This is a genomic window from Methanosarcina mazei S-6 (assembly GCF_000970205.1).
Taxonomy (GTDB): domain Archaea; phylum Halobacteriota; class Methanosarcinia; order Methanosarcinales; family Methanosarcinaceae; genus Methanosarcina; species Methanosarcina mazei.
The window spans coordinates 402,643-460,313 of record NZ_CP009512.1 but is presented as its reverse complement, the minus strand read 5'-3'; the positions used below and the strand labels follow the sequence as shown (position 1 = coordinate 460,313).

The window sequence follows — 57,671 nt, the reverse complement described above, 5'->3', positions numbered from 1 at the left end:
AAGTTCGTGGAAGATTATGTAAGGAATGAAAAGAATAAGAAGAGTTGCATAGAGATAGTCGTCAAGAGTGGATGCTGTCTCGACAAAACCTCCATAGTAAGGCCCGTGTTCCATGTAAGCAGAAACAAAATATCCCAGGGCGACCGGAGCGCTCACCACGAAAGCATATACAGGTCTGTCAATCATAGCCCTTATGGGATGCAGGAGAATTCTTTTGACTCTGGAGACCTTTTCAAAGAACTCCATTTTCTGAAGTAGCTCTTCATCAACTTCGGTTAACGGTTTTACCCTGACGTCGCTGAAAGAATCCGGCCTGATTGCAGAGATTTGCTCTTCAGGCATCTTTTCCGCATCTCCTGTAAGCATATCCAGAAAGACAAGGAAAATCATAGTCCCGAAAGGAATTGCACCGTATACAAGGATATAGAGCTGGGTTGGGCCCCCGTTATCGATCATATTCATAACAACGAGGATAACCATAAGGAAAAGGGGACCTACAACGAACACCGTAATATAAACCTCTGCCAGGAGACCGAGGGTTTCAAGGAAACGTTTGTGTTCCTTATTTGCATTCGATTTATAAAGGTCAGTCTTGTTTTTCAGGTAAAGAGTAATGTCTCCTCCGCTTGAAACTATAGAAATCAGACCGTCTACAAGGTCTTTGAACTGCTCAGAAGGCGTCCTGTCAGCAGAGTCCCAGAGAGAATCCTGAAGGTCTTTTCCAAAGTACTCTATATCCCTGACAATATTCCCGAATTCACGGGCGGTGGTCCCGTAAAGATGGGAATGCTTCGAAAGCGACTTCATGATATCATAGATGGTCATGCCTCCGCCTCTCTGCAGGACATAGAGAAAAGCTGTTGCATGAGGCATTGATGCGTTGATAGCGCGCTTCCTGCTGTCAGCCTTCATGGGCGGGTATGCCATGATAAGCCCGTAAGTAAGGGCAGAAATCATAGAAAAGAGAATGATTCCCCCTATAACCGTAAGGATAAAAGGGAGATGAGATTCGATAAATGCAGGAGTCTCAACCGCCCGGGTTACCCTGTTCGAGATGCCGAACATTGAAACAATGCTTTCCGGAGTAATTCCCCGGAAAAGTTGACTCCCGAGAAGCAAGCCTGCAAGCCCTCCAAAAATTCCCGCAAGCAGGGAAAATAAAATTGCGGTTGAAACATACTGCTCCACAGGCAAGGGAATTTGGGCCTGACGAAGCTTTATCCTGAGAAGGGCAAACTTATCTTCTTTTTCAAGAATTTTTTCTCCGAAAATCCTGAATGCCAGGGTATTTATAGCGTTCATGGATACCCCCGATTAACTGTGATGTGCTACCATATCCCGCAGGGTATCGTTTCCAACCGCTTCCATTACAAGCTGCGGATTTGTAGCATACATATGTACTATAAGGGAAACGCTCACGTAATCACGGATCTGTTTTGCTGCCATATAGGCAAGGATTTGCTCCCGGTTTTTAAATTCAATAAAGAGTTTATCAGGGCTCCATCCTCTTGCTCTCATAATCTCATTAAGCACATAGGAATCGCCTGCCCGCTTGAAGTTATCGTGCACCGGCTCCCAGCGGTAGAGTTCATTGATCCTCAGACTTCCTGACCTTGCGTCAAGTCCTGTGATCTCCACTATTGTTTTGGTTCTCCTAACTCTGGTCTCATTGACATAGGTCTGCATCTGAATGCAGATGATACCAAGGGCCTGCATCATTACATGAGGTACGTTGATAGGCTCGTTCTCAAGCCTGTTAACTACAGTCTGCACATCGCTTGCATGCATTGTTGAATAGGTGGTGTGGCCTGTCGACATTGCCTGGAAAAGGGTAAGAGCCTCTTTACCACGTACTTCGCCCACCAGGATATACTCAGGACGCTGCCTGAGAGCAGCTTTCAGGAGCTCATACATTGAAACTTCGCCAGTACCTCCAACTGTGAACGATTTCCTGGTTGCTCCTGCAATCCAGTTTTCATGGTAGAGCATTATTTCCCTTGTGTCTTCAATGGACACCACTTTTGACAGCCTTGGAATAAAAAGAGAAATAGCATTCATAAGAGAAGTTTTACCTGAGGCCGTGCCCCCAGCAAAAAGCACACTGATGTTGTTTTCAATTGCAATCCAGTAGTAAGCCATCATTTCGACACTGCATGTGCCGTACCGCATCAGGTCAACAGGAGTTATCGGATCTCCTTTAAACTTACGGATTGTGTAAGAACTTCCCCTTGTAGTAACTTCTTTTCCGAGGGTTGCCTGAATTCTTGACCCGTCAGGAAGAGTCGCATCTACGATTGGTTCTCCTATGGAGATGTGCTTGCCGCTCCTCTGGCAGAGCTTGACAACAAGGGAATCCAGTTCTTTCTCCCCAAAATGGATATTGGTCACGATGTTGTTGTGCTTTCTATGGTAAAGATAAATAGGGATTTCGATACCGGAACAGGAAATATCTTCTATGTTCGGGTCATGAATCAGCGGGTTTATCCTTTCATATCCAATGAAATTTCTTCTCAGGAAATACATTATTTTATGAATGGAGGAAACTTCAAGGGTACTGTAATATTGATCAAAAAGCCGCATAGACCTGTTAATGAGGACGACGTCTTTTTCTTTTCCGGTTATCATGTCCTCCTGAGTAAGAACGTCTTCAAGATTATTTCTGACCCTTTCAAGAACAGTTTTTTCATAGACGGTTAGAGTAGGCTCAATAACATAATAGTATTTCATTTCCCTGTTTTCTATTATGCTGACAAAAGCGTAAGGCTCTTCTACCCAGTAGCGTTCGATTTCAGTAAATCCCGCAGGAATTTCATATTCAAGAAGAGGGCCGCAGGTTTCCGGATCATAAGGCGGAAGAACCCTTATTTCCTCGTCCTTCAAATTCCGGATTATTTCTTCAAATTTCTTTTTTGCCCCCTCAGGGGTTTTTACTTCCTCAAAGAACTCTTTGAGCTTATCACTTAATTTTTCGCCTTCTTTAATCCCCATTATGTCCCGGGTAAGACCTTTCATATTTTCGGCGAATCCGGGTTTTTTCTTGATTTTTGCCTTCCGGACAGCTTTTTTGGATTTACCTGAAGTTCGGACTTTTTTCTCTATTTTTGTTTCATGAGAACTCTTTAATTCCTTAACTCCATCTTTATCGCCTGCAGTCCCTTCAAGATGAGGCCCTCTCGGAGGGGGAAAAATGCCTTTATTTTCAGTTTCCTGAATTAGTTCAACTTTCTTTTCAGAAGTCGCCTCTTTAGAAACAGCAGGTTTTTGTTCAGAAGCCGCATTTCCATCAGAAAAGGTCGTTTTATCGCTGTCGGGCTCGTCTGCAATTAAAGATGGGCCATGTAAAACTTCAGATTTCAAACCCCCTTCAGCCCCTGTTTCCGGGGAAAAACTCTCAAATTGTACAGATTCCAGTACAGGTTTGGTTTTACGGCTTTCTACCTTGATTTTCATATCAGGGAGATGAGTATTTTCATTTTGAGCATCCCCATCTTCTTCATTCTCATTTTTTGCAATTTTATTGAAATCATTTTCATTTCCCGCAGTTTCGTCTTTTAAAGCTTCCTGCAGGATATTATCCGTATCTGCACCTGTATCCTTTCCAGCCTGAGGGCTGCTACCGGGCGTATTAGCACCGGTTTCATAAGGAATTTTCTTGACAGGCACCTGTAAAAGATAGGATTTGCCTGCCTGAACATCTTTTTCCTCGCCTGTACACATGTTCTTTTCTGATCTTTCTGAGTCATCCGGAGATTTCTCGTTTTTAGAAACCATAGAAGCTCACCCCACCGGAGATTAGTCCCCTCGTAAATTCGGCTATCAGTATAAAATAATAATATAAGTTCTGTTTAAATTTATCCTAATTGTTAAAGGTCTCCAATAGTATTCATCGTGTTACTAAACAATGATATTTCATTCGAAATTTAATTTACTCTTCAATGAATATAGAGAAAAACTACTGAAAATTTTGAAATTAATTAAATAAGAAATAGCGTTTAAGAGTATAAATCTTTTCATGAAGATAAATCATAAAAAATATATTATATTTAATTTGTATTGAAAATTGAATTCAAATTTAAAAGCTAATATCCATACAGGAAAATATAAAAAGGATTTTTAAGAAAAATTATTTGAAAAGAAAAATTATTTGAAAAAGAGAATAGAATTATAATTAATCAGAGGCTCAAAGGAGTTTAATCCCGGATGAGGTAATTTCAAATCTAATAGGGTTTAAACTGAGGCATGTCCGTCTCATTTTAGGAATTCTTATGTAGCGTTCAATGTTTCCCGTATATGGGTTTTCGTCTACCATAAGCCGGAGAGAACCGCTTACAGAATATTCGGCAAGGTTGTGAGTCATCTTGCAAGCCGTGTCGTCCATGACAAACATTGCCGTGCAGTCACCTCTGGTGCTCAGGATAAAATTCAATGCGTCAAACTGGTCCCTGAAATCCTGTATAGAGAGCCTTAGTGTGAAAACCCCTATATTGTCAATAACCACGACATCTGTTCCTTCAGGTACATAATCAGAAAGGGTGGGCAGTTCAATTTCAAGGCCTTCGGGAGTGAAACCGAATTTGGAAGTCTGAACTTTTTCCGAGCGGTTCTGAAAGGACCTCTCAATAGCAAGCTGACCATTTTCATAATATTTAGTAAGCCCGAGACCCAGCATTTCGGATAGGTCAAGAATATCCTCAGGAAGTTCTTCCGTTGCAACCAGAACACACTTTTTACCATCAAGGCATGCCCTGTGCAGAAAATGAATGGTAAAAGTTGTTTTACCGGTTCCTGTATCCCCTGTGATAAGGAGAACCCTGCCCGCCAGGTATCCACCGCCGATTCTTGTGTCAAGCTCAGGTATTCCTGATGATATCCGTTTCATTGTTTTAACTCGGTCCATTTTATCATAATCTTTAACCCGCTGAGTTGCAGTACAGAGAAGAGGGCTAGAATTGAATTTTATTTATAGAGTATAAGGAGAGCTCTTATATAAAATGTACATACAGAAAAGAGAAGAAAATAGATAAAGAAGAAATAAAAATTAAAAAGATATTAAAAAAGAAACGACGAGAGGGGGACTCGAACCCCCGGGATGCGGAGCATCACGGGATTAGCAATCCCGCGCCATACCGGGCTTGGCTATCTCGTCACATTGAACTTTAGAAACGCGTCCCCTAAAACGCATTTCATATATTTAACCTTTTCCGGAGAGAGAAACATATTTAAGGGATTGATTAAGTGAAAAATCACAGTTATATTATAAAACCAAACTTTTCAAATGGATTCAATAATGGATCAAGTGATGAGCACGCCTCAGGTCGCTGCGCCTCGGAAGCTCCAGTAGGCTGAGATCTCTTCTCCACCCCGCGACCCCGCAAGCGACGGTTGCCCACAGTGAGTCTGCTCCCTTCCGGGCCTCGACCGGTTTCCACGGTTAGGGTATGAGAACCTGTTTTCCAGCAGGCCCGCATACCTGCACCATCCAAGCAGGACGGGGCTTCTCAGTTGAGACTTCAGGCTGGAATCTCTCTGGCACATCTTCCTTTGGCTTCGTCCCCCGCGTATCGGCGATTTCGGGTTACAGGTAACGCCGGGCTACCCGGACTAGCTCATCAGCTATACAAAGACATATGTAGTATATAAAAATATCCTACCCGTATCTCTCCCGATATCTATTTTTTAGTAAAATAGTCCGGATATTTAATCCGCCTGAAAAGAAAAAGCAAAGACGGAAAAGGTATTTTTTACACATAGAACAGGAAAATTAAAAAATTTGCCAGGTATTAAAATATTTGATAAAGAATAAATCCCCGCATTTATTTATACGTCATTTTTCAAAGTAATATTACACAAAATCTCAAACGGCTTAAGTGATATGTCAAAAACCCGGAAAAATAAAAAGATGAGGGGATCTATATGAGATATGGAGTTGCAGTTGACCTGGGAACAAGTGGGTATCGAGCTCAGAAGATTGACATGGATACCAGAGAAATCAAAAGGACAGTAATAACACTGAGAAATCCTCTTCCCGGAGCGAATGTGATGGATCACATGGACTTCGCAATTCGCTACGGGCAGGATCTTGCACATGGGCTATCGGTAAATGCGGTAAAAACCCTGCTCCAGACGCTTGATGTGCCTAGCGAGGAACTGGACAGAATTTCAATCTGCGGAAACCCGATTCAGTTGTCTATTTTCCAGGGAATCACTATCGAAGACCTGGCTTACGCAGGGGAACGGAAGAAAAAGAAGTACAACATACAGGAACAGACCAGAAACGCGAGGATAATACCCAGCAGCGAAATTTCAGGGCTTGAAGAGTTCAACTGCGAAGTTGTAGTCCCTCCTGCCATAAAACACGAGGTAGGAGCGGATGCCCTTGCTCTCATAACCAAATCGGGAATGCTTGAAAGTGACGAAATATCAATTGCAACGGATTATGGGACAAATGCCGAGATGGCACTCAAAGTAAAGGATATCATTTATACAGGCTCGGCAGCAGCAGGTCCTGCGCTTGAAGGGCAGCAGATAAAGCACGGAACCCTTGCTTCTCCCTTTGCAATTTCGGACTTTGAATTCGAAAACGGGGCATTGAGGAACTATGTATTGAACGAAGAGATGAAGCCCGACCCTGGGGATCTTGTTGACCCTAAAACCGGGGAAATCCTTGAAGAAGGTAAGATTAAAGCAAAAGGGATCACAGGTACTGGAGTTATTGCCCTTATTGAAAAAGCCATAGGGTATGGCCTGGTTGAACTTCCGAAAGTCAAGACCCCGGACGGATTTATTCACCTGCAGAACAATATTTCTTTCTCGGAAAGAGACCTGAAAGAAGCCGGAAAAGCTATTGGCGCTATCAGAGCAGGGCATATAACTCTCTGTGCGGCTGCAGGCATCGAAATGACAGATATAGATGTTGCCTATATGGCAGGGGCTGCCGGAACTTACATGGACGCTGAAAAAGCCCAGAAAATTGGATTAATCCCTTACTCGACAGGAAAAATTGCTCAGCTCGGAAATACTTCACTTGCAGTTGCAAGGGAGACCCTGCTTTCAGAGGAGAGGCTCTGGGAGCTTCAGGACATTGCAAGCCAGATAATAGGCACTCATATAATGTTTGCGACTGTTCCGGAATTCAGGGATGCATATGTCCTTGAACTTGCGTACTGGGAAGAGGGGATGCCCTTCAAGATGTTTAAGAAATACCTTAAAAAGAAGGGGCTTCCGTCACTCGATGACCCTATAAGCAACCCTGTGGTCGATAAGCGCGTGGAAAGAGATATCCCTGTGCTTGGAGAGGAGGGCCTGTACGTACTGGAAAGGGTAGGGACCTATATGACCATGGTAGTCTCTGACTGCCCCGAGTGCAGGAAGTGCATAAAGGTCTGCCCCAACGATGCCATTTCAATTGACGAAGAAAACAGGGTTATGATAAGCACTGACCTCTGTGAAGGTGCACACTGTCAGAAATGCATTAGAGCCTGCCCTCCGGACAAATTCGACTGGAAGAACCTGGAAGTTTTCAAACCCCCACAGCAGGAGTAAGCCAAATCTGGTTACTACTGAACCGGCACTTTAATACTGATCGTGCAGGAAGACATAAGTTTAAAATAAATATTTAATGAGAGTTGAAGCTGAGAGACGCCCACGCACGACAGTATTTAATGTGTCATCTTAAAGTGTCATCTGGTACTGCCCCTGCAAGGAAGTACTGTATAATAGAATCGTCTCTTATTGAGGAATTGAGAATTTTTGTTTTATTGAGGAACTATACTCTTATTGAGATTTCTGCTTAATTTGGGAATTATACTCTTACTGAGAACTTCTGCTTAATTGAGAGAAATAATGAAAATGCAGGGAATAATGAAAAAACTCGGATAGAAAGAGAGTATGCTGGTCCGGAAAAGGGAAAACAGAATTAAGCAGATAGTTTTGGGCGGTTGTGTGCAGAATAAACACAAATTATATAAACAACCTCATCATTAGAAATTATTGAGGCATCTAATCCACTTTCACACCAAAAAGAATCTACCATCTAGCCCATAATAGATTTCTGATTAAATAAAGTCTGTTTTGTTAGATGCCTCAATCACCCATGTGGATGAATTCTGGTTAAAGCACGCTAAGTGGGATAGAGAATCATCATATATAAACTTTTATTTTATAATCATAAAATAAAAAAATGAGATCATCTATTTCTTTCGACAAATAAAGTAATTTCATATAGATCCAGGCATGAATGCCTGCAAAACTCAAAAGATTAAATACCCTTATGATGTATTGTCTTCCTTTTCTCAGAAAACTTCCGGGTCAGGGCATGGAGAGCTCATAGAAGTATTATTTCTCGGAGATGTAGATAACAGTCTGGTCCAGACATTGCATGGGAAAAATAGAAGTCCTAAAATGGGAAGCCAGATAAGAAAGTATCCGTTCATCCGGAATACTCCATTCATCTTTTCCGTAAAAAGCTTAATATGATCTTCATTTTCGACTGGTCTGTAGATGATTAGTGTTAAATAAACAAAAACTCAATAAAAAAGAATAGAAAGATAAGAAAAAGAGATAGTGGGAGAAAGAATTATTCTGGGAAAACAGGGAATAAAATTAGCATAAATTTTATAAATAACCTGTACATAGGAGTTAATGAGGCATCTTATCCACTTTCACACCACAAATTATCTACAACATCTAGCCCTGTAGAATTTAGTTACGCATCACCCGTTAATTAGATGCCTCATCACCCAATTGAATTATATTCAGGTTAAAGCTTTCATATACAGAAGGGATTCATTAGATATAAATATTTATATTTAAGCCTGTCGATAAAAACAGAACGATCGATAATATTTTAGGATCACGAAAGAAATTACTTTTTTTGTATTTATGAAATTTAATAAAAAAGGAAAAGAGTTTCAGAGTGAATAGGCTTCTCGAAGCTTTATAACGAGCCCTTCTACCTGTTCCACTGCTGTCCCTATATATTTGTCAGGGTTTACAAGGTTCTCAATATCTCCTGCACTCAGATATTTTGAAACGGAAGGAGTATCCAGAAGAACCTGTTTGAAATGCTGCCCTGTATCATGAGCTCTCATAGCTGCAGTCCGGACAAGTTCGTGGGCTTCCTGCCTGCCGACACCTCTTTTTGCAAGTTCTATCATAACAGCCTCGCCCATATTCAGACCATTTAAGGAATCAAGGTTCCTGCGGATATTTTCAGGATAGAACCTGAGGTTTTCAAGAACGCTGATCCCGAGTTTAATGATATGATCGGTAAGTATACAGGCTTCAGGGAAGACAATCCGTTCACTTGAAGAATTCGTGAGGTCCCTCTCGTCCCATAGTGTGTTGTTAAGGAGTTCAGGCTCAACCATTGCCCTTACTATTCGGGCGAGCCCGCAGATCTGTTCGGACTTGATAGGATTACGCTTGTGAGGCATGGTGGATGAACCTACCTGCTTTTTCCCGAAACTTTCCTCTATCTCGGCGATCTCACTGCGTTGAAGAGTCCTGATTTCGATCCCGATCTTGTCCAGTGTTGTAACTACATTTGCCATCCACATAACAAACTCGGCATGTCTGTCCCTCTGGATAATCTGGTTTGAGACATCAACAGCCCCGATTCCGAGGTGTTGCATTGTAAGTTTCTGAATAAGGATTCCCGATTTTCCAAAAGCTGCCTGAGTGCCTACAGCGCCGGTCATCTGCCCCACAGTAGCTCTTGGAGTCAGTTCGTACAGGCGGTCAAGATGCCTTGAGATTTCAGAAGCCCAGATTGCAAAACGAAGACCGTAAGTGGTTGGAACACCTATCTGCCCGTGAGTCCTTCCGCAGCAGACAGTATTTTTGTGGGCTTCAGCCTGGTTTACCAGAACTTTTAGAAGGGTTTTGAGTTTGTCTTCCAGAATATCAATTGCGTCTTTAATCTGGAGAGCTGTTGCGGTATCAAGAATATCGTTTGAAGTGGCTCCGAAGTGAACCCATTTTCCTGCGTCATCCCTGCACATCTCTGAAATTGCAACAACGACAGCCATCATGTCATGGTGGATCTCGGATTCTATTTCATCGACTCTCTCGGCTTTTACAGAGGCAATGCTTTCGAATATAATTTCAGCCGCTTCTGCGGGAATAAGCCCCATATCCGCTTCTGCCCGGGCAAGAGCTGCCTCGGTCTGCAAGATCTTAGCAAGTCTGTTTTCCTGACTCCACACATATTTCATTTCTGCTGTACCGTACCGGTATTCTATAGGATGAATAGCCATATCAATCACCACACTGGAATCGAGAATTAAGTTATCCCGGGTCTACATTAAATTTTAAATTAATCCTGGTTTTTGAATAGTCTGAGTTCGATATTTTCTGCCTGATTGTTTTTGAGTCAAAATTGTCTTTCAGACTAGATTACCTTTGGCCTGACAATCCTGGAATTACATAAATTCAGTCATAAACTTCACAGGCTATCAATATCAGCCTGTTAATGGCAGTGTAAAAATACATTTACCGCCAGAAATGCCAGCATTGATATTATTACTATTAAACAGATGTCATTAATATTCTGCAATATTCTGCAGTCTCTAACTCCAGCCTGCAGGATACGGGATAAACAGCATAACCAATAAATAACCTTTGAGTATGAAGAAAAGGGCAGGGTATGTGATAGAAGAGAAAAAGAGTTCAAACCCAGTAAGCCGCGGAAATTTTTGATGAAAAACATTATATGTCTTAACATCCATTAAGCGGGCTATATACCGTATTGATAATAAAAAATAATAGCAGGTGACAAAAATGGGTCGTTTTCCAGAAGCAGAAGAAAGATTGTTAAACAAGAAAATCTGCATGAAGTGTAATGCCAGAAACGCTACAAGGGCAACCCGCTGCAGAAAGTGCGGTTCCAGCGCTCTTCGCGTAAAATCCAAGGAATCCAAGGGAGCATGATCTTTTTTGCAGGTGGAAGCACACCTCCAGAAGATTATTGAAAAGGACGGAAAAGTTCATCTTACCCTTATCGATCCGGCGTCCCAGACGCCTGATAGAGCCGCCGAAATTGCTCTTGCAGCAGTTGAAGGGGGCACTGATGCCATCATGATAGGGGGCTCAACCGGAGCGTCGGGAACCCTGTTAGATGAGACTGTAATAAAAATCAAAGAGAATATACACGTCCCCACAATCCTTTTCCCGGGAAGCTCAGCCGGGCTCAGTAAGTACGCAGATGCGGTGTTTTTTATGAGCCTTTTGAACTCAAGGGATCTGGGATATGTAATTACAAACCAGGTTCTTGGAGCTCCGCTTGTATACAGAAGCCAGATCGAGCCAATCTCCATGGCATACCTTATAGTTGAACCAGGAGGCACTGTTGGCTGGGTGGGGGACGCCAAACTGATTCCAAGAAAGAAGCCTGAAATTGCCGCAGTCTATGCTCTTGCAGGCAAATATCTTGGCATGCATTATACCTATCTGGAAGCAGGATCCGGGGCTGATTCTCCAGTCAACCCTGAAATGATAGGGGCTGTCAAGCAGGTACTTGGAGAAAACAAACTTATTGTTGGCGGCGGGATAAGAAACGCGGAAACAGCAAAGATCTGTACCTCTGCAGGTGCGGATATGATCGTCACCGGCACAGTTGTTGAAGAAGTAAAAGACGTTACTGCAAAGGTGGCTGAGATTGTATCAGCCATAAAAAGATAAGTGCCTGTTAAGGGCTCAAGGTGTGCTACCTGCTTATTGCATCAAAAAGATTTGTTGCGCTTGACCGATTTTAAACATTAATATTTTTGTGGTTCTGAAAGTTTCGGAACTTACTTATTTCTTTTCAGAGATTTGCTGTTTGACTTCAAATTTTAGACTTATGGTTCCTTTTCAGATTTTTGCTTTGAGTTTCCTGTAAGACTTTTACCTAAACTTTTTATTTCTGAAACCTTTTATACTTAGAAATATTCTTGAATACTTAACTTCTCAGAGCATATAATATTAATAGTTCACAGGTAGACCATCAGTAACCTGTTGTAATACACACATTCAGAAATATCACTTAAATTTAATCTAGTAACATATTAAACAATAAAAGATATTAATTAGTGTTACATGGCCCAGGATTCAGGCAAGAACGAGTAACTTCTTGTAATAGACCTGAAAATCTCAGTATCGGGCCCAAAAATGCAGTCAGCACTAAGAGGTATGATTATGATCAGGATTTCCAATCTGGTAAAAGATTATGAGGTACGTTCCGAAAAAATAAGAGTATTAGACCATATCGACCTCACGGTGGAGGACGGAGAAATCCTCGGAATTACAGGTCGAAGCGGAAGTGGAAAATCTACTCTGTTACGGATTATCCGTGGAGTCGAGCCCTTTAACGAAGGGACTATAGAAGTTGATGGAAAAGTTGTAACTCCGGATTCAGGGATTGAGGGCGAACACTTTCTGAAAAGTGTCACGGCAATACACCTCCAGCGGAATTTCGGTCTCTGGAACGGTCCTGCAATAGAAAACATCATAAGGAAATTGAATTACCTTAGAGTAGGGCATGAAGCTCTTCCGCACAATGAGACAGATGATTATAAAGATCTCTTTGACGAAGCTATGGAGTACATAAAACTGGTGGGCCTGGAACACAAAGCCCTTCATTCCACAAATCTTCTGAGCGGGGGAGAAAAACAAAGGGTTGTAATGGCAAGGCAGCTTGCAGCAAAACCAAAAGTCCTTCTCCTTGATGAGCCCGTAACGATGACAGGCCCGGATACAAAGCAGGAAATCCTTGACGTTATAAAGAGTCTGAAAGAAAAACTGAATATCCCTATTATAGTTGTATCCCACCTTCCTGAAATCCATGCTTATCTTGCAGACAGACTTATCTTCCTTGAGAAAGGGAAAATCGCAGCAGATGGTGAACCCGCCTGGGTCCTTAAAAACTTCCTGAAAGATATGAAACCAAGGGAAGAACTTTCAGAATCCGGGAACAAAGAAGTCTGCATTAAAGTAAGAGAGATATCAAAACGTTATTCTCTTATCCGGATGGGAGAAGTTCTCAACATCAAAGATTTCTCTCTGGATGTTTATAAAGGAGAAATTCTGGCGTTTATAGGGCCTTCAGGAGCCGGAAAAACAACAATAATGAAACTGATGGAAGGTCTGGTAAAACCGAAAAGTGGGACTGTCGAGTACCTCTGCAAAGGTGAGTGGGTGGATGTCACCGGATATAGCAGGAAGCGTATGGAACTCAGGCGCATTATGAGCATTATGAACCAGGAATTCTCAATGTCCGTAAACTCAACTGTGAGAGACCAGATCCGCTTCAGGCTGAGCCTGAAAAAACAGGGTGCAATCGAATATGCAAGAAATAAAGCCAGCGAACTGGGACTCTCAGATGAAACCCTGGATACAATTTATCGCCTGCCAGATATGCCTGAAGAGGAAAAGACAGAAGCGCTTAGAGAACTCAACCTCAGCGACACGATTTATTACGAACTTTTCCCAACAGTTCCGGTTACTGATGTTGACATCTACTCAAAACCCGTTTTCGAAGCCCTTGACCTTCCACTTGAAATCCTTGACAAGACTCCTTACCAGATAAGCGGAGGAGAACACGTCAGAGCTTTTATTGCCCTGAGCCTTGCAACCTCTCCAGAATACCTTATGCTTGACGAGCCTTTCGGAGACCTTGACCCCGTAACCCTGAGGGATGTAACAAATTCATTAAAAAGGGTTAACGAGCGTTTTGGCACAACAATTGTACTCGTAAGCCACCATATGGACTTTGTTAGAGAAGTCGCTCATAGAGCTCTGTTGATAGAAAACGGAGCTCTTGTAATGGACGGAAAGCCTGTTGAAGTCTGCCAGGAGCTTATTAACAGGAGTAATGCACCTTACATGGAACACAGCCTGGATGACCTGGTTGAAGGAGACCTCCAGAGTCAATAACTGGTATTAAACCAGTGATTAAAGAGTCTGCTATAGACTCTTTCCTTCATTTTTTACCAGTATTGCTGGCCAAATAAGAGTTTTTACAGCTTATTTAAGCATTTACTCCTTATCTGAGCTCCAGAGAAAAAAATAAGTTACAGGACGTCATTTTTATTCGGTCTGGTTTTCTTTTATGAGCCTGTCCCACTCTTCGTTTCCGAATTTTATGTACAGGCTGGAAGGTACAATTGGCTTCCCAAGGTCTTCAATTATTTTTTCAGAAAGCATGTGGTTTTCAACGATTTCTTTACCGGCAGACCTGAGCAGTTTTTTGTATTTTCCTATGAGAGGTTTCAGCATGATATTTTTCTGGCCCCTGAAAATTTCCCCTTCTGCTCTATAGATTTCCGCGACAAGCTCAGTATGAAAAGTTCTTGCAAGCCTCCGAAAGAAAAGCCTCTCTACATCGAAATTTATCTGCCCGGGAAGCCCTGCATTCGAAATTACGGCAAATTTCGGATATTTTTCATAACGTTTAGCGTGTCTGTACTCTCCCTTCCCGTCTTCCTCGAATTGAGGCAAAAGTACAGGAGAAAGCCTCTCTACGAAGCTTTTCATTATAGAAGGGACATTATCAAAGTATACAGGGCATGCAAAGACCACAATATCCGAGCCCATGAACCTGGAGATCAGGTCTTCCATGTCATCGTGAATAGTACAGCTGCCCGGAGTCTTAAGCCAGCACTCAAATTTCCCCCTGCAGCGCCTGATATTTTTCTCTGCCAGAATAATATTTTCAGTCTCTGCCCCGGCTTCTTCTGCTCCTTTCAGGAACTCCTCAACCATAATAAGAGTATTTCCTTCCCTGCCCTTATGGCTCCCGCTGAATACTGTTATTTTTATAAGATAACCCCCTGCTGTCCCATAGAAATCGAAACTGGTAAAAGCTGATTATTCGGCCTGAAATTTTCAAAATTGCTATCAAAACCCTTTGTTTGCGCCTGCGAAAAAGCCCTCTTCAAAGAGCGCCTTTTTTCTACATGTTATTTTCACTTCTGTCCTCATTAATATTCTGACTGAATTTTTTTCCAGAATGCCATGCTTTGCCGAGGTGCTCGCCGATTCCCCAGTAATTGTTGTCATACATGGAAAAAACGATGGGTTCGATCTTTTCTACATCAGGAATCCCGTTGCAGAGATATTTCTCTTCTGCATAGCTTTCCATAATCTCACCGATAAAAACCTCACTGCCACCGCCAAAGTCCAGAGTATCGACCAGCCTGCACTCGAGATTGACAGGACATTCATGGATCATTGGAGCTTTCCCAAGTTTTCCGTAAAAACTCCGAAAAATGTCGGATTTATCGGCTTTTTTCCCGGATACTATGCCGCAGTAATCCGTGACTTCAAGCATATGTCTGGAAGGAATATTCACGCTGAAGCATTTATTTTCCCGGATACCCTCATTTGTATAATGCATTTTTCCGAGAGTTACCGCAATCATAGGGGGACCTGCCTGAACAATTCCACAAAAAGCAACTGTCAGGTAATTTGGCTTTCCATTAACATCGGCACCTACAAGGACAGTGGGCATAGGATAAAGGAAATTCCTGGATCCAATAGTCTTCTTCTCTCCGAGTTCCACCCTTAAATCCTCCACAAAATTATATAAGCAAAAATCCAGGTTCTTGGTTGCCCTTTTCATGAACCTGTGGAAGAAAACACAAAAAATGTATTTTTGAATAAGTATCCTCCTGCATATGTAATTAGTATTCCGGTTTCTGTTTAAGGATAAATTAAAATTCGTAAGAACTGGTGTTTAAGACCGTTGTTTTTACTCATGCCTCAGCGCATCCACAGGAGTGAGTTTTGCTGCTTTGTTTGCAGGGTAAACTCCGGCAGAAACGCCGACAATTATTGCAACTAGAATTCCTGCCTCGAAAATATAATGTGGATAAAGGAAAGGCAGGTTAAGGGCGGTTGTGACTGCATAAGCTCCCCCAATTCCTACAATCAGTCCCAGAAGCCCTCCAAACAGACTGAGAATAATAGACTCGACAATAAAAAGGACAAGAATGTCAGTGCTTGAAAATCCCAGAGCTTTCATGATCCCTATTTCCCTGGTCCTTTCTGTAACTGTAACAAGCATTATGTTCATGATTCCTATCGAACCCACAAGTAGAGAGATGAGAGCTACTGCAACGAGGAAATTTCTCAGGGTGTCAGAAAGCTGGTTTATTTGCTCAAGGACATCCGCCTGATTAAAAATACTGTAGGGTTTTGCGTCTTCATCATCAAGGTCCCTTGATGAGACCCCAAAGTTTCGGGCAAGTCGCTCATCCACCTCATCCGAGACTTCCTCCACATCCTCGAGACTGTCAGACATCGCAAAAAAGGCTGAAAAATCATCTTCTTCGAGCATCTGGTTGATGGTTGAAACAGGTACAAAAATGGTTACATCCCTATCTATTCCGCCTCCGGTAAACGAAGCGTTCAGGCTTTCAACAACGCCTTTCACCTTGAACGTTCTGGTCACAGTCCGCCCACCCTCCAGACGCAGGGTAACATCTATTGAACTGCGGGCAGAAATACTCCTGTCAAATTTTTCATTTGCGATTTCAGACCCGATAGCTGCAGAAAAAGTGTCCTGGTCGCTTATGAAACTTCCACTTTCCATAACGATGTTAGCAGTATCCTCATAGTCTCCGGTCACCCCTGCGATGTCGATATTTTTATTCTGGGAGAAATAGGTCACTTCCCCAAGCTGCTGTTTTATTGGAGAGACCCCGCTGATTCCAGGAGTTTTTTCGATTATTTGAAGCTCGTTGCTGTAAAAAAGGTTAGGCTCCTGGCTGTAAATGATAATAAAATTGGAGCCCTGGGCACTTATTTCCTCTTCAAAAAACACATTAAAACTTTCCCCAAGAGAGATATTTGCAACTACTGCGGCAATACCTATGACAATACCAAGGGTTGTCAGGCCTGAACGGAGCTTTGAGCTCTTTATACTCCCAAGAGAAATCCCAATAGCTTGCCTCAACTTCAGCATACAATCTCCACGTCAAATGAAGCTTCACGCAATCATAAAGGATGTAAGAAATCCGTACCTTCAGTTAACCTGGTGCTGATTAATTATCCAGAAAACCTTAGTAGATATTAATTCACAAATATATAAGAGCATTATAAGAAAAAAATAAAAAGGTCACTCAGATATTTTGCGAAGAGACAGACAATAAAAAAGGAGAATAATTTGCAACATTGGAAATTAGCACATTTCTTATATATGCTGATGTAATATGATAGAAAATAAAAGCATATGTATTAAATATTGGAAGTTAGGAAAAAATAAATGTTTGAAAATTAATATTGTCCTGTAATTTTCAGGGAGATTCCCTAAAACTTTAACCCTATTTGGAGCGCGGAAAATTATCATACATCTCCGCAGCCTCTGTCTCATGCCCCACTCAAACCCGGATGTGCGCTGAAGATGCGCTTACTGTAAACATATGGAGGGGGAAAGATTCTGACAAAAAAGACTGACAAATACCCCGAACTTTTTTCAAGCATTCCACAGAGCTCTCAGCTCTCTGCCGTATATAGTGATATCGAAGAACTGACAGAACTACTTGTTTCCTATTTTAAACAGGGAATTGAGAGGGGAGAGTACTGCCTCTGGACTGTTACGGACGCACTTGAAGAAGAAAGAGTAAAAAAAGAACTTGAGAAAGCAGATGTGAGTGTCGAGAAATATCTGACTTCATTTCAATTAGAGATTATTAACACCGGCACGCTTTCGAAAGGTTCCCCGCTTCCTGAATCAGCAGTAAAAGAACTCATGAAAGAAAAGAGTGAAAAAGCCTTTTCTGAAGGATTCCCCGGCTTTAGAATGAATGTTAGTATTACCAGGAAGGGAGGTTCCCTGAATCCCGACCCTGAAAAGCTGGAAGAAAACCTTAAAGAGATTAACCGGGATAACGAAAGAAAGCTTACATATCTATGTACTTTTCCTCTTGAAGAATTATCGGGCAGCGAACTTCTCAGGCTTGTGGAGGAAAAGGGCGTTCTCGTTAAAAGAAAAGGTGGCTGGGAATGCCTGATGCATACATGCAACATAAACGGGCAAAAAGAGCTTGAAACGACCCTCCTTAGAGCAAAAAAAGATGCTGAAGCTACAAACCGGGCAAAGAACAGTTTCATAATGAATATGAGCCATGAGCTCAGGACCCCTCTCAATTCGGTTATAGGTTTTTCTGACCTGCTGCTGGAAGGAGCATTCGGGCCCATGAATACAAAGCAGTCAAAATATGTCAATAATATCCTTATAAGCGGAAAAAATCTGCTTGAGATCATTAATAACCTGCTTGATATCTCGAGGCTTGAAGCTGGAGAAAAGACTCTCAAATATGAGGACGTGGATGTTGCAAGCCTCATAGGAGAGGTTAGAATGAACCTCCTTTCACCTGCTTCGGTAAAGAAGATCAATGTCGAACTGAAGATAGACCCCTCTGTAGGAAATGTTGAAGCTGATATTTCAAAACTCAGACAGATCCTGTATAACCTGGTAAGTAACGCCATAAAGTTCACTCCAGCGAGAGGAAAGGTTGTAATCAGCGCCTGCAAAAAAGAAGGAGTTCTCGAAGTAAAAGTCTCGGATAACGGGATAGGGATTTCTGAAGATAGCTACGAGAAAATATTCATGCCTTTCACACAGGCAGATTCTTCCGCAGCACGAGGATATGGGGGAGCAGGACTTGGGTTATTTATTGTCAGAAACTTTGTAGACCTGCATGGAGGGGATATAAGTGTGAACTCCGAAGTAGGGAAAGGAAGTACATTTACTTTCACCATTCCGGCAAAACCAGAGAACACTTCCCTTCAGGAGAACGAAACAAAAAAGTGGAATCATCTACAAAAGGAAAAAAATTGAAAAAAACAGAACTATTAAGTGAAGATGAAAATTGAAAATATATAACTTTCATTAAATACGGGCCTGGATTAAAACCTCTATTTTAAGGATGGAGATCCAGAGGAAGATGCCTGATTAAAAAGTGACAATTTAACTGCAGGCATCAGCAGCTAGTTACCGGAATGCTTCCGGATTACTTATTTATTTTTACTCTGTTTTTTTCGATATAAGAACACACCTGCAGTGGCAAGGGCGACAAGCACGAGGGCAAGTAGAATCATACCGGAGTTACTTCCCTGGTTTTCCCTAGTCTGCTGAATATAAAGATTACTTACCAGATTTTCATGCTTGTTAATGCCATTGCTATAACTTGCGGAGAGACTGAGGTTTATAGGTTCAGAAGTTTCCCATCTGTTATCCAGAGATGAGTCTGCCACAGCATCAAACTTTATTGTGAAAAGCTCGTCAGGGTCCATTGGTCCGATAAAATATTCGACAGGGTAAAACTTTACACCTTCAGCTTCAGGCCTTATGCTAACAGAGTTAAAACTGTTTGGGTGAGTATTTGCCACATCAAATTCTACAGTAGCTTCGCCATTTACCAGCGTGAGGGGCTTTGAAGGAATGACCTTTACATTTGAGGGGTCAACCTCAAGGGGAATGTTCTTCCGGCTATTGTAATCAAAAGAGTTGCCTTCGATTGCAAGCTCGAGGTTGTGCGTTCCCTCATTAGCGTCCTCAGAGACCATAACGTTAAATGTCAGTTTGATACTGTCACCCGGACCAAGAAGGCCCATTTCTCCGTAAGGAGCATCAAGGACGATTACCTCGTCAGAAAGTGGTCTTAAAACTGCAGACTGGATCCTCGCATTGGTATCGTAATCTTTTCCACTGATAGTAACAATCGGGGTTGTTGCAGTATTTTTAAGAGTTGCTGTAATAGTGCCCCGGTCCCCGGGCATAAAGACTTCAGGGGATGAGACAATCTCTGCAAGCTCGACAGTGCCTTTACTGTCGAATGTTTCGGTACCTATTCTTATATCAAATGATTTCTCACTCCATGGGCTGTTATTATTAATTCGGGCACGAACATCAATTGACCTGACCCCTTTCTGAGCGTTCTTGTCCACGAAAAGATGAAACTCTCTGGATGCAAATTTACCAGGAGCAAGAGACCCTATATTCTGCACGGCATTTTCCTGGGAATCAAGGGAAAAGGGATATTCAGGAACTATTTCGAGATCAACGTTTTCTGCCCTATCCCTGCCCACGTTTTCTACCTGAACTGTGAGGTCCAGATATTCTCCTATTTTTGCTGGATAAGGATTTGTTTCGACTATTGTAATCTTCAGATTAGCACCGGCAGTCGATGCAGATGCAGGTGTCGCAATAATGGATGAAACTAAAAGTAAAAATATAATAATGGAGGCAGTCGGCGTCTTTATTCGTTCCATTTTAACTCATCCTGATTAGCTTAATGCAGATAAAATAATCCGGGAGTTCTGATTATTCATATCTATCTTGACTATTTTTATATATCCAGATTATTAGTATTTTGACATTGAATTTCAAAATGTATAGAAGATTCAAAATTAATCCTGTTTATTCTGTATTGCTCTGGATTATTCCGTCTTTTACGAGTACTACCCTGTCAGCATATTTCGCAATTTCTGGGTCATGAGTTATCATTATAATAGTCCTGCCGTCTTTGTTAAGTCTGGCGAACATGCCAAGAATTTCACAGCCTGTTTTAGAGTCCAGATTTCCTGTGGGTTCATCGGCAAGAAGGATTGCCGGGTCATTAATAAGAGCTCTGGCAATGGCTACCCTTTGCGACTGTCCTCCGGAAAGTTCACCGGGTTTATGGTGCATGCGGTCCGCAAGCCCGACCATATCAAGAAGTTCTTTTGCCCTTTTGCGCGTATCCACACCTTCTCGTGAGTTAGCATAGGTGGGCAACTCAACATTCTCAAGGGCTGTGAGCCTCGGGATTAGATTGAACGTCTGAAAAATAAAACCAATTTCAAGCCCTCTGAGCCTGGCAACTTCCTTATCAGATAGTTTAATAATATCACGGCCTTTAATCAGGATTTTTCCTTCCGTAGGCCTATCAAGAAAGCCTATAAGGTTCATAAGTGTGCTTTTTCCAGAACCTGAAGGGCCCATTATAGCAAGAAATTCCCCCGCATATACTGTAAGGTTAACATCACTGAGAATGGGAACTTCCATATCTCCCAGGGTATAACTCTTCTTGACGTTTATGACTTCTATTACTGGAGGCCCAGGTTGACTTTTTCCTCTACCATTACTGCCTGATTGACCAGAATGGGGCAACTCACATTTAAAGGACTCTGTATCAGAAGTTTCACTATAAGAAAGTTTTTCTTCCGAAAACAACTTTTCCTTATTTTCATCTCTAGCGTCTGTTTCCAGAGAGGAAACATCGGGAAAAGAAACTTCATGATCAGCTGTTTTGGAATTCATGTTTACTCCGCTGTTTGTCCAACTTTGAAGTTATTATATGGATTCGTTTAAAGACATCAGTATTTATTAGCTATAAGTGTTTTTCATCGGTATTCGAGTTCATGATAATATCGAGAAAACCAATTTTTCCAGTTAAGGGGCTGATCCCAAAATTCAAAATTGCTTTTCACAATCTCGAATTCAGGATATTCAATCAAGATTCGGATCGCGAGCTGTAATTCTGAAACTTTCATTGATTTGAGAATAAAATTGGTTTTGGGATGAGCTTATCAGTAAAAGTACTGTAAACAAAGGATATTAAAAGTCATTTTACTTATTTAATATAACGGGATTAAAAGTAGAAAAAAACTCGAAGAAAAAGATAGAGATGGTAAAAAATATTGAAAGAATAAGGGTCATTCCTTCAAACTTAAAAGACCCTTATTCATATCGTAAGGCATCTACAGGATTCATATTTGCAGCTTTTCTTGCAGGGTACAATCCCGCGCCCACTCCCACGAGAACCGAAATAAGAATTCCGATTTCGATTAACTTGAAAGGGAAAACCGGCGGAAGTTTAAGTGCCTCTTCAAGGATATAGGCTCCAAAACCTCCTATAGCAGTACCCAGTAGCCCGCCGAGAGAGCTGACCATTATTGACTCCAGTAAAAAAAGGGACAAAATATTGGAACTGCTGTAACCTACGGACTTCATAATACCGATCTCCCTTGTGCGTTCAGTGACCGTAACAAGCATGATATTCATTATTCCTATTGAGCCTACAAACAGTGAAATTAAAGCAAGGACAAGCAGAAAAGTGCTCAAAGCTTTTCCCAGTGCACCGGTCTCTTCTAGGACATCTGCCTGATCGAATACAGTATAAGGCTTCGCGTCTTCATTGTTGAGATCCCTTTCAGAAATTCCGAAGCTTCGGGCAAGTCTTTTATCCACGTCTTTCGAAATACTGCCGATGTTTTCAGAACTTTCTGCCATCGCAAAAAAGGCTCCATAGTCCTTTTCCCCAGTCATCTCATTCATGGTCGAGATAGGGATATAGACTATCATGTCTGTACTGCCATCCCCTCCAACAATAGTTTCTTTTGAATCCTCCAGAATCCCTTTTACTTTGAATTTTTTTATTACAAGCGTGCCGTCCTCCTGCCGGAAAGCAATATCAACACTGCTCCTGTGCGAAATACTCCTGCCAAATTCCTCTTTCGCAAGATCATACCCGAGCACAGCAGAATAAATATCCTTATCTGTAAGGAAACTGCCCTCTTCCATTTTGATTCCCTGGATTTCCTGAAAATCTCCGTTTACACCCACAATGCTCACGCTTTTAACATCAGAAAGGTAATTGATCTCTCCGGATACCGTCTTCCTGGGAGAAACTCCTAAAATCCCGGGAGTGTTTTTAATAATTTCAAGCTCACTATCATAGAAGAGGTTTGGCTGATCGCTATATGCAATTATAAAGTTTGAGCCCACTGAGGAAACTTCATCAGTGAAGAACTGATTAAAGCTGGCACCTAGGGATGCGTTTATAATTACTGCTGCGACGCCTATCACTATTCCGAGTGTCGTGAGTGCAGACCGAAGCTTGGCGCTGCGTATGCTTCCTGAAGCAATGTGAGCCGCCTGTACAAATTGTATCATATTTTACCCCCGCAAATATGACATTTAGAAGGCCTTCATTCACTCATTATTTTTTTCTTCTATACAGGAGAACAGCTGCAGGGATAAAAATGACTGCAATAACACCCGCAATTGCAACTGTAGAGTTTCCTTCAGAAGGCAAAGAGTCAGTTGCAAATTCCAGGTTACCTGCAACATTTTCGTGTCTGTTAATTCCATTATTATAGCTTGCAGTAACAGACATATTTATGCCTTCTGAGTCTTCATTGTCAGATCCCGAAGAATTGTCCCGGACAGCATCAAATTTTATGGTGAACAGTTCATCAGGGTCCATAGGTCCTATGAAGTATTCTGCAGGATAAAATTTCAGACCTTCAGCTTCAGGTCTTATGCTGACAGAGTTTAGCTCGTTTGGATGAGTGTTTGCTACGTCAAACTCTACTATAGCTTGACCATTTACCAGCTCAAGTGGTTTTGAAGTAATCACCTTAATATTTGAAGAGTCAACTTTGAGCGGGATATTCTTCCGGCTGTTATAGTCATAAGAGTTTCCTTCGATATCAAGTTCAAGGTTGTGAACTCCTTCTTTAGCATCTTCCTCAACCTCGATATTGAAAGTCAATTTAATACTTTCTCCCGGCCCCAAAAGTCCCATTTCGTAATAGGGAGCGTACTGAACACGAATTCCATCAGACAACGGCCTTAAAACTGCAGCCTGAATCCTTGCATTGGTATCGTAATCTTTTCCATCGATGCTAACTGTAGCCGCAGTTGCGGTATTCTTAAGAGTTACTGTGACAGTACCTTCATCTCCTGGCATAAAGACCTCAGGGGACGAGACGATCTCTGCAAGTTCGACAGTGCCTTTGCTGGTAAATGTCTCAGTGCCTACTCTTATATCAAAAGATTGTTCACTCCATGGATCATTCGGGCTCGTTCTCGTACGGATGTCTATAGAACGACTTCCTTTCTTGGCGCTTTTATCAACAAACAGATAGAACTCTTTTGTAGCAGTCCTGCCAGGATTGAGAGCTCCGATGTTCTGCCGGGCATTTTCCTTAGAGTCAAGAGAAAAAGGAAATTCAGGGACTACTTCAATATCAATGTTATCCGCTTTGGCTCCTCCGACATTTTCCACCTGTATATTCAGGGTAAGATACTCTCCTATTTTTGCAGGATAAGGATTTGTTTCAACGATCGTTACTTTCAGGTTTGCACTTCCCACTGCTGCAGAAGCCGGACATGCAAAAACTGAGGCAACTAGAAGTAAAGAAAAAAAAGTTGCAATAATACGCTCTTTAATTAACCCCATATATTCCCACCTTATCTATCGTTTAATTAATTATATTGAATTGTTCCATCTTTTACCAGGATGACCCTATCAGCAAATTTTGCGATCTCGGGGTCGTGTGTAACTATTACGACTGTCCTTCCGTCCTTATTTAAATCCATAAATATGTTAAGGATTTCAAAGCCTGTTTTCGAGTCCAGGTTTCCAGTCGGTTCATCCGCAAGAAGAATTGAAGGATCATTGATGAGTGCCCTTGCAATTGAGACTCTCTGCGATTGACCCCCAGAAAGCTCTCCAGGCCTGTGGCGCATGCGGTCCTTCAGTCCCATAATACTGAGAAGTTCCTTTGCACGCTTTTGCGGATCTGTGCTCCTTGAATTAGCAAAAGTAGGAAGCAAAACATTCTCGAAAGCGGTCAATCGAGGGACCAGATTGAATGTTTGAAAAACAAAACCTATTTCAAGCCCCCGGAGGCGGGCAAGCTCTTCATCGGACATCCCATCCAGATCTCTTCCTTTTATAAGGACCTGACCTTCAGTAGGCCTATCAAGGCAGCCTATAAGGTTCATAAGAGTGCTTTTTCCAGAACCTGAAGGGCCTACAATCGCGAGAAATTCTCCTTTTTCGATTCGAAGGGAAATATTTGAAAGTACAGGGACTTCCATCTTCCCAAGCATATAACTTTTCCTGACGTTAGAAACCTCAACTATAGGCGACTTATCATCAGGTAAACTATTTTCATTAATGTTCACATCCCTCCCCCCAATGATTACTGAGATATGATCAGAAAGAAAATTACATAAAATAATCTCAATTGTTTTTTTACTCCTTATGTAAGAAAGTCCATTTTAACCTATGCTCTCTTAATTTATTTATAAAGTTGGAGTCAATATCTAACAGTTCATTATTTATGTCTTCCAGCGTGGGTGTCGGAGCTTAATTCTTAAAGTAAGCATTTAGTCCACTGTTTTGGACTCTTCAACAGATCATTAAGATCAGTCTTTCTTATTAAAACGGAAATAAAAACAGTAGTAACTTTTGACAGCAGAAAATAGAGAATTTACAGGTTATTTCTGAAAACAAAAGGTTTGCAGAAATTTAAATTCTTATCCAGGTCATAGATTTGGAATTTTAAGCCCTTTTCCTGGAGGATTCAAGGCACATATGTCAAATAGAAAACTGTGATCGCTGACGAGGTCAGTTTCAAAAAGTTGTCCTGAAATAAGAGAGGAGCAGAAAAATATTTATTCAAAATTCAGAACTTTAATAAACGTCCACCATTTATAATTGTAAAAAATATATAATTAGTTGTCCAATACATTTTATCTAAATTTTTAAGAACTATGATTTGTAAGGATGTCTAGTTCTATTCAATTTATATAAGCTGATATATATAGCTAAGTATGCTCACTGCCACTTAGAAATTAGAACTGTAAATTTAAATAGAACAGAAATTTCCAAAAATAATTTCTGTGAGTGGCTGGCAGAGTAACATTATGGGGGGGTTGGTAAAGAAAGCTTTAAGCAAGCTTTTCGAAGAAGTGTTACTCAAAAGAGTATACATAGGCATCGGTATTGAAACAATACAAACAAGGAGGAAACCAATATGCCATTCGGCTTTATAATCAACCTTGATACATTCCTTCAGCTCATATTTAACTTCAACCTGGGAATGTTCTTCGGCTTCTAATCGAATTCGATAGATTGAATCTGAGTTCAAATCCAGATTCAGCCGATATAAGATATGAATGTATAGATTTGCAAAGCAACCTGTGTAAGATTCATTTACCGGATATAACCGGGATGCAAAGAAAGTCATAAAGGGCAATTGGGAGTGCAGTGAATCCCTGGACCAATTGCAGACGGATGTATAACGGGAATGAACAAAATAAAAGAAAAGAATGGAGTGAAAGATATGTTCCTCAGCTTATTCTATAAGGCTGTAGAAATCGCCTACACATCTACCGTCTTCAAGTTCTTTTACTGTATGTAATTGAGCTATGATGGGAAAACTACCAGGCTATAAGGGGCTATGTGCTCCGGGCCCGATAGAGCGGGTATAACGGGAAATGAACAAAATAAAGGAAAAGAATGGAGTGAAAGATATGATCCTTAGCATTTTCTATAAGACTGTATCAGTAGTCTACAATTCCACAGTCTTCCAGCTCTTTTACTGTATGTAATTGAGCTATAAGGGGGAACTGCAAGGGCTATTAAAGGAGTTGTGTACTCAGAGTCCATTGCAGAGTGTATAACGGGGAATGAACAAAATAAAGGAAAAGAATGGAGTGAAAGATATGATCCTTAGCATTTTCTATAAGACCACCGAAATCGTCTACAAATCCACCGTCCTCAAGTTCTTTTACTGTATGTAATTAAGCAGCAGAATTAATAAACCGTAAAAATAACATGTACAAAGTTGCCTGTTTCTCAGGCAATTTTGTCTTTAAAAAATAAATATATAACTATTACTTTTTTACATATTAACTATTTTTTTAAAAATTTACGTTTTCATTTCTGTATTAACCTTTGAATGTGTTCATCCAGATATGAGATAAAATATATGAATAAAATCAGAATGTACATTTAAAAGATCATCATTTTAAAAAAAGAGAATGCTTTTCGAACATTAAAATATTTTTACATGATTTATGTTCAAATATTCAGGGGATTAATAAAAGGAGAGAGGGGCATGAGCATGATAATTACTTAACCTGGGGAGACATTCTGTGACCAAATTCTTAAAGACTACTTTTTGTAAGGAGTAGATGTTCTTCACATTATATATAAATTCATAATATACCTGTATATTGATGTTCTTTTAATTCCTAAAATTGGATTATCCAATTTTAAAAAAGAAAGAATATCAAAATATCGTCTTTAATTAAATATGGATTATCTGGAGAGGGGATTAAAAAAGATTAAGTATCTTAATCTTTTTAGCTGGATATCTCTACAATTGTCTAATATGTATTGTACCAAAACACGCCTTTGAGAGTAAAACAGATCTCCGCAAATATAAAGTACAAGAGGGGGTTGGCGAAGAAAGCTAAGAAGTTACTCAAAATTTGATTCAGTGTGATTTCAAGGGCTGATCTCAGAACTCTAATTTATTTCTTTAAGGTTTAGAGTTGGAGAACCAATCAAGTTTCGGATAAGAAAAAATAACCCTGATAATAGTATATAATATATAATCCAGAATAAATTTAGTTTGAGATGAGCTCTAAGGGGATGGTTTTGAACAAAAGATAAAAGTGTTTTAGGAGTGGAGGGAATTATATGTTTCTCTATTTAAACTATACAAAGATAAGTCTTTACCTAGAAATAGTACATTTGAAAATATTACAGATGAGCGGTTATGGAACCCTCAACAGGTAATGAGTCATAGATGTCTACAGATTGGCCTTTGAATAATGAAATAGTGCGGCTTATAGACATATTCAACAGCAGTAGTATCCATACTATTTCATTATTTCACTGGCAACAGGCAGGCAAGAACACTGGTATAAGAGAGATTGGGAAGTAAAGTGAGTAAAGAGCTTCAGCCGGAATAAATCCATTTCAATTAACAATTTCCTCCTGAGTCAATAAATTAAAATATGGATTTATTCCAGTTGAAGGAAAATTCCTGAAATTATGATAAGTAACAAAGGAATTAAGAAGACAGAGGTATTAAGAAGAACCTCATAAAGATTAAGAAAAAATCAAATATAAAAATTATAATTTTTGAATTATACTTTTAAGGCAAAGTTTCCTGAAAAAGACTTTAATTAATTCTTATTAACCAATTAGGATTTTCAGAGCCCTCTGATTTTCAGGATCAGATAATAAGCATCTTCAGCTGTTCTACTTCTCATATGTGTCCTTATTATCAGCTTCCGGGAAGAAGCTGTAACTCGTGATGTTACTGCCAGGAATATGTTACTGCCAGAAATATGTTACTGCCGGGAATATATTAGTAGCATACTTAAGAAGGCTCTGCAGATATCCTCTGAAATAAAGAATCTCCATTAATGTGAACCGAGTGGCTTTATATGCTTTTACTTAATAATTTTCAGCCTCATATAGCTGATTTAGATAGGTTTTCTACATAACTCTTAAGAAAGAAACTCTTGTGCTTAAAGAAATCTTTCTTAATCCACACAGATTTCATTAATTCTGTTTTTCATTACAATTATATTTAATATTGTGACCGCTTTTGACTTGTTAATGTCCTGCTTTTTATTATTCTGCTTTTTATTATTCTGCTTTTTATTATTCTGCTTTTTATTATTCTGCTTTTTATTGTACTGCTTTCTGTTCTGAAATGGTAGAAATGAAGTAATTTAAGAAAAGTATTCAGGTATTATTCCCTGACCCGCTTAACAAGAAACTGACGTCTTAACAGAAACGCTTCTTAAATATAGACTCCGCTTATCCTTAAAACCAAAACTTAGAGAAGGGGTTAAAAACCCAGAAATAATCTCAAAATCAATGACTGAATAACCTGCTTTTATACTATGGAACTTTTTAAAGAAGAGAACGTTGATATCAAAAAAAGATAAAAATACCATAGAACAGATTAAAACTATCATTTTGCAAACAATATGGCAACTAAAAAATGAAAAAAAGATTTTGTAAATATTTATACGTCTACTTTATTGAACCTCCAGAGTGAAATGGCTAGCATTGATAGGGCAAAGAATAAAAGGCCCAGGAAAGACACGCCTATGTCTGTTGCAGTGTAAATGTAGTGATTACCTATTACAGAGAAATTGTCCCCTAAAGCAAAATAGCGGATTCCATTTGCCAGAAGGGTCAGTGGATTAAACATAGAAAGAAACTTCAGAAAACTAGGGAAAGCATCAACCGGATATAACGCATTGCTTACAAAGAAAAGGGGCATACTGAGCAGGGTAAGTATAGACTGCATTCCCTCAGGGTTCTCTATGGTTATAGCAATGGAGCCGGACAGGAAAAGGAAACCCAGAGTAAAAATCCCTACAAGTAGGAAAATGCCTGCCATTGCGAAAAGCGTTTCGGCAAGTGTATACCCTGTAAAGAAATCCATTCCAATCAATTTCCCAAATCCTATTATCATGGCAGTTTGAATAAATGCTTTTGTCACACCGGAAAGCCCGACACCTAGAATAATGTGAACTCTGGGAACCGGGCTTGCAAGAGTTTCCCTCAGCAGACTAAACTTTTTATCAAACATAAGGCTGGTTCCACCAAAAAGGCTGCTGAACAATACGTCCATGGCAATGATTCCTGCCCCCATATAAGAGAGATAACTGACGTTTCGGACTCCTTCAACAGGAGGAATAAGAGAGGTCAGCTGGTCAAAACTATCTGACATTGCAAGCCCGAAAAAAGCCAGCCACATTACAGGCTGAATTAACGAACTGAATAGCATGGACTTGTACCTGAAGAATTTTACCATATCTCTCCAGTATATTGCACGGAATTCAAAGTTCATTCAGATGCCCCCAGGACCTCTATTCCTTCGGGTTTTTCCTGTGGTTCCCCTTCCCTTAAACCATGTCCGGTATAGTGAACGAAAACGTCATCCATTGAAGGTTTCTTTATATTCACGGTCGTGATTTCTAACCCTGCCTTTCTGATCTGTTCTATGATCTGGGGAAGTACGTGAGTAACGTCTTCTCCTATCATAACTCTCAGCGATTTTGTATCTTCGGTTACGGTTTTTACTGATTTAATAGCCCTTAAAATATCTGCAGCAATTTTATTATCACTGGTTTCCAGATAAATAAGATCTTTACCGAGCTTGTTCTTTAATTCGTCTGCAGTTCCGGTTACAATAATCTTCCCGTGATCTATTATACTGATCCTGTCGCTGAGCTGGTCGGCCTCTTCCATATAATGAGTGGTAAGGAATATCGTAGTGCCCTCTCTCTTAATCTCTCTCAAATATTCCCACATTCTCATTCTTGTCTGGATATCAAAACCTATTGTGGGCTCATCCAGGAAGAGGACTGCAGGTTTTGTCATCAATCCCCTCGCAAGCTCAAGCCTTCGCTTCATACCACCGCTAAGATCTTTTGCCAGAGTATCTTTTTTATGCTCCAGCTCAGTTAGTATTAAGAGCTCTTCTATACGCTTTTTTCTTTCATTTTTTGGCATTGAATATATTTTACCGTGGTATTCGAGATTCTCACATACAGTCATTTCATGGTCAAGGCAAAGCATCTGAAAAACAATACCTATAGATTTTCGTACAGATTTTGCCTCCTTTGCCACGTCATATCCATTAACCCGGGCTTCCCCTTTCTGGATTTTTCTAAGTGTTGTGAGAATATTGATTACCGTACTCTTGCCCGCACCATTTGGACCTAGAAATGAGAATATTTCCCCTTCTTTTACTGAAAAGCTGATATTATCAACAGCTTTTACAGAGCCATACGAGTGCTCAAGATTATTTACTTCTATGACATTTGCAGTCATCTGTAACCCCCCTTCCCTGATGAATTAATGCACCCCATCACCCTGATTTAACCCCAAATTCCGAGTGACAAGAGAGTTATAAATTTGTTGAAACAATTAAGTTCGGATAAATATCTAGATAGTTTTACACAAGTAGTTGTCTCTCAGTACGCTTATATAATTAGGAAATATTGATTCTAAACTAACTTCCTATAGGCTCATTCTTTTCTGGTTTCATGACATTAAAATGATCTAAGATTCTGTTAAATCCTTTTCTTTTCCTGAATTCAATGCTTGATAACTTTCCTGATTTTACTTTTTCAAAAAACAATTTTTTTCCGATTGATTACTATTAAAATAGGGACTATAAATAAGAAAAAGAAATCTTTATATCATGGAATTTATCGTGAAGTGAATTTAAATATTGCAAAAATTGTCTATTAACCAGAAGGAGTTTCCAGATAAAGTATTTCCAGATGAGGTAATTAGAAAGATCTTTAAAAGTACTGATAAAACTGTTACGAGTAGAATAAAAGTTCATAAATATCCGGAAAAGTTGGGCTCAGAGCTCATTATTTTACATAACAAACTGTTTGTGAACCTGTATTTTTGGAATTGAAATCTGCTTTTACACTAACTTGCCGTGCGCCTAATAGAAAATTATAAATAATATTAGATCTACAACCACTTACCGGTTGCCGATGGAAAAAAGGAGGCAAAGAACGGTATGTCAAAAAATGTACAGAAGATAGAAAAACTGCTGATAGTAATCTGTATGATATTTATAGTGCTGTCTTCACCGGCACTTGCTGTAACGGCAGAAGAAAATGCAGAAGCAATCGAAGGGCTTCAAACTACACTTACATTCTTATGGCTGCTTATAGCAAGCGGACTGGTATTTTTTATGCATGCGGGTTTCTCGCTGGTAGAAACCGGCCTTACCCGGAGTAAAAACACAGCCAATATCCTGATGAAAAACTTCATGACTGTAGTTCTCGGCATTCTCGTCTACTGGGCAGTGGGCTGGGGAGTTATGTATGGAGCTGATGCGGCAGGACTTATAGGGACTGATCAGTTCTTCCTGGCAGGTGCGGATAACGCAACCTGGAACAGCTGGTTCTTCCAGATGGTATTCGCAGCCACAGGCGCAACTATAGTTTCAGGAGCAATGGCTGAGAGGACAAACTTCAAAGCTTACCTTGTTTACTGTGTCCTGATGGTAGCAGTAATCTACCCAATATACGGGCACTGGGTATGGAGCGGAGCTGACACGGCTCTCCTGAGCGGAGCCGATAGCCCGATCGTAAAAGCAATAGGAGTGGCACACCATGACTTTGCAGGTTCCGGAGTGGTGCACTCGATAGGTGGGTATTCTGCCCTTGCAGGCGTACTCCTTGTAGGTGCAAGGATAGGCAAATTCAGGGATGGAAAAGCCATACCGATTCCAGGTCACAACCTGACCATTGCTTTCCTCGGAACTCTGATCCTCGCCCTCGGATGGCTGGGGTTCAACGGAGGGAGCACCCTTAACGCAAACGACCCTTACATGAACCTTGTAGTGGTCAATACTTTCCTGGCAGGTGCTGTTGGAGCTGTCACAACTATGGCAATTACCTGGATGAAAACCGGAAAACCAGATCCATCTCTTACTGCAAACGGTCTTCTCGGAGGGCTTGTGGCAGTCACTGCCCCATGTGGCTCGATATCGAACTGGGGAGCCATAGCAATAGGAATCATTGCCGGGATAATCATCTATGCAGGTGTCATGTTTAACGAGAACAAACTTAAACTGGACGACCCGGTAGGTGCAATTGCCGTACACGGATACTGTGGAACCTGGGGTCTGATCTCTGTCGGGCTCTTCTCGATAGGTATAGGAAACGGCATCCTTGCAGACGCTTCGTATGCCGCCGCGGTTCCCGGACTCTTCTACGGAGGAGGGGTAAGTTTGCTTCTTATCCAGCTAGTGGCAGTTCTGATAACCATTGTCTGGGGCTTTGGATTATCATTTATAATCTTCAAGATCCTCGATGCCGTAATAGGACTCAGGGTATCCGAAGAAGAAGAAATTATGGGCCTTGATATTTGTGAGCACGGAATAAGAGCGTATCCCGAGTATCTGATGAGGGAGGAATAAACATGACCAGGATGTGCAAAATAGAAGCGATCATTAAGCCCCTGAAACTGCACCAGGTAAAAGATGCCCTGGAAGAAGCAGGATTCGCAAGCCTGACAGTTACCGATGTCAAAGGGCGAGGCCAGCAAAAAGGGATCGTACAGCAGTGGAGAGGAAAAAAATACTGTGTAGACCTTCTTCCAAAAACTAAAATAGAAATAGTTGTGCCGGAAGAAAAGATCGAAGAAATAATACAGGTTATCCAGAGTACAGCTTATACCGGAGAAATCGGAGACGGAAAAATCTTCGTAATCCCGATAGAAACCGTGGTCAGGATAAGAACCGGAGAAAGGAACGGAGATGCCCTGTAACCAGGCACCTCTTTATTCTCATTTACATTATTTACCATTGAACAAAGAAACGCTTAAAGAATAAGGCAGATAGACGATGACCGAACTAAAATCAGAAAGCTCGAAATTTGAGATTCCACACGGGTACGGTATGCCCGTAATTAATCTGTATTTCTGGGTAGGGCTGATTTCTGCAGTCCTGCTCAGGGGTATAATTATCGCTGACTACTACAGTGTTTTCTGGGGAAAAGCAATATGGTATCTGGGAATAACAGGTTACCTCTGGTTCTTCGCTCACAGATATCGCGTTGCAAGACGAAGGTTTGCTGTGATTAGAGACCTGAATCTGCTTGAAAAAATAAGAATCAGGCAGAAACTTTCATGCCAGGACTTTGAAGGGCTGGAATATCTTCTCTGGAGCCTTTCAGTTTCAAAAGAGCGTGCAAACTACTATGTAATATTTTTATTCTCGATAATAGCAATTGTTCTATCCCTGAGCCTTGACCTCGGGATTATAAAACTCTGAAAAGGAGCCAGATATAAAGATTCTTTGTAAAAGAATCTTTCAATACTTTTCTATATTCAATTTATTTTCATGAACACGCGATGTCTCGTGTCTCATTAACATACTTGGCTCTGTTGTGTCTCATTAACATACCTGGCTCATTGTGTTTATAAAAAAAAGACCCGGACTGAAGTGAAATAAATATGTAAGATATATATAAATATCTTAATAGGCGATTTTATCTGGGGAATGTTATGGCTGAGATTTTAAGATTATCACCTGCTATCTGTGCGTATCCTGACGAGACATATGAAAATTTGAAGATAGAAGTAGTTCTTCCGGGCGTAGAAAAAGAAAACATTTCTTTTAAGGTTGTAGAAGACGGTTTTTATGTAAAAGCGACCAAAGAAGGAGTTGAGTATACTGACAGCTATGCAGTATGCTGCCCTATAAGCCCTGAGAAAGCTACTGCAACCTATTCAAATGGAGTGCTCAAAGTCAATGTGCCATATCAGCAGCCTTTTGAAAAGGCAGTTGATGTCAAAATAGAATAAATATCACATTTAAAATGACAGCAAGTTTGAAGTCATCAAGCTACAAGATTTTTGGGGAGAGTATTCAATGAAAAATCCCGTGCCCAGAATAATAAAAACTCCAGTTATAGCGATGTATCATGACGATAGACGGGAAGAGCTTACTATAGAGGTTGAACTTTCGGATGTTAAGGACGAGAATATAACTCTTATGATGCATGAAAATAGCTTTTACATAAAAGCTTTCAGTGAAACAGTTGAATATCTGGGATCTTTTTTCCTGGACGGACCTGTAGACCCGGAAAAAGCTGTTGCGGCGAACAATAATGGAATGCTTACGATAAAGGTTCCTTACAAAGAAGGTTTCACCTGTGCAAGATTCATTCATGTAGATTAAAAAGTTGATACCAGAAATTTCGCATAAAGAGAAAAACAGAAAGACTTAATTTTATATCCAATCAATTTTTATTATATTTAATTTGAATCGAATGAACCTATTTTGAAAGTCTATTTTAAGAAATTATTCTGCGAGAGGAGATGCTATGAAAATTGTTAAGTGCGGCGATCTGGGGTTCAGATGCAACTTTATGGCTGCCGGGAATGAACTTGAAGAAGTAGAACAGGCCATGTTTGACCATATAGAAAAAGAACATAAACAAGAACTTGAAAGGATGTCAGAGGACGACATTCACCACCTCAGACATCGAGTATCAACTCTGTTAGGAAGAAGCTGCGGTTGCGGTGCCCTCCATACTGATGATTCCTTTTAACTCAAATCTCATTCTGCCTTGAAGTTCACCCGGATTCTCCGGATATAATCTTTTTTTCAGAATTCATATATTTTTTCAGAACTCATTTTATGAAGCAGGTTGATCCCAGAAATAAATCCCTTCAGAGATATTGTCCTGTACTGAATACTTATTTTTAATACAGATGCTATTTGTGAGGAGCTGTGGGTAGAAAAAAGTAGATGGCTGGTGGGAAGGGAACTATTGATAGAGATATGCATTCATGAATTGAGAACCCAGATCTGGTAATTAAGCAGAGCTGCAAAGCTAACCCAGAGTATATATGGGACGAGGAGAAGGGAAGCAGATTTTGAAATTTTCCAGAACTGGATTATAGTCAGCAGAATTGCAATCCAGAGAACGAGAATCTCAAGAAAGGCATAATAAGGAGACTTTAACCCAAAGAATAACAGGGACCAGAGTGTATTAAGTACCAGCTGTAATCCGAAGAGAAAAACACCTGTTTTGACCTCTTTATGCTGCAGACCTTTTTCCCAAACAAGGTACAGGGAAATTCCCATTAGTGTGTAAAGTGTGGTCCAGACAGGGAAGAAGACCCAGGAAGGAGGGTTGTAAGATGGCTTTTCAAGAAAAATGTACCAGGTATCAAGGGAAGAAGATGTAAATACAGATCCGATTATTCCTGCAAGCTGGCAGATTATTATACAAGCCAGTAATCTGGGAACATTTATTCTCTGAAACATATATGACCTCAATGATATATTGAACTTCAAAGCTCATTAATACTGAGGTTAAAAAAGTTTAACTGTAACTATTCAGGTAGCCTTAACGAGGCTACACATTTTTCCTCGTTCCGAGGAAAAATTGGATATAAAATGATTCCTTTTTAGCTTTATGAAACGTGATGAGATTCTTTCTTACTGTGCTTCAAATCCTGAAATTATTGTAGCTTACATTGAGAGTTTAGAATCTCAAGTTAAAGAACTCACTGAAAGACTTGTAGCCTTAGAATCTCGTTTAAATCAAAACAGTCGTAACAGCAGTCGACCTCCTTCTACTGATTATTTTGTCAAAGAGAAACCTAATCCCAAGAGTCTGCGTAAACCAAGCGGGAAGAAACCTGGAGGTCAGGAAGGTCATCCAGGCACGACTCTTGATATGGTTGATCATCCTGAGTAGGTAATAGAACATTCTTTGACCTGCTGCAAAGAATGCGGATCTACCCTTGAGAATGTTGAAGTTGAAGCTTATGAGAGAAGACAGGTCTTTGACATTCCTCCCGTAAATCTAATTGTTACAGAACATAAAAGTCAGATTAAAACCTGTCCTTGTTGTGGAAAGTTGAATAAAGCCGTTTTTCCCGAATCAGTGAAATATCCGGTTCAGTATGGCCCTAATATTTTAGCTTCAGCTATTTACTGTAAAAATTACCAGTTTGTTCCTTATGATAGAATTTCTGAGTTATTTGAAGACATTATGGGAATAAAAATCTGTCCTGCTACGATAATTAGAGCAGAAAGAGAATGTTTCCAGAATTTAGAGGAATTTGAAAACGTTATTAGAGAGAAGTTATTAGCCTCGCCTGTAATCAATTTTGATGAAACTGGTATGAAGATTGAAGGAAAAAGACACTGGCTTCATGTAGCTTCTAATGAAAAATACACATGTTATTTTGCTCATACAAAAAGAGGAGCAGAAGCAATAGATGCTATGGGAATTCTTCCGAAGTTTAAGGGAGTAGCAGTTCATGATGGATGGAAACCTTACAACGTTTATGATTGTGATCATGCTCTGTGTAACGCTCATTTACAGAGAGAACTTACAGGAATTGAAGAGAACTATAAACAGACATGGGCTAAAGAGATGAATGAACTGCTCACTGAGATGAAGAAATACACTGATGAGTGTAAAGAGCAATTAAGAGAACCTGATTTTGAGCAAATTAAAGCATTGGAAGAAAGGTTTGATGCAATTATCATTAGAGCGCTTGAAGAAAATCCGCATTCTCTAAATCCTGAAAAACAGGGAAAACGCGGTAAAAATCCAAAAACAAAATCAAGGAATCTGCTGGATAGGTTTATAGAACACAAAGAAAAGATTCTGAGATTCCTGACAGATTTGAAAGTTCCATTTGATAATAATCAGGCAGAAAGAGATATCAGGATGATGAAACTACAGCAGAAAATATCGGGAACTTTCAGAAAAGCAATGGGAGCGCAAGCTTTCTGCAGAATTAGGGCGTACATTTCTACAGGAAAAAAGAACGGTTTACCTGTTTTAGAGGGTATTCGTGCGGCGCTCATAGGAGCGCCGTTAACTATACTCTGAGCAGTTACGTTTAACTTTCTCTTTCTGCGTATTTAAGAGTTTTAACAAACTTTTAGAGATAGAAAGTTGAAATTTAAACTTTATTGAGGGATCTATCTCATCTGGAATGAAATTTATATACAGGATATTGAAATATATACAGTAAGTGGGGATGAAGCCATAAATAATTTTATAGTTTGCGAGTTCTGACCGGGTTTCTAAAGTATCTTAGATCCGGGATTTGTAGTAAATTATATATAGTATCAGATAGGTAAATGGTTACCTAATGCCTAGTGAGGATGGAATCAAATGGTGCAGATGAAAAAGTGTACAACTAAAGAAGATGTGTTAGAGGCCGTAAAAGAACGAGACGTGAAGTTTATCCGTACCCAGTTTACGGATACACTCGGCATCATCAAAAGCTGGGCAATTCCTGCGGAACAACTGGAAGAAGCTTTTGAAAACGGTGTAATGTTTGACGGATCTTCAATCCAGGGTTTTACAAGGATTGAAGAATCTGATATGAAACTCGCACTTGACCCTTCAACATTCAGAATCCTGCCCTGGAGACCTGCAACCGGCGCAGTAGCCAGGATTCTCGGAGATGTATATCTTCCTGACGGAAACCCCTTCAAGGGAGACCCGAGATATGTACTTAAGACCGCAATCAAAGAAGCCGAAAAAATGGGCTTCTCAATGAACGTAGGGCCGGAACTTGAGTTTTTCCTGTTCAAGCTTGATGCAAATGGAAACCCGACAACCGAACTTACCGACCAGGGAGGATACTTCGATTTCGCACCCCTCGACCGTGCACAGGATGTCCGCAGAGACATTGACTACGCCCTGGAACACATGGGCTTCCAGATAGAAGCCTCCCATCACGAAGTTGCACCTTCCCAGCATGAAATAGACTTCAGGTTCGGAGACGTGCTTTGCACAGCAGACAATGTTGTGACTTTCAAATACGTGGTAAAATCAATTGCTTACCACAAAGGCTACTATGCCTCCTTCATGCCAAAGCCTCTCTTTGGTGTAAACGGATCAGGTATGCACAGCAACCAGTCCCTTTTTAAGGATGGAAAGAACGTTTTCTATGACCCGGACACTCCAACTAAACTGTCCCAGGATGCAATGTATTATATAGGCGGGCTGTTGAAGCACATCAGAGAATTTACAGCTGTTACGAACCCTGTAGTAAACTCTTACAAGAGACTTGTCCCCGGCTATGAAGCTCCTGTTTATATTTCATGGTCTGCACAAAACAGAAGTTCTCTGATCCGTATCCCGGCAACCAGAGGAAACGGAACAAGAATAGAACTCAGATGTCCGGACCCGGCATGCAACCCTTACCTTGCATTTGCTCTCATGCTCAGAGCTGGCCTTGAGGGGATAAAGAACAAAATTGATCCCGGAGAGCCTACCAACGTAAACATATTCCACCTTTCGGACAAAGAACGCGAAGAGAGAGGAATCCGTTCCCTTCCCGCAGACCTTAAGGAAGCAATCGATGAAATGAAAGGCAGCAAGTTCGTAAAGGAAGCCCTCGGAGAACATGTTTTCAGCCATTACCTCTGTGCAAAAGAGATGGAATGGGACGAATACAAAGCAGTTGTCCACCCCTGGGAACTTTCCAGATATCTCTCTATGCTGTAAATATATAGAAGAAAGATTTGACTTAAGATGTGCCGGAAGGATCTGCTCCAGGCCTTAAAAACGTTTATTAAGGGGTATACTGCCCATTAAGGGATATGTTGCCGGCAGCTGTATCCCTATTTTTTTGAAAAAAATCAGAGAACTTGAGAAAAGAGATTTTATGTAAAAGTTCTTTTTTATGCAGTTAAGAAAAAGAACTGGAAAATAATTTCTGTATAAAAATGCTTTCCCCGAAAAATCATTTTATCTCATTCGGGTATTGACTCTATGGTTACTTTTTTTGATGCGTCTAAGACGGGAAAACAGGATATGCCTGCCGGGAAAGAGATTATAGTCCTGAATAAAAACAATACAAATTGTAGATGGGCATCCAGAAAAGAGAAAAAGGATGCAAAAAAGAACATTGAAGGATTAAAACGACCTGCTTCGCAGTGTTATGTCAGGAAGTTCCGGTTCTGGAAAAAGAAACATATATATATTGTCAAATAGGTACTAAATTACTTACTTCCCTTAGCGGCGACCCTCTCAATTTTACGGAATAGAAAAAACAGAGGCAGGAAAGTTATCACAAATTCAAGTTAATAATATAATCAAACAAAATGGAATTACGTGAAATATCCCTTTAATCTAATACCTGTGAATATTCCTTGAGAACCCAGTTATCCAGCTGGCAAATTTTTTGAACTATTTCTCAAAAATGAGCCGCATAAGTCCTGGGAAATACCCGGAAACGAAGGGATTATTAGAAAATTGCTCTTATCACGCTCATATCTATCCATTTCTAGAGTGATCAAAATGTGTGGAATAATAGGCTTTATAGATCGAACAAAGTCCAGAATGGACGGGTCGGGCATAAAAGCCGCTCTTAGTCTCATGAATGAAAGAGGCAGTGGAGACGGGGCAGGCTATGCTGCATACGGGATTTACCCCGAATATGCGGACTACTATGCTCTTCATGTTTTCTTTGATAACCTGGCTGAACCAAAAAAGAAGGTTGATGAACTCCTCCAGCAGTGGGGAGAAATAGTTCACCAGGAAGAAATTCCGACTACCCCTCAACCAGGAATCAGAAAGGTCCATATCCCCTGGAGATATTTCTTCAAACCCTCGGAAGACCTGATGGCAGGAAGGATGAACTCTGAAAATGATGTTGTAACGTACATAGTCATGGAAGTAAACGCCAATGTAAAAGGCGCCACAATATTTTCCTCCGGCAAAAATATGGGGGTTTTCAAAGCTTCAGGCTGGCCTGAGGATGTAGCAAACTTCTACAGGATTGAAGACTACAAGGGCTATATCTGGCTTGCTCACAACCGCTACCCAACCAACTCTCCGGGCTGGTGGGGAGGAGCTCACCCTTTTAACCTGCTTAACTGGTCAGTAGTGCACAATGGAGAAATTACCTCATACGGCACTAACCAGCGCTATGTCGAGGGGTACGGATACAAATGTACCCTCTTTACCGATACCGAAGTTGTAGCTTACCTTTTCGACCTTCTCGGAAGGCAGCACGAACTCTCCCATGAAATGATCGTCAGGGCTCTTGCCCCTCCGTTCTGGGACGACATAGACAGAATGCCGGAAAAGGAAGCTGAATTAAATAAGGCAGTCCGCCTGACCTATGGGTCTGCCCTTATGAACGGTCCTTTTGCTATTGTTGTCGGCACTGATGAAGGAATTGTAGGATTTACTGACAGAATTAAGCTTCGCCCCCTCGTAGTTGGAGAAAACGGAAGCAAACTTTACATCTCCAGTGAAGAAGCAGCAATAAGGACCCTTGACCCCGAAGTAAAGAGTATTTACACTCCCAGGGCAGGAGAACCCATAATAGGGAGGTTTATCGAATGACGCTCGGAAGTGTACCCCCAAAATTTAAGGTCAGCATTGACCGCGACCAGTGCATGGACTGCGGCCGGTGCATTGAAAACTGTTCCTACGGCGTATACAGGAGAGAAGGCGACAAAATCCTGATAGAATCAAGGAAGTGTACTGCCTGTCTCCGCTGTGTTTCCATGTGCCCCAGGGACGCAATAAGTATTACAGAAAAACCAGTTGACTACCGCAGCCACCCAGTCTGGACAAGGGAAGCCAGAGAAGATATAATCAATCAGGCACGCAGCGGGAAGATCATCCTTTCAGGGATGGGAAATGCCAGAGACCTTCCAATTATCTACGACCGCCTTCTGCTCGATGCCTGCCAGGTTACAAACCCGAGCATTGACCCCCTGAGAGAGCCAATGGAGCTCAGGACCTATATAGGAAAAAAGCCGGCAAAACTCAAATTCAGAAAAACCGAGAGCGGAGATGTCGAGCTGGACACAAAACTTGCTCCAAACCTCAAGCTTGATACCCCTATAATGATCGGACACATGAGCTTCGGGGCTATCAGCCTTAACTCCCAGCTCAGTATGGCAAAAGCCGTAGCAGAGACCGGTACTTTTATGGGGACAGGAGAAGGAGGCCTGCACAAGGATCTCTACCCCTACCAGAATCACATGATTGTCCAGGTAGCTTCAGGCCGTTTCGGAGTAAATATCGACTACCTGGAAAGAGGCGCTGCCATTGAGATCAAGATAGGGCAGGGAGCAAAGCCGGGTATAGGAGGGCACCTCCCCGGAGAAAAGGTAAACGATGAAGTTTCCAGAACCCGTATGATCCCACTTGGAAGCGATGCAATCAGCCCTGCTCCTCACCACGATATTTACAGTATCGAAGATCTCGTCCAGCTCATCAGAAGCCTGAAAGAAGCGACCGAATGGAAAAAGCCTGTCTTTGTAAAGATTGCAGCCGTGCACAATGTGGCTCCTATAGCTGCGGGCATTGCAAGGTCCTCAGCAGATGCAGTGGTCATTGACGGGTTCCGTGGCGGGACCGGGGCAGCCCCGAAAGTATTCAGGGACCATGTAGGAATCCCCATCGAAGCAGCAATTGCAAGCGTTGACCAGAAACTGAGGGACCAGGGTGTAAGGAACGAGATTTCCATCATCGCAAGCGGCGGTATAAGAAGCAGCGCTGACCTTGCCAAGTCAATAGCTCTCGGAGCAGATGCAGTCTATATAGGAACTGCCGCTCTTGTTGCTCTCGGATGCAGAGTATGTGGCAACTGTTACAGAAACCTCTGCCCATGGGGAATTGCTACCCAGCGCCCGGACCTTGTAAGCAGGCTTGACCCGGAAGCCGGAGCAGCACAGGTTTCAAACCTTATACACGGATGGACCCTGGAACTCAGCGAACTTATGGGTGCAGCAGGCATCAACAGTATAGAGAGCCTGCGCGGAAACAGGGACCGCCTGCGAGGATATATGCTGGATGAAGGAATGCTTAAAATCCTGGATGTACTGCCAGCGGGGGCCTGAACATGAAGACAGTAAGAATTGATGCCAGGTGTATGCACTACACCCCCTTAAACCAAAAAATAAGGGCTGCAGTTGCAGACGGGGCAGAAGAGATCATCCTCGATAATGTGCTCGGCCAGCGCTTCATAGGCGACGGGGTAAGAGGCAATGTCCGCATCATAATCAACGGAGTTCCCGGAGGAGACCTCGGGATGTTCATGAGCGGGCCTACCTGCATAGTTAACGGAAACGCCGAACACGCCCCAGGGAATACAATGGACAGCGGCATGCTTGTTATCCATGGAAGCGCCGGGGATGCAGTCGCTCACAGCATGAGGGGCGGCAAGGTATTCATAAGGAACAATATCGGCTACCGTGGCGGCATCCATATGAAGCAGTATGAAATGGAAGCCAGACCCGTACTTGTCGTTGGAGGCACAGCCCATTCCTTCCTGGGAGAATACATGGCAGGAGGCCTTGTTCTTGTCCTCGGGATCGGCAAAGAGAAAGCCATGACAGACAGGGGCATAGGAAGCGGAATCCACGGTGGAGAAATTATCATCCGCGGAGAAGTGGATGATTACCTGCTCGGAGTCGGAGCCAAGAAATTCAAATTTACGGAAGAAGACCTTGAACGCATATCTCCGATAATAAAGAGTTTTTGTGAGCAGTTCGGGTATGACCCCGCGGAGTTCCTGGACACTAACTATACAAGGATCGGACCTGCAAGCAGCCGGCCTTTTGCAAGCAAATACGTCTGGGAGTGATCAGAAATGGCAGAAAAGAAACCAATAAGCAAAAGTTACCTTGACCTGAAATCAAAAGTCTGGGACACAGGACTCTGCTCAGGCTGCGGAGCCTGCATTGCAGTCTGCCCTGCTGATGCCCTGTACTTCGAAACAGGCGGCGATTCCACACACCCGAAAAGCAACAATTACTGTAAAGCTGCTGTTGATGATGTGCCCTGTGGAGCCTGCTATGAAGTGTGCCCGAGGCTTGACGAACAACCTTCAAGCCTGCTAGGGGACTACCTGAAAATCACTGCCGGAAAAGCCGAGTTCGATATCCCGAGAAAACAGAGCGGAGGGGCCGTCACTGCAATCCTTGCAAATGCTCTCGACACCGGCCTCGTGGACGCCGTGGTTACGGTTACTGAAGACCCCTGGACTCTCAAGCCGCGCTCTATGGTAATTACCAGGAGTGAAGCCCTCATTGGCCAGGCAGGAAGCCGCTATAACTGGTGGGTCCCTCTTGTCTCTTCCCTCAAGGAAGCGGTTATAAACAAGAAGTACAGGAACATTGCAGTTGTCGGAGTGCCCTGCGTTATCCAGGCTGTCCGCAAGATGCTTGAGTCCGACCACCAGCTGGTCAGCCCCTACAAGAAGTCAATCCGCTTCGTACTCGGGCTCTTCTGTACCGAAAACTTCGACTACGAAAAACTCGTTGCTGGCAAGCTGAAAAGCGAGTATGCACTCGAGCCAATGAAAGTCTGCCGCATTGATGTTAAAGGCAAGCTCGAAATCACACTTAATGACGGGACCCAGTATGTGATTCCTCTTACCGAACTTGAGGACACGGTACGCCCGGGATGCAGTGTCTGTACGGACTTTACCGCTCTTAAGTCCGACATTTCTGCCGGTTCGGTAGGCAGTCCCGACGGTTACACAACCCTGATCGTCCGCACCCTTGTAGGGCAGCACCTCCTTGACAGCGCAGTTGCTAGTGGGAAGCTGAGTTTAGACGGCGAAGTCAGCCTTGGCATTATTGAGAAGCTTGCAAAGAAAAAGATGGCAAGAAAGCCGGAGTAACTAGTAAACTTAAAGGTGAAGTTTCAGGCTTCATCTTTATTTCATTTTTTTGTGCTTTTTTGACTTTCACATTTGTGTAATTTTGCCTGTTATTTCCCACACACATTTCTGCCATGAATTAAATATACTAAAATTAAAGATGTGCTCCTGTGGCCAATCTTCTCCGAATGCATTAATTTTCATACAAAGCATATGTACCGGATACGCTGCTTCGTCTCACCATTAAGGTTTCATTAGCATAATATTCTGGACCATATCGACCGTACCATAAGGTGTAGTTCCCATGAGGTATAACCTGCCCCAGAACAGCACTGACTTTTAAGTTGCCTGTGGCATTAACATTTGTTATAATTTCATTCATATACAGACCCCTGTATTCCCTGGACCATTCATTGGGGTCATTATTTGCCTGCAGATGGACATAGAAAGATACCGATCCTTCTCCAAGATTATCGCTTACGTAGACATAGCTGTCATACGTCGGATTCGAGGCATATTTAATGTATTCTCCATAGGAGACTACAGAAATATTAGAAACGTTTTCAACTGGGAATAATATCGGGCTCCCATTATTTATGGGATCGAAAATGTCGAAGTAGTCAGCAACAAAATCTGCACTATAAGAGATATCTTCGAGCCTTGTCTCGTTTGTTCTGAATCCAAGCATATATCCTTTATCGGTTTCTGCAGTGAAAGTTGTCCAGTTCCCGTTTATTGTTTTGTTATCAAAAACTTCCGTTGCATTTTCAAAATAGGGGCCTTTGCGGTGTTTTTCAGGCCAGTTGTTGATTTCATGCATCAGCTCCTGGGTGAAATAAGGATCTTTCTGAGCCGGGGGAGTAAATAGTTTGCCTTCTTTTGTCGCAGGAATCGGAACCATTACTACAGTAGTTCCCTCTACCTCCCTTCCGGAAAGATTTCCCACACTAACCTGATATATGCAATAATATCTTTGGCCCCTATCTCTCCAATCTATTGCATCCATGTAAATAGCATGAGTAAATATGCCCCCAACAAAAAGAATAATAAGTATAGCTATGAATAGCAAATTTCTTTTTCTCACTATTACTCACCCAGATTATGTTTAAAAAATTGAGAGGATTACCCTCTCACATACTTTACAAGCCCCATATTGTACTTTGCTGTCTTCCCCAGAACTCTTTGTGTGATTTCGATTACGTCAGAATCGGATCCAAAAGTATCTGGATAATAGAAAACCGCGTCGTATAAAGCATTCAAATCGGAGCGGGTCGCACTTGCTAAATTTTTGGCAGATTGTTCAGGATTGGTTATTGAGTAGTAAGTACCAGTGTTTTGTACTACATTTTTATAGTTATATCCTGTATTCCAGTTATTGGCTACATACGACTCATAGGAAGTGTGAACCCATTGATTTAGATACTGTTCAGATTCCTTACCTGTATGCATAGGGTTTCCTAGATCAGCCATGTAATGGCTTGAATATCCAAGATGTTGATATGCACTAGTATATTGACCGCTGTTATAGTAATCTTTAGCAATATTTGCACGATTCGCGCAATTAGTGGGAGCATAGCCGGTATTAAGAACAGGGTCATAGTAATGATTATATGACTGCCAGAATCCACTATTCCAAGTATCTGGAACAGGAGCAGAGTTGTTTGCAGTCTGTGCATTAGATGTACTGACACCCCATTTTATGCACGCAATATGTATAATGTCTCCATGCATATTAGGCCCAGACCATTTAATTCCAACATTGCCATATTTATCATTAAGATATTCGGCAGTTGACTTAGCAACTTTATCAAGCATTAGGTTATCTTGCTCAGTTATTTGATCAGGACCTCTTTTCCAGATATCTTTCATTGCTTTTTTCATTTCTTTCTTTTCTTCATCAGAGACATAGCAATTTTCAATATAACTGAACAAAATTTCCTGCTCTTCATTATCTGCTTCCAATAGGTACCGATAAGGCGATTCAGGCATTGTATCAGGCACCGTAGTCGGCTCTGGTTCTGGGACTGGAGATTTAATTTTTTCAACAGCAGTATCAGCGGCATCTTCAGTTAGTGTTTCAGCACTTACTGCTGGCACAAACGCCATACACACTAGAAACATTGCCAAAAACAATGATCCTATTCCTAATTTCTTTGCTATCATGTAGATCACTCCTGTTCATTTCCCAGGAGGCAGAATCAGGCAAGCCTTAAATACAGACAAAGCTAACACTAATCATGCCTCCGGGCAACGTGGGGTTCAAATAGATTTTCCAGAGCAAATTTGAACTCCACCAAACATCTTTTTGGATGTTCATTTTTTCCATGAACTCACTTTTATAACTACTTTATGGCCAAATCATCCAACTGAAAGTATATTCAAATCCAAATCGAGCTGTTTTAAGATAGATAGAGTTGTTTGATGAATAGTTGGATGATTTAGCCATAAAGGTTAAGTAAACTCTCTTGAGAAGTGATAACAGGAGAGTTAACACAATGCCAGGAAAGATGTTATTAATTATACTGACAACCCTATTTTAGTATCTGTTACTACGGCGATAGCAGCTGAAAATGTTGAGAAAGCAAAAGTTACAAGCAATTATATCATAACACCTTCACCTAATGCTGAAATTGAGATAATTGACGAAGATATGGGCATCCTGACAGTTTATGATACTATCAGTCAGGGAGAGACGAACTTTCATGAAAAAAGTGTAAGTAGCGGCCTGACCCTTCTGGTCGTGGATCTTAACTGGGGAGATTCGACTGATTCACTCCGGCTTAAGGTGTATACTCCGAGTGGCGCATTGCTAGGTACATACTATGATAGTGCAGACGGCATAACTGACGGCAGGATTCATCTCTATATACAAAATCCAAATGGAATTGAAGCAGGAACCTGGAAGTATGAAGTATATGGGTACAGAGTGACCGGAACAGAAGATTATACGATATAAATTTATAAACTGAGTTAATCAAGTTATGAGCCAGTATGTGGAAAAAGATCTTACTTTTTATTCTTGTCCTGAATGCCGTCGCAGATACGGTGAGTGCAGATACCGGAGGATATATTGTTGGTCCCTGCCCACCTGAAGAAGAGCTAGAAAAATTGGGTGATGCTATTGATATGAGTGGGGCGGACAGGACTCTTACTTTCTGGGAGTTTCCACTATCATTCAAAATAGCTTACATAATAGGATACCTGGCCATTTTTGTTTCTGTTTTTAAAATGGCTCCGGTAATCCTTGGCCAGATGAGAAATCTAAATAAACGTAATAAGAGAAAGAAAATTATCGATTATGTACTGAAGAAGCCGGGATGTACCCCCTCCGAAATATCAAAAGAGCTGAAAATTACCCGGGGTTGCGTAAGGTATCATCTCAAGACACTTAAAATCGAAGAGAAGTTGACCTTAATTAAAGAAAGAAAGTTCACAAGAGCCTTTCAAAATTCCAATGCATTCACAAACAACGAAAAAACAATAATAGCACACCTCAAAGGCGGTACAAGAAAACAGATACTCCTTAATATTCTGGAAAATCCCGGGATTACAAATCAGGAAATCTCAGAAAAGCTGAGTTTAGACAAAAGTACTACTCACTGGCATATAAAAAAGTTACGGGAAGACGATATTATTATTTCCGAAGCAGAATGGAAGTTCTCAAAATATATTATAAACCCTGCTGTGGAAACAGATCTACTAAAATGGCTTAAAACATAAGGCATGAGACAATTTTATTGCTGTGTTAAAAAAAGAATAGATAGCTGCAAAGGGAGATAGCAACTATCAAAGCAGTCCTATTTTGTTCTTAAAAACTATACTTCCTCACAATCGGTTTCTCTTAACTCACTAAACATCAGCTTTCATCCACATTTAATAATCAATATACAGGAATCAGGCCCGGATTATCCCCGGTAATGCATTCTCCGCCTTCAGAAGTTACTATGAAGGTGTTTTCAATTCCTACCATACCGATTTTTTCAATTCCTTTTTGGGTTCGAGGGCAAATACCATTCCTTCCTGAGGGGGTTCCTCGAACCCGGTGGCGATTATGGGAGTTTCATCGATCAAGAGGCCGACGGCATGCCCGAGGAATTTCACTCTACAGCTACTGAACCCCATGAAATTGTGCAGGAATTCGTTATGTAACCTTCTCATTATGGTATTGCAAATATCGGAGAGGGCAACACCGGGATTTAACGTCACTGTTTTCGATCCCACTCTTTTTATAGTCTCATAAAAAGGCAGGAATATCTTCATTATTACATTTTACAATATTTAAGAGGAAGTCTGATTATTGAAACACATATACTTATAATGGCAAATAACATCAAAGAATAAAACGTAATACCTACTAATTTGCTAAAGAGCATAAAAAAAGAATCATTGTTAGGGAATATGTAATAAAGAACAGTGATGAGCAGTAACATTACAAAGAATATCTCTGCCAATGATTTGCTAGACATCTTTCTGAACATAATACTATTCCTCGTGATAATAAGGGCACCTTAACATCGAAATCATCATCGTCCCCTGCAGAAAGACCACTGGCCATTTCCTGTTATCTTATAAAATGTTATTATTCTAGAAACTTACTTTTCTTACTTTTATAACTAATTTGTGGCCAAATCATCCAACTGAGAGTATATTCAAACCAAAACCCGAGCTTTTTGGAGATTTATAGGACTATTAGATTGATAGTTTGATGATTTGGCCATAAAACATTAAAACAACTAATAAAAATGAGTTTATGGAGTTTGGAAGTATTTCCGGTACACCTGAACTCCATAAAATCTGCCCTAAGAGGCAATGATTATGTTAGCTTTGTCTGTATTTAAGCTTGCTTGATCTTGCCTCCTAAGGTAAAAATAACTTAGGAGTTAGACGAATGAGTAGAAACAAAATTATGATAAATATGCTTCTTTTGACAATGCTGGTTGGTATAGCGTTGATACCGGCAGTAAGTGCAGCTACAAATAATGAAAATTCAGATATTATGAATAATATTGATTTTGACAAAACATCTCTTAAATTCAATGAGATACTAGATAATTTTGAAACTGTTACTACAAATACTACAGCTTTTCTTAATGATATTCCTGATGGTCAGGTCACACTAAAAATATCAGGACAAAAATTCCAGCTTGACCTTCAAGAAATAGATATAGTAAGTGATGATGCAATAATTATAACAGAAAATGGATCAAGGATGCCTGCTCCTAAAATTTCTACATATAAAGGAACAGTTGTTGGTAAAGAAAATAGTAGTGTTCTATTAACAGTAGCAGATGATGTAATTATAGGACAAATAAACGTTGGCGATAAAAGTTATTTTATTGAACAGACCCCTATAACATACAATGAAAAAATTGTTCATGTCGTTTATTCATCAGATGCTATTAAGGATAGAAAAATTTTGGTGTATAATACTGACGGAGATGATGTAAAAGCGGCTCAAGAGGGTTTGTCCACTTCTTCGTTGGATCCGGCACAAATTTCAACCTTGTTACTTTCCTTACCTGTTGTGGATATTATGGCGTGCTATGATGAAGAATTTGACTTAGAGTTTTCCAATCCTAATGCTGAGATGCAGAATATATTGGCTGGTGTCGAATCTATATTTTCACTAGCTAATGTAGATTTAAACATAAAATCATACACATATTATAGTACAATTCCTAATGATGAAGCCTGTGAAGTGCTATCCGATTTCGCTAGTATTGCTGCAAATGATAGAGATAGCACAAACAGTGATTTAGCTTTTTTATTCACTGGAAAAGAGATGACCGGCAGCGATATTGGTTGTGCGCGTGTATTTAATGGTAATTCGGGTCAAGCATATGCAGTAGGACAGATGGTGTCAGCAGGATATATAAACAGTTATCAAGCAACCTCTTTACAAAAAATAATTCTTACAGCGCATGAACTTGGACATAATTTTGGTGCAACTCACGATGAAGCATATAGCTGGGATAGTGGTTTATCTCACTATTACACCGTCATGTGGACTCCTTTCATGGGCTCGATTTTCCCTAACTACATGCAAGACGAATTCTCTAACTTAAATGACCATGGAGATTCTAGTCATAACAATATATTGTACATCGTGGCGAATAAAAATACAATTGCAGGATTCCAATAAATATTCCAAAGAACCCTTAGTAAACAATTATGGAGTTTATCCCAAAACTCAAAATCGCGTCTCAGACTCATACTTCTAACAATTAATCGAGTTTCTGATCATGGAAAAATGTTCTAAAAACTTACTGATTTGAGAAAAATATTAGTTTTGGGATAAGCTCGTGTAATAACCTCAATTAAAGTAACTTTGATTTAATGATTAGGCTATTATACAACTTTTGTTAGAGGTACAAATCTCTATAAGATTGGATGTAAATTATATATAGGACTTACGCACTTGGGGAGTAAAATCAGGCACATGCGGACTCGTCAACATTAGTCTGATTTATACGGTTAAGTCTTTTCCGCTTATGGTTTTCAGTTCAACTGCGTAAGTCCTAATATAGTAGAGTGATTTTAATTAAGAGGATTAAAATGCAAAGAAGATTGCTAATTATAGTTGTAGGCATATTCTTTTTATTAATACTCACTGTTGTTTTACCTTATGTTATCACGTATAATTCTCTTCATGAAAAAAAAGAAAATCATACGTTAATTATACGTAATCAGGACAATACAAGTCATGAAGTTACTGTAAAATTATTTGATTCAAATAACAGCTCTATATTTAATGAATCATATGTTTTAGATCCTGAAGAAAAAATAAAAAGTCAATATCCGGTTAGACTGATAACAGGGACATATATTGAAGTTACATTAGATAACAATATTATAAAAGCTGAAACTGTTTACTCAAATTTGAGCGATACAGATATATTATATATTAATATAAATGCGCGTTCCGATAACCCGTTGGATCTAAGTATTGTTACTCCGTGAATTTGATTGTATAAAATTGAGCAAAATTTTCTTAAATTACTATTTAAGTGGAAACTATTTTTTTTCTGCTAGTTGAATCAGTTCCAGGATGAAAAAGGTCTGAACATCATCACCTTGAAGAAAAAGTTCTTTTCCGAAAGAAAATGAGTGGGATGGCTGTTCCTCCTACTATTAAGCTCCAGGTATTCTCAGTCATGTTATAGACCTCCGTAAGAGGGTTCTATCTTTTTGCCGCAGTGATCACAGTATAGGAATTTCTCCTCCCAATTAATATCATAATTAATGAAAAGTTCGTTTTTAGGGTTAAGACAACTTTCTATATTCTCATTGGCACATTTATGGCAGAGAACTCCTTTCTAGGATAGGTACAAATAAAGGTAAAATCCTGCCCAGGTGTGAGAAGGAAATTTTTTTTCTTCCTCCTGTCCTCTATCCCATTGATGAGCATCATCATAGCACCCCCTCAATCTCAAGAGTAAAAACAAGCTCTTTAAGCCGGTTATCGATCTCTCGCAGGTATCTTAAGTGCCATCTGGTTAAGTAGTTCGGGTTAACATCTCTTAACCTTCAGGCATTGTTCCTTATACGATTGATTTCAGCTTCTATTTCTTTCGCCTTTTGAGGAGTTAGCCCATCGATGCCGTGTTTCAACCTCACTATCAGAGAGATTATTTACACTTGAATCCTAGGCAGCCGCACTCGCAGTTGATACAAGAACAAAACTATTCACAAAGCTAACACTGAATCATTCCTCTTACCCAGGAAGCAGGATCAGGTAAGCCTTAATATTCGCAAAGCTATCATATTCTTGCCTCCGGGCAAGGTGGAGTTCAAATAGACTTCCCAGAGGGAATTTAAACTTCTCTAAACATCTTTTTAATGTTCATTTTCTCAGGGATTTACCTTTATAATTAATTTGTGACCAGATCATCCAACTGAGAGTATAGATAAACCTAAATACGAGCTTTTTGGAGATTTATAGGGCTATTGGATTGTTAGTTGGATTATTTGGCCATAAAATTTAAGTAAACTGTCTTGATAAGTATTAAAAAGAGGGCTAACAATGTTGAAAAGATATGTTCGGGCTTTGTAAAATATCTATCTAAATTAGATGTAAGAGATTGAAAAAAATAAGCAAAAAAGTGTCAGGCCATTAATTTGAATGGATATTAGTTGTTTCAGAAGATTTCTGCAGCATCTAGATTTTTTATCACCTTCTTATGCTCAAGTAGATTCTGTAGCAAGTTTGACAAATCCTTAAAAAGAAAGAAATGGATGAAAAATGTAGGCTATCAAAGATAGCACCTTTTACACCTTAAAAGACTCGACCCATTCCGGTCTTCCGGGAGGATTATTTTCTAGCATTTCTCTCCATTCTTCATCCGTTAACCTTTCTCCCGAGGGCTGCCAGAATTCGTAATAACTCATTACAGGGCCTGCCCCTAGCACAATCCTGCCATCAGGCTGTTTGTAGGCTACAATTAGAAGGTCCAGTTTTCCGGTTCCTTCTTCCAAAACTCTCCCTTCCTGATCTGTATAAACATCCGCAACCACAACAGAGCTCTGAGCGTCCTCATCTATGTTCTCAAGCATTGGAGCTATATTTTTTTCGAAACTTTTGATGAACTCATATTCTTCATCTGTCAGCTCTTTATTTTCAAGCTCTTTAATCGAGATTTCCAGCAGTTTTTCAAGGGTGCTTTCAAGAGTTGTAAAGTCTTTATCCGACTGTTCGTCAAGTACTTCCATTTCAGCCAGCCCACTATGCGCCATTTTTGTAAGAGCAAGCATCCTTGCATAGAATTCAGGCACTGGTTCCACGTATCCCTGAACAGGTTTTTCTTCCAGATCATAGAACGCACTTACAAAGTAAGCCTGCTTTGCATAGAGGATAGTATCATGCCTAAGCTCGGTCCAAGAAGCGAGGGCCGTGTTAAGCTGCTTATCTTCCCAGGCTTCGGTTTGCATGAAGGTAGGATAACCCTCTGGATAACTTACAAGGAGAGGCTTTAAGGCATATAGTTGAGCCCAGTAAAGGTTTTTATCCCAGTCCTCTTCATCAAAAGCTTCAAATTCATTTTCCAGAGACAGGTGACGTTCTTTGTATTCTTCATTTTCAGAAATATCTAGGTTTTTCAGGTGTTCCTTCGCTCGTTCAGAACCAAGGAGATCCATGATATTCAGGGCAGGAGGATTGAGATTCTGGAGGATATAGGAATCTGGCGTGTATCGCTGACCCATGAACCTGAATCCTTTTGTTGCCTCAAGAGTTTTGTTTTCAGTTTCGGAGCCTGCATAAATTACTGCTCCTGTTCTGCTGTAGATTTTTGGGCTTTCGTATCTTTCCAGTTCCGCTTTCAACGCCGTAAGGTTTTTGTTATCGAAATTTATTCCTTCCCTATTATTCCCAAAAACAATATCCAGAGCTTTTGCATATTCGTAGGGCCCGAGGTCGTCGGAAAAACCGACATAGAAAGCCGTCACGTCGTAAATTATGTCCCATTCGGCCTGAAGGTTTCTATCCCTGTTAAGGTGGTCAGAAATTAAAAGAGCCTGTATGGTCTGAATTATCGTTTCCTTTTCAGATTTTTCCGCAACTGAGTTTTCCGCAGCTGATTTTTCTGTAACCGAATCTTCTGTCGTTAATTCTTTTGCAGTAATCATGCCCGGTTGAAGTAGCATACTTATTCTACCATGCCACATCATAGCCTTAAAGTAGTTCTTCAATTTTTCAGAAGATGTATAGTGTCCCCGTGGGGTGTACTGAGAGTAATCTTCGTCATAATTGAAAATCGGAGAAAGTACAGAACCTTCTTGAGCCTCTATCAGGCGTAGTTCAGTCTCTACATCAGTTTTTACAAATGAAGGGATTTCGACATTGTATTGTTTCGCGTCCTGAGAATAGAAATTCTTCCCTGAAATTTCCGGTTTTTCTTCTATCTGCTCGGGTTTTGGTTCAAGTAGGCTCAAAGCCACAGCAAAGTAGACAACATTTCTTCTTGAAGCTTCTATTACTTCTTCAGAAGCTTTATCCTCTATCGACCTATTATAATCCTCGATGGAGGCTTCAAGGAGGGCTTTATCAAGTTTCCAAAGGATGTTGTAAAACTCCTTTTCTTCGACTCGTTTTAAAGTTTCATCAAACTGAATATTATAAAGGTGAAGAAGAGAATCCGATGTAATAAAGATAGGAACGTCAGCCACTTTCAGATCCTTGTAAGTTTCGTTTACTCTCACTGGCTCTGCTTCAAACAGGCCGGCTGCCCCACTTTCAATTACAACGAATCCATTTTTGTACAGTAAATTCCTGCTGTCGTTTGTCAGGGGAATTTTCTGGGAGAAATCTTCATAATTTGCAATTTCGGAAGCTTTTAGAGGCAAAGGATAAGGAGGAACATCTGCCTCAAACTGTAGGCTTCTTTTACTATAATATCCGAAAAAAGAGCTTTTTTTTTCAGATTCAAGGGTAGCTTTGCTTTCTTCCGAGAAGTTTTCCTCATGAGCAGTTTCTACTGTAGTATTGGATGAAGTGTCCTGACTGTCTGTTACTTCATCCAGTTTGGCTTCTTTGACTGGTTCGCTACTACTGTCAATGCAGCCCGACCCAGGTATCAGTGACACCATCAGCAGGCAGATAACTATCAATGTTCTGATTTTCAGGTAAAGTCCCTCCATTTTTAATTTATGCAGGCAAATTCAGAAACAATTGAAAAATAAAAAACACGAATAACTGCAGATTTATAATTATTGCGACTGAAAGGGCTCTGTAGAAATCCTCTGATATAATGAATCTCCATTAATTTTAACTGAATGGGCGGATTCATTTATACTTAGTTATTTTCGTCCTCCTGAAGCTGGTTTAGGTAGGTTTTCTACAGAGCCACTGAAAGAAAACTATTATACTTAGGCCCCGTCACAGAATTACCTCTGCAGACATTAGATTGGACATCTTGATTTTCACGATCAGGGTCGCCAATCAAAGTTACAATAAATAATAAGTTGCATAGGTTATTTCGTTGCGGGCACTTACTCTAAACTCAGTTTCTGAGATCCGATTGATATTCTTCTATCCAAACTCCGCAGACGTGCACAAACGTACTTATTTGCCGATTTTTCCTCGCGGAAATTCTCTAAAAATGAAAAAGACGCAAATATTTACGTCTTAAATTTATGCTGTAAGAGGAGTTACACCGAGCTTAGACGTTACTTCCCCGCATGGAATATAAACAGTGGCTGGTATAGATTGATTTACTGTCGTCCATCCACATATTATTCCAACGATCTTATAATTCCCATTATAATAAGCATATACAGGTCCGCCGCTATCTCCACTTGTGCATGTTGTAGTCATTAACTCTATTTTATCCATGTAGTGCCCACCAATGGTCTGACCTGTCAAAACTCCGATGTATTGTCCTGTCACAGATCCACTTGCTCTTCCAGATTTTGTAAGAGTCATGCCTGAAATTCCACCCGAATAGTAACCGGCTACGTTCACAAAATTCCCTCCACCAGTATGTATTCGAGCCGTAACATTACTATATGGTATAAAAGCTGCATCAGTATTTACGCCGATTTTTGAAACCGTCCCAGCCTGATTACCAGAGCCGTATATTGGCTGGTATGATGGTAAGCCCGTTTGGAACCAAGATGTATGTCCAGTAGTTACATATCCATTGGCATTATCACTATTTCTTTTAGCAGCAAATCCTATAGTCCCGTCAGCTCCAGAACCCCCATTAACTATAGTAAGCGCTATCCCTCCTGTAATAGGGCGACGATAAACAAGGTACGGGTCTACAGAACTTGTTGAAACTTGATTAATGGAAGCAGAAGTAATATTTATTGGAGTGCCAGTAGAAAAAATAATTGGCACATCTTTAATGTTTAGTTTTATTGCTTGTTTATTTATTAAATCGACAATGGCATCAAAATCCTCGTTTTTAATATCATACCTTTCGTCGACAATAATCCAAAAATAACCGTCTGCATGTGTACCGTATGCTACAAGTGGGCCTGCAGGATAAAAGTACGGCTTCATTTCTTTGTTCTCATTCAGGTTAACCCTGATACAGTCCAAAGTATTAAACCATTTATAAACCTCAGTACCTGTTGTAATTTCAGGAACTTTACCGTACGTTCTTAAAGCGCTCTCATTTTCACTCATTTTTTCCAGGATATGGGGATCTGTTGGAGGAATCTGTTTGATTATCGAATTTAGCTCCTCTGATGTAATTAGTCCTAGCTCTGCAACTTCTATATCATCAGCACCTTCAGATAATGTTTCGGCACTCGCCACCGGTACAAAAACCGTGCTTATTAAGAACATTGTCAAAAACAATATTCTTATTCCAAATTTATTCTTTGTTGTCATGTTTCTACCTCGCACATTTTGTTCCAGAGGCAGGATCAAGCAAGCCTTAAATATTCACAAAGCTAACACTAACTCATGCCTCCGGGCAAAGTGGGGTTCAAACAGACTTTCCAGAGTGAATTTGAACTCCGCCAAACATCTTTTTGGATGTTCATTTTTTCCATGAACTCACTTTTATAACTACTTTATGGCCAAATCATCCAACTGAAAGTATATTCAAATCCAAATCGAGCTGTTTTAAGATTTATAGAGGAATTAGATTGATAGTTGGATGATTTGGCCATAAAATTTAAGTAAACTGTCTTGACAAGTGTTAAAAGGAGAGCTAATAATGTCGAGAAAGATATTTTTGATTATGTTGACAACTTTGCTTTTTTTATTTTCCACTGCAACAGCAACAACTGAGAATATAGATAAAGCAGAAATCTCAAGTAATTACATCGTAACACCTGCAATTGACACTGAAGCCTAGACAGTTAACGAGGAAATGGGTATTCGTACAATTTATGATACGATCAGACAGGGAGAGACAAACCTGCATGAAAAAAGTGTAAGTAGCGGCCTGACCCTTCTGGTAGTGGATCTTAACTGGGGAGATTCGACTGATTCACTCCGGCTTAAGGTGTATACTCCGAGTGGCGCATTGCTGGGTACATACTATGATAATGCAGACGGCCAAACTGACGGTAGGATTTATCTCTATATCCTTAGTTTGACAGTATAAATTAAATTTAGTGAGAAGCTTCAATTTTTTGTCAAAAATCAATTGACAGTATTCATAAATTCCATCAAATTGCCTCTGATTCTCCAGCTTCACAATCACTATAAGGTAAATTAGTAGAGATTTTTGTCCCATTTTGGCACTTTTGACACCTGACTTTTTGTATAGTATCTATATTTTATCTGAGATTCATGCTATCTGTCAAATTGAATCTTAAAAAATGGGCAAAAATTTGTTGAAATAATATTACTTATCATTCCAACAGATATGAAAACAATCTTTCAACATAAAAATCAAACTGTCAAACTCAGGATCTAATTAAATGTTATTATTCTGGAAACTTACTTTTATAACTAATTTATAGCCAAATCACCCAACTGAAAGAATAGTCAAATCTAAATCCAAACTGTTTGGAGATATATCGGGGAATTAGATTAATAGTTGGATGATTTGGCCATAAAACATTTAAAGAACTGATAAAAATGAGTTTATGGAGTTTGGAAGTATTTCCGGTACACCTGAACTCCATAAAATCTGCCCTAAGAGGTAATGATTATGTTAGCTTTGTCTGTATTTAAGGAATGGTAAAAATATAATTTCAAATATTCATTTTAGGAATGACTTCATAGGCATTGCAGAAGACAATACCGAGAACAAAAACATGAAATTA

The 57,671-nt window shown here is 40.4% G+C and carries 44 protein-coding genes, 1 tRNA gene, 1 other RNA gene and 1 pseudogene (1 of these 47 running past the window's edge); 24 read left to right on the top strand and 23 right to left on the bottom strand.

From position 1 onward, the window contains the following. The 5 genes from MSMAS_RS01955 to ffs form a co-directional block, all read right to left on the bottom strand. Positions 1-1,302 carry the 5' portion of a type II secretion system F family protein gene (locus MSMAS_RS01955; RefSeq protein ID WP_015411458.1) on the bottom strand. The gene continues 648 nt to the left of window position 1, outside the view, so the window shows 1,302 of its 1,950 coding nt (coding positions 1-1,302); it begins with the start codon at positions 1,300-1,302; its stop codon lies off the left edge, out of view. A 12-nt stretch (positions 1,303-1,314) separates the two neighbouring features. Continuing rightward, positions 1,315-3,012 carry a type II/IV secretion system ATPase subunit gene (locus tag MSMAS_RS01950; RefSeq protein ID WP_048039362.1) on the bottom strand — a complete coding sequence of 566 codons (1,698 nt, stop codon included), beginning with the start codon at positions 3,010-3,012 and terminating at the stop codon, positions 1,315-1,317. Positions 3,013-4,180: 1,168 nt separating this feature from the next. Continuing rightward, positions 4,181-4,879: an RAD55 family ATPase gene (locus tag MSMAS_RS01945; RefSeq protein ID WP_015411460.1), complete on the bottom strand. Its 699-nt coding sequence runs from the start codon at positions 4,877-4,879 to the stop codon at positions 4,181-4,183. 182 nt (positions 4,880-5,061) lie between these two features. Beyond that, a tRNA-Ser gene (locus MSMAS_RS01940) sits at positions 5,062-5,146 on the bottom strand. Positions 5,147-5,297: 151 nt separating this feature from the next. Beyond that, positions 5,298-5,612: signal recognition particle sRNA (ffs, locus tag MSMAS_RS01935), an RNA gene on the bottom strand. Between the two features lie 301 nt (positions 5,613-5,913). Between ffs and MSMAS_RS01930 the strand changes: the two genes are divergently transcribed. Then, entirely contained in the window at positions 5,914-7,542 is a 1,629-nt protein-coding gene (locus tag MSMAS_RS01930; RefSeq protein ID WP_011032890.1) for a methylamine methyltransferase corrinoid protein reductive activase, read from the top strand. A gap of 1,367 nt (positions 7,543-8,909) precedes the next feature. Here the strand turns inward: MSMAS_RS01930 and purB are convergent. After that, complete coding sequence (gene purB / locus MSMAS_RS01925; RefSeq protein WP_015411464.1) at positions 8,910-10,256, bottom strand: adenylosuccinate lyase; 1,347 nt, start codon at positions 10,254-10,256, stop codon at positions 8,910-8,912. A 523-nt stretch (positions 10,257-10,779) separates the two neighbouring features. Between purB and MSMAS_RS01920 the strand changes: the two genes are divergently transcribed. From MSMAS_RS01920 to MSMAS_RS01910, 3 genes are all read left to right on the top strand, one after another. Further along, positions 10,780-10,929 carry a 50S ribosomal protein L40e gene (locus MSMAS_RS01920; RefSeq protein ID WP_011035257.1) on the top strand — a complete coding sequence of 50 codons (150 nt, stop codon included), beginning with the start codon at positions 10,780-10,782 and terminating at the stop codon, positions 10,927-10,929. Positions 10,930-10,935: 6 nt separating this feature from the next. After that, a complete protein-coding gene (locus tag MSMAS_RS01915; protein WP_011032893.1) occupies positions 10,936-11,679 on the top strand; it encodes a phosphoglycerol geranylgeranyltransferase in 744 nt (247 codons plus the stop codon). 495 nt (positions 11,680-12,174) lie between these two features. Next, complete coding sequence (locus MSMAS_RS01910) at positions 12,175-13,911, top strand: ABC transporter ATP-binding protein (RefSeq protein ID WP_048038079.1); 1,737 nt, start codon at positions 12,175-12,177, stop codon at positions 13,909-13,911. 153 nt (positions 13,912-14,064) lie between these two features. On the opposite strand, the gene MSMAS_RS01905 is transcribed toward MSMAS_RS01910, so the two are convergent. The 3 genes from MSMAS_RS01905 to MSMAS_RS01895 form a co-directional block, all read right to left on the bottom strand. Continuing rightward, positions 14,065-14,739: a flavodoxin family protein gene (locus MSMAS_RS01905; RefSeq protein ID WP_011032895.1), complete on the bottom strand. Its 675-nt coding sequence runs from the start codon at positions 14,737-14,739 to the stop codon at positions 14,065-14,067. Positions 14,740-14,929: 190 nt separating this feature from the next. Beyond that, a complete protein-coding gene (locus MSMAS_RS01900) occupies positions 14,930-15,538 on the bottom strand; it encodes a flavin reductase family protein (protein WP_155395326.1) in 609 nt (202 codons plus the stop codon). A 189-nt stretch (positions 15,539-15,727) separates the two neighbouring features. After that, entirely contained in the window at positions 15,728-16,942 is a 1,215-nt protein-coding gene (locus tag MSMAS_RS01895) for an ABC transporter permease (protein ID WP_015411469.1), read from the bottom strand. Between the two features lie 471 nt (positions 16,943-17,413). On the opposite strand from MSMAS_RS01895, the gene MSMAS_RS01890 reads away from it, so the two are divergent. Continuing rightward, positions 17,414-18,820 carry an ATP-binding protein gene (locus tag MSMAS_RS01890; protein WP_329956999.1) on the top strand — a complete coding sequence of 469 codons (1,407 nt, stop codon included), beginning with the start codon at positions 17,414-17,416 and terminating at the stop codon, positions 18,818-18,820. Positions 18,821-18,996: 176 nt separating this feature from the next. Here the strand turns inward: MSMAS_RS01890 and MSMAS_RS01885 are convergent, their stop codons facing one another. From MSMAS_RS01885 to MSMAS_RS01850, 7 genes are all read right to left on the bottom strand, one after another. Then, the gene (locus tag MSMAS_RS01885; RefSeq protein ID WP_015411472.1) at positions 18,997-20,253 is read right to left on the bottom strand and encodes a COG1361 S-layer family protein; all 1,257 of its coding nucleotides are present in this window, start codon (positions 20,251-20,253) and stop codon (positions 18,997-18,999) included. A 148-nt stretch (positions 20,254-20,401) separates the two neighbouring features. Then, positions 20,402-21,283, bottom strand: a complete 882-nt coding sequence (locus tag MSMAS_RS01880; protein WP_011032900.1) for an ABC transporter ATP-binding protein — start codon at positions 21,281-21,283, stop codon at positions 20,402-20,404. A gap of 420 nt (positions 21,284-21,703) precedes the next feature. Beyond that, entirely contained in the window at positions 21,704-22,918 is a 1,215-nt protein-coding gene (locus MSMAS_RS01875) for an ABC transporter permease (protein ID WP_011032901.1), read from the bottom strand. 46 nt (positions 22,919-22,964) lie between these two features. Beyond that, positions 22,965-24,209 carry a COG1361 S-layer family protein gene (locus tag MSMAS_RS01870; protein ID WP_011032902.1) on the bottom strand — a complete coding sequence of 415 codons (1,245 nt, stop codon included), beginning with the start codon at positions 24,207-24,209 and terminating at the stop codon, positions 22,965-22,967. A gap of 26 nt (positions 24,210-24,235) precedes the next feature. Continuing rightward, positions 24,236-24,940, bottom strand: coding sequence for an ABC transporter ATP-binding protein (locus MSMAS_RS01865; protein WP_011032903.1), 705 nt, complete (start codon positions 24,938-24,940; stop codon positions 24,236-24,238). 3,872 nt (positions 24,941-28,812) lie between these two features. Then, positions 28,813-29,646 carry an ABC transporter permease gene (locus tag MSMAS_RS01855; protein WP_011032905.1) on the bottom strand — a complete coding sequence of 278 codons (834 nt, stop codon included), beginning with the start codon at positions 29,644-29,646 and terminating at the stop codon, positions 28,813-28,815. Next, positions 29,643-30,632 (bottom strand): ATP-binding cassette domain-containing protein, encoded by a 990-nt coding sequence (locus MSMAS_RS01850; RefSeq protein ID WP_011032906.1) that lies wholly within the window; start codon positions 30,630-30,632, stop codon positions 29,643-29,645. Before MSMAS_RS01850 ends, MSMAS_RS01855 begins: the two co-directional genes overlap by 4 nt. A 706-nt stretch (positions 30,633-31,338) precedes the next feature. Here MSMAS_RS01850 and MSMAS_RS01840 point away from each other — a divergent pair. From MSMAS_RS01840 to MSMAS_RS01815, 6 genes are all read left to right on the top strand, one after another. After that, positions 31,339-32,748 (top strand): ammonium transporter, encoded by a 1,410-nt coding sequence (locus tag MSMAS_RS01840; RefSeq protein ID WP_048037700.1) that lies wholly within the window; start codon positions 31,339-31,341, stop codon positions 32,746-32,748. A 2-nt stretch (positions 32,749-32,750) separates the two neighbouring features. Continuing rightward, positions 32,751-33,098 (top strand): P-II family nitrogen regulator, encoded by a 348-nt coding sequence (locus tag MSMAS_RS01835; RefSeq protein WP_011032908.1) that lies wholly within the window; start codon positions 32,751-32,753, stop codon positions 33,096-33,098. 76 nt (positions 33,099-33,174) lie between these two features. Beyond that, positions 33,175-33,603, top strand: coding sequence for a hypothetical protein (locus MSMAS_RS01830; RefSeq protein ID WP_011032909.1), 429 nt, complete (start codon positions 33,175-33,177; stop codon positions 33,601-33,603). A 233-nt stretch (positions 33,604-33,836) separates the two neighbouring features. Beyond that, positions 33,837-34,136 carry an Hsp20/alpha crystallin family protein gene (locus MSMAS_RS01825; protein ID WP_011032910.1) on the top strand — a complete coding sequence of 100 codons (300 nt, stop codon included), beginning with the start codon at positions 33,837-33,839 and terminating at the stop codon, positions 34,134-34,136. Positions 34,137-34,203: 67 nt separating this feature from the next. Further along, the gene (locus tag MSMAS_RS01820; protein WP_011032911.1) at positions 34,204-34,512 is read left to right on the top strand and encodes an Hsp20/alpha crystallin family protein; all 309 of its coding nucleotides are present in this window, start codon (positions 34,204-34,206) and stop codon (positions 34,510-34,512) included. Between the two features lie 145 nt (positions 34,513-34,657). Then, positions 34,658-34,885, top strand: a complete 228-nt coding sequence (locus MSMAS_RS01815; protein WP_011032912.1) for a DUF1059 domain-containing protein — start codon at positions 34,658-34,660, stop codon at positions 34,883-34,885. 239 nt (positions 34,886-35,124) lie between these two features. Here MSMAS_RS01815 and MSMAS_RS01810 read toward each other — a convergent pair whose 3' ends face one another. Further along, on the bottom strand, positions 35,125-35,607 hold the full coding sequence (locus MSMAS_RS01810; protein WP_015411483.1) for a TspO/MBR family protein: 483 nt from the start codon (positions 35,605-35,607) through the stop codon (positions 35,125-35,127). A 151-nt stretch (positions 35,608-35,758) separates the two neighbouring features. Between MSMAS_RS01810 and MSMAS_RS01800 the strand changes: the two are divergent. The 7 genes and pseudogenes from MSMAS_RS01800 (at position 35,759) to MSMAS_RS01770 (ending at position 43,967) form a co-directional block, all read left to right on the top strand. After that, a pseudogene (locus MSMAS_RS01800) lies at positions 35,759-37,192 on the top strand (IS66-like element ISMma14 family transposase). Positions 37,193-37,480: 288 nt separating this feature from the next. Beyond that, positions 37,481-38,824 (top strand): type I glutamate--ammonia ligase, encoded by a 1,344-nt coding sequence (gene glnA, locus MSMAS_RS01795; RefSeq protein WP_011032914.1) that lies wholly within the window; start codon positions 37,481-37,483, stop codon positions 38,822-38,824. Positions 38,825-39,091: 267 nt separating this feature from the next. Further along, a complete protein-coding gene (locus MSMAS_RS01790; RefSeq protein ID WP_011032915.1) occupies positions 39,092-39,313 on the top strand; it encodes a hypothetical protein in 222 nt (73 codons plus the stop codon). 306 nt (positions 39,314-39,619) lie between these two features. Continuing rightward, positions 39,620-40,672, top strand: coding sequence for a class II glutamine amidotransferase (locus MSMAS_RS01785; RefSeq protein WP_015411484.1), 1,053 nt, complete (start codon positions 39,620-39,622; stop codon positions 40,670-40,672). Then, complete coding sequence (locus MSMAS_RS01780) at positions 40,669-42,180, top strand: glutamate synthase-related protein (RefSeq protein WP_011032917.1); 1,512 nt, start codon at positions 40,669-40,671, stop codon at positions 42,178-42,180. Before MSMAS_RS01785 ends, MSMAS_RS01780 begins: the two co-directional genes overlap by 4 nt. Before the next feature lie 2 nt (positions 42,181-42,182). Next, positions 42,183-42,926 (top strand): GltB/FmdC/FwdC-like GXGXG domain-containing protein, encoded by a 744-nt coding sequence (locus MSMAS_RS01775; RefSeq protein ID WP_011032918.1) that lies wholly within the window; start codon positions 42,183-42,185, stop codon positions 42,924-42,926. Between the two features lie 6 nt (positions 42,927-42,932). Next, a complete protein-coding gene (locus MSMAS_RS01770) occupies positions 42,933-43,967 on the top strand; it encodes a Coenzyme F420 hydrogenase/dehydrogenase, beta subunit C-terminal domain (protein ID WP_011032919.1) in 1,035 nt (344 codons plus the stop codon). A 172-nt stretch (positions 43,968-44,139) separates the two neighbouring features. On the opposite strand, the gene MSMAS_RS01765 is transcribed toward MSMAS_RS01770, so the two are convergent. Together MSMAS_RS01765 and MSMAS_RS01760 are read right to left on the bottom strand one after the other, a co-directional pair. Next, positions 44,140-45,030, bottom strand: coding sequence for a hypothetical protein (locus tag MSMAS_RS01765; RefSeq protein WP_226987693.1), 891 nt, complete (start codon positions 45,028-45,030; stop codon positions 44,140-44,142). 38 nt (positions 45,031-45,068) lie between these two features. After that, positions 45,069-46,109, bottom strand: a complete 1,041-nt coding sequence (locus MSMAS_RS01760) for a phospholipase C/P1 nuclease family protein (RefSeq protein WP_015411485.1) — start codon at positions 46,107-46,109, stop codon at positions 45,069-45,071. Between the two features lie 487 nt (positions 46,110-46,596). On the opposite strand from MSMAS_RS01760, the gene MSMAS_RS01755 reads away from it, so the two are divergent. Both MSMAS_RS01755 and MSMAS_RS01750 read left to right on the top strand, forming a co-directional pair. Continuing rightward, positions 46,597-46,902, top strand: a complete 306-nt coding sequence (locus tag MSMAS_RS01755; protein ID WP_048046295.1) for a hypothetical protein — start codon at positions 46,597-46,599, stop codon at positions 46,900-46,902. 35 nt (positions 46,903-46,937) lie between these two features. Beyond that, positions 46,938-47,666, top strand: a complete 729-nt coding sequence (locus MSMAS_RS01750; RefSeq protein ID WP_048046294.1) for a winged helix-turn-helix transcriptional regulator — start codon at positions 46,938-46,940, stop codon at positions 47,664-47,666. Positions 47,667-47,909: 243 nt separating this feature from the next. Here MSMAS_RS01750 and MSMAS_RS17995 read toward each other — a convergent pair whose 3' ends face one another. Beyond that, positions 47,910-48,167 carry a M24 family metallopeptidase gene (locus tag MSMAS_RS17995; RefSeq protein WP_230625092.1) on the bottom strand — a complete coding sequence of 86 codons (258 nt, stop codon included), beginning with the start codon at positions 48,165-48,167 and terminating at the stop codon, positions 47,910-47,912. Between the two features lie 667 nt (positions 48,168-48,834). Here MSMAS_RS17995 and MSMAS_RS01745 point away from each other — a divergent pair. Further along, positions 48,835-50,088 carry a M12 family metallo-peptidase gene (locus tag MSMAS_RS01745; protein ID WP_048038602.1) on the top strand — a complete coding sequence of 418 codons (1,254 nt, stop codon included), beginning with the start codon at positions 48,835-48,837 and terminating at the stop codon, positions 50,086-50,088. A gap of 413 nt (positions 50,089-50,501) precedes the next feature. Continuing rightward, the gene (locus MSMAS_RS01740) at positions 50,502-50,906 is read left to right on the top strand and encodes a hypothetical protein (protein WP_048041933.1); all 405 of its coding nucleotides are present in this window, start codon (positions 50,502-50,504) and stop codon (positions 50,904-50,906) included. Between the two features lie 316 nt (positions 50,907-51,222). Here MSMAS_RS01740 and MSMAS_RS18525 read toward each other — a convergent pair whose 3' ends face one another. From MSMAS_RS18525 to MSMAS_RS01730, 3 genes are all read right to left on the bottom strand, one after another. Further along, positions 51,223-51,360, bottom strand: a complete 138-nt coding sequence (locus MSMAS_RS18525) for a hypothetical protein (protein ID WP_155395325.1) — start codon at positions 51,358-51,360, stop codon at positions 51,223-51,225. A gap of 854 nt (positions 51,361-52,214) precedes the next feature. Continuing rightward, positions 52,215-54,530, bottom strand: a complete 2,316-nt coding sequence (locus tag MSMAS_RS01735; RefSeq protein ID WP_230633327.1) for a DUF3160 domain-containing protein — start codon at positions 54,528-54,530, stop codon at positions 52,215-52,217. 544 nt (positions 54,531-55,074) lie between these two features. After that, positions 55,075-56,280, bottom strand: a complete 1,206-nt coding sequence (locus MSMAS_RS01730) for a chymotrypsin family serine protease (RefSeq protein WP_048037975.1) — start codon at positions 56,278-56,280, stop codon at positions 55,075-55,077. Positions 56,281-56,611: 331 nt separating this feature from the next. On the opposite strand from MSMAS_RS01730, the gene MSMAS_RS18520 reads away from it, so the two are divergent. Continuing rightward, complete coding sequence (locus MSMAS_RS18520) at positions 56,612-56,752, top strand: hypothetical protein (protein ID WP_155395324.1); 141 nt, start codon at positions 56,612-56,614, stop codon at positions 56,750-56,752. A gap of 15 nt (positions 56,753-56,767) precedes the next feature. Beyond that, positions 56,768-57,004 carry a hypothetical protein gene (locus MSMAS_RS17985; protein WP_011032922.1) on the top strand — a complete coding sequence of 79 codons (237 nt, stop codon included), beginning with the start codon at positions 56,768-56,770 and terminating at the stop codon, positions 57,002-57,004. Positions 57,005-57,671 lie beyond the last annotated feature (667 nt).

What these genes read in the sequence shown, in the direction of transcription:
- MSMAS_RS01730 (WP_048037975.1), bottom strand. Translation starts at nt 56,280, where the DNA reads ATGACAACAAAGAATAAATTTGGAATAAGAATATTGTTTTTGACAATG.
- MSMAS_RS01880 (WP_011032900.1), bottom strand. Translation starts at nt 21,283, where the DNA reads ATGAATTCCAAAACAGCTGATCATGAAGTTTCTTTTCCCGATGTTTCC.
- MSMAS_RS01745 (WP_048038602.1), top strand. Translation starts at nt 48,835, where the DNA reads ATGAGTAGAAACAAAATTATGATAAATATGCTTCTTTTGACAATGCTG.
- MSMAS_RS18525 (WP_155395325.1), bottom strand. Translation starts at nt 51,360, where the DNA reads ATGATGATGCTCATCAATGGGATAGAGGACAGGAGGAAGAAAAAAAAT.
- MSMAS_RS01785 (WP_015411484.1), top strand. Translation starts at nt 39,620, where the DNA reads ATGTGTGGAATAATAGGCTTTATAGATCGAACAAAGTCCAGAATGGAC.
- MSMAS_RS01895 (WP_015411469.1), bottom strand. Translation starts at nt 16,942, where the DNA reads ATGCTGAAGTTGAGGCAAGCTATTGGGATTTCTCTTGGGAGTATAAAG.
- MSMAS_RS01780 (WP_011032917.1), top strand. Translation starts at nt 40,669, where the DNA reads ATGACGCTCGGAAGTGTACCCCCAAAATTTAAGGTCAGCATTGACCGC.
- MSMAS_RS01930 (WP_011032890.1), top strand. Translation starts at nt 5,914, where the DNA reads ATGAGATATGGAGTTGCAGTTGACCTGGGAACAAGTGGGTATCGAGCT.
- MSMAS_RS18520 (WP_155395324.1), top strand. Translation starts at nt 56,612, where the DNA reads ATGTCGAGAAAGATATTTTTGATTATGTTGACAACTTTGCTTTTTTTA.
- glnA (WP_011032914.1), top strand. Translation starts at nt 37,481, where the DNA reads ATGGTGCAGATGAAAAAGTGTACAACTAAAGAAGATGTGTTAGAGGCC.
- MSMAS_RS01810 (WP_015411483.1), bottom strand. Translation starts at nt 35,607, where the DNA reads ATGTTTCAGAGAATAAATGTTCCCAGATTACTGGCTTGTATAATAATC.
- MSMAS_RS01910 (WP_048038079.1), top strand. Translation starts at nt 12,175, where the DNA reads ATGATCAGGATTTCCAATCTGGTAAAAGATTATGAGGTACGTTCCGAA.
- MSMAS_RS01920 (WP_011035257.1), top strand. Translation starts at nt 10,780, where the DNA reads ATGGGTCGTTTTCCAGAAGCAGAAGAAAGATTGTTAAACAAGAAAATC.
- MSMAS_RS01875 (WP_011032901.1), bottom strand. Translation starts at nt 22,918, where the DNA reads ATGATACAATTTGTACAGGCGGCTCACATTGCTTCAGGAAGCATACGC.
- MSMAS_RS01755 (WP_048046295.1), top strand. Translation starts at nt 46,597, where the DNA reads ATGGGCATCCTGACAGTTTATGATACTATCAGTCAGGGAGAGACGAAC.
- MSMAS_RS01820 (WP_011032911.1), top strand. Translation starts at nt 34,204, where the DNA reads ATGAAAAATCCCGTGCCCAGAATAATAAAAACTCCAGTTATAGCGATG.
- MSMAS_RS01740 (WP_048041933.1), top strand. Translation starts at nt 50,502, where the DNA reads ATGCAAAGAAGATTGCTAATTATAGTTGTAGGCATATTCTTTTTATTA.
- MSMAS_RS01825 (WP_011032910.1), top strand. Translation starts at nt 33,837, where the DNA reads ATGGCTGAGATTTTAAGATTATCACCTGCTATCTGTGCGTATCCTGAC.
- MSMAS_RS01905 (WP_011032895.1), bottom strand. Translation starts at nt 14,739, where the DNA reads ATGGTTGAGGAGTTCCTGAAAGGAGCAGAAGAAGCCGGGGCAGAGACT.
- MSMAS_RS01760 (WP_015411485.1), bottom strand. Translation starts at nt 46,109, where the DNA reads ATGATAGCAAAGAAATTAGGAATAGGATCATTGTTTTTGGCAATGTTT.
- MSMAS_RS01850 (WP_011032906.1), bottom strand. Translation starts at nt 30,632, where the DNA reads ATGACTGCAAATGTCATAGAAGTAAATAATCTTGAGCACTCGTATGGC.
- MSMAS_RS01790 (WP_011032915.1), top strand. Translation starts at nt 39,092, where the DNA reads ATGGTTACTTTTTTTGATGCGTCTAAGACGGGAAAACAGGATATGCCT.
- MSMAS_RS01735 (WP_230633327.1), bottom strand. Translation starts at nt 54,530, where the DNA reads ATGGTGTCACTGATACCTGGGTCGGGCTGCATTGACAGTAGTAGCGAA.
- MSMAS_RS01840 (WP_048037700.1), top strand. Translation starts at nt 31,339, where the DNA reads ATGTCAAAAAATGTACAGAAGATAGAAAAACTGCTGATAGTAATCTGT.
- purB (WP_015411464.1), bottom strand. Translation starts at nt 10,256, where the DNA reads ATGGCTATTCATCCTATAGAATACCGGTACGGTACAGCAGAAATGAAA.
- MSMAS_RS01815 (WP_011032912.1), top strand. Translation starts at nt 34,658, where the DNA reads ATGAAAATTGTTAAGTGCGGCGATCTGGGGTTCAGATGCAACTTTATG.
- MSMAS_RS01855 (WP_011032905.1), bottom strand. Translation starts at nt 29,646, where the DNA reads ATGAACTTTGAATTCCGTGCAATATACTGGAGAGATATGGTAAAATTC.
- MSMAS_RS01750 (WP_048046294.1), top strand. Translation starts at nt 46,938, where the DNA reads ATGTGGAAAAAGATCTTACTTTTTATTCTTGTCCTGAATGCCGTCGCA.
- MSMAS_RS01775 (WP_011032918.1), top strand. Translation starts at nt 42,183, where the DNA reads ATGAAGACAGTAAGAATTGATGCCAGGTGTATGCACTACACCCCCTTA.
- MSMAS_RS01885 (WP_015411472.1), bottom strand. Translation starts at nt 20,253, where the DNA reads ATGGAACGAATAAAGACGCCGACTGCCTCCATTATTATATTTTTACTT.
- MSMAS_RS01945 (WP_015411460.1), bottom strand. Translation starts at nt 4,879, where the DNA reads ATGAAACGGATATCATCAGGAATACCTGAGCTTGACACAAGAATCGGC.
- MSMAS_RS01870 (WP_011032902.1), bottom strand. Translation starts at nt 24,209, where the DNA reads ATGGGGTTAATTAAAGAGCGTATTATTGCAACTTTTTTTTCTTTACTT.
- MSMAS_RS01770 (WP_011032919.1), top strand. Translation starts at nt 42,933, where the DNA reads ATGGCAGAAAAGAAACCAATAAGCAAAAGTTACCTTGACCTGAAATCA.
- MSMAS_RS01830 (WP_011032909.1), top strand. Translation starts at nt 33,175, where the DNA reads ATGACCGAACTAAAATCAGAAAGCTCGAAATTTGAGATTCCACACGGG.
- MSMAS_RS01950 (WP_048039362.1), bottom strand. Translation starts at nt 3,012, where the DNA reads ATGAAAGGTCTTACCCGGGACATAATGGGGATTAAAGAAGGCGAAAAA.
- MSMAS_RS01835 (WP_011032908.1), top strand. Translation starts at nt 32,751, where the DNA reads ATGACCAGGATGTGCAAAATAGAAGCGATCATTAAGCCCCTGAAACTG.
- MSMAS_RS17985 (WP_011032922.1), top strand. Translation starts at nt 56,768, where the DNA reads ATGGGTATTCGTACAATTTATGATACGATCAGACAGGGAGAGACAAAC.